Source organism: Vibrio rotiferianus CAIM 577 = LMG 21460 (genome assembly GCF_002741985.1).
GTDB lineage: Bacteria > Pseudomonadota > Gammaproteobacteria > Enterobacterales > Vibrionaceae > Vibrio > Vibrio rotiferianus.
Map to the genome: position 1 here is coordinate 172,257 of NZ_APHW01000103.1, position 57,671 is coordinate 229,927.

Here is a 57,671-nt window from a genome sequence, read left to right on the forward strand (position 1 = left end):
GATAATTTTCAGCAATGACTTTTAGCCCCAAGACTTGGGAGTAAAAGTGTTTTGATGTTGGGTAATCACTGCAAATGATTGCGACGTGGTGAATGGCATTAAACATAGTTAGTCTCTACAAACATGGTTAGCCTCTCCGGTGACTAGGTGCTCCTTAACGAAGTCAATAAACACGCGCAGGCGAGCAGGCATGTATTTGGTTTGTGCATACTGCATCGCGATAGCGCCGTGGTAGTTACTTTTGATCATCCAATCAGACAGAACTTCCACCACTTCTCCTCGTTCTAACGCGTCTTTAATCACGAAGTCGTGGAAGATCCCAATTCCCAAGCCAGACTTAACCCCGTTCAAGCGCATTTGAGAGTGGTTAACGGCGTAGCGTCCACTCACGGCAATAGAGTGGAAAGCTTCTTCTTTAAAGAAAGACCAGATGTTGTCTTTGTCGTTCTCAGCAAGATAAATACAATCGTGCTGCTCAAGTTCAGTCGGATGCTCTGGTATACCGTGTTTGGCAAGGTAATCTGGAGAGGCGCACAAAACAAGATTGGTCTTGCTGATCTCTTTGAGTACCAGATTCTCATCAGGTTTGTCGGTGAGCTTAAATGCTACGTCGATACCTTGGCGAAAAAGATCAATCTCACCATCAGCGGCACGCAGCTTAAGCTGTATATTTGGGTAGCGATCTAGGAATGGCAACACAAATGGTTGAAGCACCGAGTTAAGAAACGCTTCGGGTGCAGCCACTGTGAGTGCACCCGTGGGCTCGGCATGATCTTCCGCCGATAATTCAACCGCTTGCTGCGCCGCATTCACCATGGCGATGCTTTGGTCGTAAACCTTTTGCCCGGCTTGAGTGATGATCAACTTGCGAGTCGTTCGCTCGAACAGTTTCACTGAGAGGGCTTGCTCTAACCGTGTGATCAACTTACTTAAAGCTGATGGCGTCACGCCGAGCTGTTTGGCTGCAGCGGTAAAACTGCCCTCGTTTACCACTAAGATAAACGAAGCAAGATCAGGAAGTAGGGCAATGAGTTTTGGGTTAACCATATTTGTTCAGTTCTGCGCAGCGGAATAACGGTATTGTCTGGTACTGTTTTGTTCGGTTCAAGTGTCACTGTCTCGCTTTAGCGATATTTTGCTAAGAAGGCATTCAGGGCAGGCAAGCCAGATTCACCAATATGGTAGTGCTGCCAACAGTGATAAATAGCTGTTTCGTGGTCCGCAATCAACTCGATAGCTTCTCGCTCAGCGATTGAATACTGCTGTGAAGCTTTCACTTCTTCATGCCACGCTCGGTACTTCGTCTCATAAGGTTCTACCCACTTCAGCAGAGTTGCCACCAACTCCAGCCTTGGCAACTCTATCCACTTGGTTGCGTCTGCCAAGCCTTTATCAAGCATCTCTTGGTGTCGGTTTTCGATATCCATGCCATTTGCCAGTAATACAGGCTTGAGCTTTTCTGCGGTGAGCTCTTCTACTTCAATCAAGGTTTGCCACAGCGTTTGTTGTTCACCATGGGCGTAATGGTTCAAGTAGTGATTGAAAAAAGCGATGCCGTAGATTTCGCCGTAGTAAGCAGCCAGTACGTTATGAATCATGCTGAGAATCGTGATTTAAACAGGAAATACCGCATTGTAGGAGGGGAGCGTACGAAGTGTAAATAGCTGATTAATAGTAAAAATTGCTGCTGAAAAAAATCGAACAGAACTTGTGAGAATTTTATGAGAATTCGATGAAGTTGCTGATAGATTTGCTCGTCATTCTTAGAGGCAAGAACGCAAAACGTTCGAAACGTAATGCTTAACCTACTCAAGTTACAAACAAAGAAGTAAAGCCGTAAACATGGACTTGAGTAGTTCAACCCTCATTAAAGGATGGAATCACAATGAAAAAACGTACCCAACTCGGACTCGTCATGACTTCAGTCGCTATGGCACTAGGCTCTGCATCAGTAAATGCAGCAGAACTGGAAATCACCGTGACTAACGCGACAAAAGGCATTTACTTTACGCCACTGATTGTCGCAGCGCATGGCTCTGATCTTAAGATGTTCAGAACCGGTGAAGTCGCTACCCCAGAGTTAGAAGCAATGGCGGAAGGTGGTGATATCTCGGGTCTTGCTAGTGTCATTGGTAATGCTGGTGGTGTTGTGGTTGAAAACCCGGCTGGTGGTATTTTGAATCCGGGTGTCGCAACCACCTTTACGATGAACAATGGTGATCATGGATACTTGTCTCTTAGTGCGATGCTTCTGCCAACCAATGATGGTTTCGTGGGGCTAGATAGCTGGAAAATCCCAACGGAAGCTGGCACATACCGAGCAACGCTAAGAAGTTATGATGCAGGTACAGAAGCCAATGATGAACTAAAAGCTAGCATGCCAAACCCACCTTTCATTACCTTTGGTACTGGCGGCACAGGCGTTGAAGCTGCAGTGACTAATGACAAAGTTCACGTGCATCCGGGTAACCTTGGTGATAGCGATCCAACTGGCGGCATCAGTGACCTAGACAGCAGCAGCCATCGTTGGTTGAACCCAGTTGCAACCATCACAATTGTTGTGAAGTAAGGGGGATGTATGAAATACAGAATCTTACTCGTAGCAGCTTCAGTCGGCTTACTCGCCGGTTGTCCAAGCGATGATGATAACGATGTGGTGAAGTCATACCGTTACACGATTAACGTTGCAAACTTGACCGCGAATCAACCAATGTCGCCACTTGCGATTTTGGCTCACAATGACAAATACAAACTGTTTGAAATTGGCAAAAGCGCTTCTGTTGAACTTGAGCATCTTGCAGAAGGGGGCAGCAATGCCGAGCTGTTAGCGCTAAAGGATTCCAATGACTATGTTTACCAAGCGTTGTCAGGTAACGGTTTAGTGCTTCCGGGTGGAAGTGATTCCGTAAGCTTTACAGTTGACCCACATAAAGCGGGCTACGTTTCAGTCGCTTCCATGTTTGTTAACACCAACGATGCGTTTGTTGGGGAAACGGGCCTATCGCTTAAATCATTGGCGGTGGGTGAAAGCTACGAAATGATCATGAACGTCTGGGATTCCGGCACGGAATTGAATGATGAACTTGCGGCCACCATTCCGGGACCTGCAGGCGGTGGGGAAGGCTTTAATGCCGCTCGTAACGACACAAATGACGTAGTGGCGTTTCACGCTGGAGTGGTAAGTAAAGATGATGGTTTAGCCAATTCTGCGCTTTCTGCGAACCATCGCTTCCTGAATCCTGGAGCGAAACTCACTATCACCCGAGTCGAGTAATACAGGCACCGATGACGTCTCCTTTCCAAAGCGTTTGTAGCCGAGCGCTTTAACCCTCATGGCGTCATCGGAACCTTTTTGAAAGAAATTTTGATTTGTTCCGGTCATGTGCAAAGTGAGGATTCTCAGACGCAGGGAAAGGACCATGGAACAACAGGCAATCAATTTAGTCGCGAACATTTTGCTGGTAGAAGACGATGATGATTTGGCAGAACTGGTTCAAATGCATCTCAAGTTTCAAGGACACCAAGTGTCGCGGGCAACGAATGTCGCCGAAGCCAAAGCGCAATACCTACAACAACCTTTTGATTTGCTCATTCTTGACCGAGGTTTGCCAGACGGTGATGGTCTAGATATCTGCCATTATTTGCGTCAGCAACAAGATTGGATCCCTGTACTCATGCTGACGGCCAGAGATGGTGAGATGGATAAAGTGGATGGCTTGGAGGCGGGTGTGGATGACTACATTACCAAGCCGTTTAGCGTATTAGAGTTTCAAGCTCGAGTACGTAATGTATTGCGACGGGTGAGTCAAACCGTTGAAGTACAAGTTGAAAGAAGCGAACTTGAAGACAGCATGGATTTTGGTCCGTTAAGAATTATTCCAGAATTGCATCAGGTATCCCTAAATGATAAGGACGTCACTCTTACCGCGACAGAGTTTACCCTACTGCAGTTTCTCGCGACGCGCCCGGGTAGAGTCTACAGTAAAGATGAATTGCTCGACCATGTGTGGAACACCAGTCATTCTGGTTATCACCATACGGTGTGTAGCACCATCAATCGCCTACGCAGCAAGTTGTCTTTGTCTGACTCTGATCATCATTTTATCCAGACGGTATGGGGCGTGGGGTACAAGTTTCAACCACGACAGTAGTTTTACTACCCAAGTAATGACTGTTTAAGGAGGCGATAGGATGAGCTTCAAATCTCGCTTAGTGGTGTTCACAAGTCTATGGTTTTGCTTAGCAGCGATCGTAATTGCGCTGACGTACAACTGGCAGAAAGAAAATATCGAGTTACGTACTAAGCAGAGTTTGCACAAAGAGTTGGCAAGCCACATGCGTGATGATAATCCGTTAATGATAGGTACGGATTACAACCCAAAAGCGCTTAAGTCGATCTTTCATACCCTTATGTTGATTGGTCCGGATTTTGAAATCTACTTTCTTGATAGCCAAGGCAACATCACTACCCATGCAGCACCAGAAGGTGCAGAGATCATGGGTAAGGTGGATCTTAACCCAATTAAACGATTCTTGAATGATGAGCCATTCCCAATCTTAGGCGAAGATCCTCGTAATCGTGGCGAGCACAAAGTGTTTTCCGTAGCAGCGATTGAAGAACTCGGCTCAACCGTGGGTTATCTCTATGTAGTGATTGGCAGTACCAGACATGATGCGATTGCCAACGCCCAAGTAGACACACCTTATATTGCGCTCGCTGGGTTAGTTTTAGTGTCTATTTTAGGCTTTGCATTAGGGGCTTATGTGCTGGTGAAACGCAGTTTATTGAACCCGATTGAGCGTGTGACTAATCAGCTTCAACAGCAAGCAGAACATGATTTTCGTCTGCAGCCCGATTTTACCCGCCAAGTTCCAGAATTAGTACCGATAGCGAATTCCTATCAGATGATGGCGAAGCATATCCAGCAACAGTTTTTGCAGTTGGAGTATCAATCGTCTCATCGTCGTCAAAGCTTATTGCAGCTTAGTCATGATTTAAAAACGCCATTATCGAGCGTACTTGGTTATTTGGAAACGTGGCGTATGCAGCACCCCGATTCTGATCCTTTGATTGACGTCGCTTTCCGAAATTGTGAGAAGCTGTCTACACAATTGCACTCTTTGTTGGACGTCGCTCGAAAAGAAGCGCCCATACCGAATTACGAATATCAACCAGTGGATCTTGGACCTTGATGGCAGAGTGCGCCGAGACGATGCAAAGCCAGTTTGCTCGCAAAGAAGTGCTGCTGAAAATAAACGTCGATAGCGACATTCAAACCGTGGGTGATAAAGGTCTTTTAGAGCGGTTGGTGTTTAACTTGCTTGAAAATGCGCTGCGTCACAGTCCAATAGGTTATGAAGTCTATTGCCAAGCGCATCTGAGTGAGGATAAATCGCGTATCCAATTCACCTTCGTCAATCATATCGAGAAAGAAGCGCAGGGCGGTTCTTTGGGGATAGGGACGAAGATTGTACAGTCGATACTCATGCTACATCACAGTTATCTAGAGACCAGCAGCACACCATCTCAGTACCAACAAAAATTCGCCCTTCGAGCAATATCCAATTGATGTGAGAAGGCTCAAGCTTTTAGTTCTATATTTTTGAGTTCAACAGAGCTTTTCTCATATGACAAGGAGAGTATTGTGTCTAACATCATGATTACATTAGGTAACTAAGTTTATGGTAAATTCGTTCCTCAGATTCATTAATGCTTTTCCACCTTGAGGGATAATCGTTTTTCCTTCCTTGAATTACACTACACTTAATTGAGAAGTAATCGCCCGTGACCCCCGTCACATAAAGGCTCAACCTTATTCTAATCGAGTAAAAACTCGACACTATAAACAGGAAGGAATTGCGCATGTCTTCTGGATTTTACCAACAGATTGAACAGCAAATTGAAGAAGTGAAGGCGGAAGGTCTTTACAAAGCAGAGCGTATCATTACGTCTCAACAGCAAGCGGCTGTTAAAATCTCTACTGGTGAAGAAGTACTAAACTTCTGTGCGAACAACTACCTTGGTCTTGCTAACCACCCAGCACTTATCGAAGCGGGCAAGGCAGGCATGGACGAGCACGGTTTTGGTATGGCTTCAGTTCGTTTCATCTGTGGTACTCAAGACATCCACAAAGAGCTTGAGCAGAAGCTTTCTAAGTTCCTAGGTAAAGAAGATACGATTCTTTACACATCATGTTTCGACGCAAACGCGGGCCTATTTGAAACGATTCTAGGTAAAGAAGACGCAATCATCTCTGACGCACTAAACCACGCGTCAATCATCGACGGTGTTCGTCTATGTAAAGCGATGCGTTTCCGCTACTCAAACAACAACATGGAAGAGCTAGAGCAACAACTGATCGCTGCGAAAGAAGCAGGTGCTCGCCACATTCTTATCGTAACGGACGGCGTGTTCTCAATGGACGGCGTAGTGGCAAACCTTCCAGCTATCTGTGACCTAGCAGAGAAGTACGGCGCATTGACCATGGTTGATGATTCTCACGCTGTTGGCTTCATGGGTAAAACAGGTGCAGGTACGCATGAGCACCACAACGTGGTTGACCGTATCGACATCATCACTGGTACGCTAGGTAAAGCAATGGGCGGCGCTTCAGGTGGTTACACATCTGGTAAAGCGGAAGTGATTGACTGGCTACGTCAGCGTTCTCGTCCATACCTATTCTCTAACTCTGTTGCACCAGCAATCGTAAGCGCTTCTATCCGCGTTCTAGACCTACTAGAAGAGAGCGGTGACCTACGTGACCGCCTATGGGAAAACGCAGCACACTTCCGTAATCGCATGGAAGACGCTGGTTTCACAATGGGTGGTGCTGACCACGCAATCATTCCAATCATGCTTGGCGACGCAAAAGTAGCAGCAGAATTCGCAGAGCGCGCTCTAGAGAAAGGCATCTACGTAATTGGCTTCTCATTCCCTGTTGTACCAAAAGGTCAAGCGCGTATCCGTACTCAAATGTCTGCGGCACACTCTCGTGAGCAACTAGACCGTGCAATCGACGCGTTCATCCAAGTTGGTAAGGACATGGGTATCATCTAAGTTTCGTTTCCTCTTCCTAGCCTCCTCCTAAAACAGAGGGGAGGGATTAGATAGGAAGGAGAAAGAGCTTATGTTTAAAGATAAAAAGGCTTTCCCAACTCTTCTGAGTCGGCTCATGGGCAAAGCCTTTATTTCTTCTTTAAATGCATTAGATGAAAGAATTTTTTGTCACGCATAGAGCGGGGCAATGTTTGGTGAATACTATGAAAATTAAAGCATTATCAAAGCTAAAGCCTGAAGAAGGCATCTGGATGACTGAGGTTGATAAACCTGAAGTTGGCCATAACGACATTCTGATCAAAATTAAGAAAACCGCTATCTGTGGTACAGACGTACACATCTACAATTGGGACGAATGGTCACAAAAGACAATTCCAGTGCCTATGGTTGTCGGTCACGAATACGTGGGTGAAGTGGTTGCGATTGGTCAGGAAGTTCGTGGCTTTGAAATCGGTGACCGCGTATCTGGCGAAGGTCACATCACGTGTGGTCACTGTCGTAACTGTCGTGGCGGCCGTACTCACCTATGTCGTAACACGATTGGTGTGGGCGTTAACCGTGAAGGTGCATTCGCAGAATACCTAGTGATCCCAGCGTTCAATGCGTTCAAGATCCCTGAAGGTATCTCTGACGATCTAGCGTCTATCTTTGACCCGTTTGGTAACGCAGTACACACCGCGCTTTCTTTCGACCTAGTAGGCGAAGACGTGCTTATCACAGGTGCTGGCCCAATCGGTATCATGGCAGCTGCAGTAGCAAAACACGTTGGTGCTCGTCACGTAGTGATCACAGACGTGAACGAATACCGTCTAGAACTTGCTCGTAAGATGGGCGTAACGCGCGCAGTAAACGTAGCTGAAGAGAAACTAGAAGACGTAATGGCTGAGCTAGGCATGACAGAAGGCTTCGACGTTGGTCTAGAAATGTCTGGTAACCCAGCCGCATTCAACTCAATGCTAACCACAATGAACCACGGTGGTCGAATTGCACTGCTAGGTATTCCACCATCAGACATGGGTATCGACTGGAACCAAGTTATCTTCAAAGGCTTGGTGATCAAAGGTATCTACGGCCGTGAAATGTTCGAAACTTGGTACAAGATGGCTTCACTGATCCAATCTGGTCTGGACCTATCACCAATCATCACGCACCACTACAAGATTGATGACTTCCAAGAAGGCTTCGACGTAATGCGCAGCGGTATGTCAGGCAAGGTTATTCTTGATTGGGAATAAGGTCGCTTAGAAAGCAATGTGAAACGCTTTCAAATTCGAATTAATAAAAACGCTTCAAGTGATCCTTGAGGCGTTTTTGTTTATTTAAGTACTAGAAAACTCACGAAGAGATTTATTCAAAAGAACCCCCATCTCAATGAAGAAAATCTATCGGCGGGGTTTGCAGTAATTTGCCTAGTCGAGCAATAAGTTGCTTATGAATAACGAAATTATGCACTAGATATTATTTTTGTCACTATAAGTTTATGATATTTGGTATTTTGGAAGTTGGTACAAACCTTGTTTATAAGGTAGGAGTCATCACCAAACGTGATTATTTTTATTTTATAAGGATTAAGCGATGCCAACTCCATGTTATATCTCTATTGAAGGTCAAACTCAGGGACTTATTACTGCAGGTGCTTGTACTGCGGACTCTATCGGTGATTCATTTGTGGAAGGTCATGAGGATGAGATGCTTGTTCAGCAGTTTGATCATAATGTAACGGTTCCGACAGACCCTCAGTCAGGTCAACCTTCAGGTCAGCGCGTCCACAAACCATTCAAATTTACAGTAGCTCTAAACAAAGCGGTTCCACTGCTGTACAACGCATTAGCTTCAGGTGAAAAAATGACCACTGTAGAGCTTAAGTGGTACCGTACCTCTATTGAAGGTAAGCAAGAGAACTTCTTTACGACAAAACTTGAAAATGCCTCTATCGTAGACATCCATTGTGAGATGCCACACTGTCAAGATCCGGCAAAAGCGGACTTCACTCAAAACGTAACGGTTTCTTTATCTTACCGCAAGATTACATGGGATCACGTCAATGCAGGAACATCGGGCTCTGATGACTGGCGTAAACCTATCGAAGCATAGGACTGCTTTTGGATGTATAGCTCGTAACATAGAGGTCTTGAGCTGAGTGAATTGGTTCGTTTGTTCTTTCGTAAGCCTCTTTGTGAGTACTTATCTTGTTTATAAAGATTTAATGTAATTTTAGGGAAAGATAATCGTGAATATTAAATACCCACTAGTGGGCACTGTAGTAATGCCTGTTTTAACTTTTATCATGTATAACGCTGCTGCCGAAGCTGCGCAAGGAATACATACTGAATTTGAAGGTCGTCGAGCGGGTTTCTGGACACTTGTCTACAAAATAGCTGAAACTTTGGGGACCACTGGTTCGTTGGTTATTGGTGGTGCTGCTTCTGTGCTGATGTTGCTTTGGTTGGTAAAAGTCATCAAAGCTAACAACGCTCAGAAAGAAGTTGAAGCTGAAGCCTAACTAGTTATCTAGTTCGATAGAGCCGAGCATAATAGCTCGGCTTTTTTATGCACTATTGGTGGACACAATTCAATGTTGACTATCATCTCAATTTAGCGACGAGAGCGACGGGTTCCAAACTTAGCTCGCAATCATAGTTTTCATCTGTTTTCCTAATCTGAGTAGAGATTAATATGCGTTCAGCTGTACAAAAGAGCAGCGTCGAAAAATAAGGAAATACGATGAAAACAACACTAACAACGCTAGGTTTAGCTTTGGTTATGGCGAGTACTTCAAATGCAGCAAACTGGGGCTATGTGGGTGAGCACGGCCCGGAAAATTGGGGTGAGTTCGCTTCTGAATGTGCAAAAGGCCAAAACCAAAGTCCAATCAATATTGAATCAGCGACTGAAGCCAAGCTAGAGAAACTGGATTTCGATTACGAAGGTAAGGCGATTTCACTGCTGAATAACGGTCACACTTTACAGACCAGTCTAGAGGGCAAAAACACACTCACTATTAGTGGCAAAGAGTTTACGTTAAAACAGTTCCACTTCCATACACCATCTGAAAACCATGTAGATGGTAAAGAATACCCACTAGAAGCACATTTTGTACATGTTGATAAAGTTGGTCATCTGGCCGTTGTCGCGGTGTTCTTCAAGCTGGGTGACGCGAATCCAGATCTAGCTAAGCTACTCGCTAATATTCCAACTAAAGATCAAGACGTAGCCATCAAACTCCCATTGGATGCTGACGCGCTTATCCCAAGTGATAAGGACTACTACCGCTTTAATGGCTCTCTAACCACACCGCCGTGTTCTGAAGGTGTGCGTTGGTTGGTGATTAAAGAAACACAAACCCTCTCCCCAGAACAGGTGAAAGAGTTTGCGAAAGCAATGGGGCAAAACAACCGTCCAATCCAACCGCTTAACGCTCGAATGATCCTAGCGCAACAATAATGGTAGAAGTGACCCGCCCAAAAAGCCCGCCGATTAAGCGGGCTTTGTGCTTGGTATGTTGAACTTAGAAACCACAATCGTCTTGCGCTTGGGTTTTCGCCATTTGAACTGGGTCAAGCTTGAGTGTTTGCGTAGGGAAAGCAATATCAGCTTCGTGCTGTTTAATGATAGCCATTACCTGTAAAAGGACGTCTTGCTTCACCTCGTGATAGCGCACCCAATTGACCGTTTTTGTGAAGGTATAGATAAAGAAGTTCAGTGACGACGCACCAAACGCGTCAAAGTTGACGATCAACGTCTGGCGTGTGTCGATATCTTTGTGATTTTTCAGCATTTCACGCACGTCGTTAATGATCGCAGGAACTTTGTCTGCATCGTCGTAACGCAGGCCAATCGTTTCAAAGATACGTCGATTAAGCATGCGTGATGGGTTTTCTACTACGATGTTACTAAATACAGAATTAGGTACGTACAAAGGACGTTTATCAAAGGTACGAATGCTGGTCATACGCCAACCAATACGCTCAACAGTACCTTCAATTTGGCGGTCAGGAGAACGGATCCAGTCGCCTACTTTGAATGGGCGATCGAAGTAAATCATCAAGCCACCAAAGAAGTTAGACAGAAGATCCTTGGCTGCTAAACCGACTATCAAGCCACCTACACCACCAAACGTCAGTAAGCCAGAAAGACTTAATCCAAACGCTTGCATGACGGTGAGGACACCAATCACAATGAAAAATAGGCGTGCGACTTTAGCGATCGCTTGCACTGTAGTTTCATCGCGAGTTTTCTGCTCAAGCACATAGTCTTCCACGTTAGTGATAAGACGCATTACGATCCAAACTAGAATGCTGATCACTAAGATGAGTTTGAGCGTGCTCAGCCAGTTGAACTCGTTTCCTAGCTCACTTTGTAGAACGATGCCTATTGATACGGTTGCTGGCCAGCACCAAATTAGCGTACTGACGGGCGTTTTTAAGGCTTCTAATAAGAGATCGTCCCAATGGAATGGGGTTTTCTCGACCAGTATCGCGAGGCGCGAGTGCAATACACGCCAAGCAATCCATGCAAAGAAGCTGGCAATGGTGATAAATAAAACGCTGCTACTCCAGTCTTGATGGTTAGCCATGACGTAAGTTTGAAGTTCTGTAAACCACTGTGACATAAGTAAAGTTTCTTTTTATAGAACAATGGGGGAAAGGTAGCAGAAATTGTCAATTCGCCCTAGAGAAATGATGTTGCTAGCACGATGCGTATTCGAGCTCTCTATTCACACAAATACTGAGATAATGTTTATTTGGACGTTAGTGATTAAAATGTAAATACAAGGCAATGAAACGTATAATGAAATGTAATTTATGTGTATTGGGTGCTGCGGGGTGTGATTAAACTCGTAGATTGAAAGATAAGCGCTATCATTCGAACCATCAATTGTAGGTTCTTTGACTCATCGCTAACATTTATCACAGCTAAATATGAGACTTTACCGTTACTTTGAAATGCGGAGATAAACCATGGAATTTACGGAGCTAGACAGAAATGCGCTCTACGACATTTGGATGTCACAAAAGGCAAAAATGCACCTTACTCAGATGGAGATGGCAAAGCGCCTTGGCTTAAACTTACATGAGTTTTCTGCGTTGTTGCGAGGCAATGCTCCATTGACGCTAGGGTTTGTGAATAAGCTATGTGAACAGCTTCATGTGCGTCCAGCTCAAGTTATACCATCTCTTACCGATCGCGATGTGTCATCTTCTTGTTCGGTTTACTTACAAAACCGTATTTCTGTAGATGGAGATATTAAAAATGTCTTTATTGAAGGGAATCAGGTAGTGATCGAGTACGAACATCGATTGAATTAATCAAAGAGGCACCTGTGTAAATTTTGTCAAAGACAAAATATTCACGGAGGTGTTGATATACCTATCAGCCATATTTCTTATTTGAATGATTGATGGCTGTGAAAACTTTTTTCCGAAACTTAGATAAAAAGCGTAGACGATTAACTCACCGACTAGAGCCTGCAATTGCGCGGCGATTGAATAATCGTTCTAAATTTGTAGAGCACCTTCTTCCCAATGAGAAGGTGAAGCGTATTGTAATTGTGCGCAATAATGGGCGTATTGGTAATATGTATTTTTTACTGCCGTTCGTCCATCAGGTTCTTCGTCTCTACCCTAAGGCTCGTGTTGATCTTGTCCTCTCTTTCCCCTAGCAAGGTGAAGTTTTTCAGAACCTGAATATCAATCATATTTATTACTCTCACCTGTCTCTTAAAACGATTGGTCAATCGTACGCATCGATTAAAGAACTGACGAAACATAGCTATGATTTATTGCTAGCTCCCTCGCCGGGTGCTTGTGATATTTTTGTCTCTGCGTTAATTCCTTCTCAAAATAAGGTGTCTTTTAAGAACAAGAAAACAGAAACCGTATTTGAGCACTCCTCGGTTACACAGTCTGACTTTTATCATGGAGCTTATAAACCATTGTCCATTTTGCAAGGATTGGGACACGAGCTTCCGAAGCAACTCGATCACGAGATTCTGTTTACGACCGAAGAGCTTGTTGATGGTATTAAACAGGCTCATCGACTATCACAAGATAACAAGCTCAGTTTTGCGTTTTTCCGGGGAGCAAGAGGTAAGAAGCAGCTTACTGATGAAGAATGGAAAGCCATATTGAGAGAGTTTGAACGTCAACATGATCAAGAAATTCATTGGGTTGAGGTGTTGAGTCCGGATGTTAGGGCTCCGTTGTTTCCTGATACTGACATTCTTGATTGCAAGAGCTTAAGAGTATTGGGTGCAACGCTGCGGTATCTTGATGGATTTCTATGTTGCGATACTGGCCCACTTCATCTCGCTGATGCGGCAGGCGCGACTTGTTACGGCTTTTACACCGAGACATGTCCACAACGATTTGGGTTGATGGGACGTGATTGCTATCCGATTAAATTGCACGTTGAGCCGAGTAAGGTGCAATTTGAACCAGTAGCGAGAATGGCTTAAATGCAATCAATAGGAATATCCAGAGTAACTAGAGGTGTTACTCTGGATGTGACAGGTCAGTTTATGGCATCTTAACCAAGGAGTCGCGTGATAAGTCTGAAATGGTTTTCGCTCCGGTGAGCGTCATCGCTACACGCATCTCTTTATCATATAGGTCGAGCAAGTTTTCCACGCCAGCACCACCTTGAGCTGCTAGAGCGTAAACAAAAGAGCGACCAAGCAGCGTGCAGTCAGCACCAAGCGCTAGCATACGAACCACATCCAGACCTGTACGGATACCCGAGTCGACGAAAATCTTCAGATCACCTTTTACTGCATCGGCGATGCTAGGCAATGCCTTCGCCGTCGATAGAACACCATCAAGCTGGCGACCACCGTGGTTCGATACAACAATACCATCAGCGCCGAAGCGAACCGCATCTTTTGCGTCTTCTTCATCTAGAATACCTTTGATGACCATCGGTCCATCCCAAAAGTCGCGAATCCACTCTAGATCTTTCCAAGAGATTGAAGGATCGAAGTTTGCGCCCAGCCAGCCAATATAGTCTTCCAACTTGGTTGGCTCGCCGCGGTAAGTAGAGATATTACCTAAGTCGTGTGGCTTGCCTAATACACCAACATCAAGAGCCCAGCTTGGATGAAGCATAGATTGGAATACACGGCGCATCGCCGCATTTGGACCACTCATACCAGAGTGCATGTCACGGTAACGTGCGCCTGGGACTGGCATATCAACCGTGAAGACTAGTGTTGTTACGCCAGCGGCTTTCGCGCGCTCAAGTACGTTCTTCATAAAGCCGCGGTCTTTCAGAACATACAGCTGGAACCACATTGGGCGTTCAATCGCAGGTGCCACTTCTTCAATTGGACATACAGACACGGTCGACATGGTGAAAGGAATGCCTTTCTTTTCCGCAGCTTTCGCAGCTTGTACTTCGCCACGGCGTGCATACATACCTGTTAAGCCAACAGGTGCTAGAGCGATTGGCATCGCCAACTTCTCACCGAAGATTTCTGTTTCTAGGCTTAAGTCGCTCATATCACGCAGAACACGTTGGCGCAGCGCAACATCACCTAAGTCATCGGTGTTGCGTTTTAGCGTGCGCTCATCGTATGAGCCGCCATCAATGTAATGGAAAAGGAATGGAGGCAATTTGGCTTTCGCAGCAGCGCGATAATCTGTAGAAGCAGAGATAATCATAATAGTGTGTCCTGGCTGTTATTCTAAGATTGCGTCCTGAGTCAATGAGCACATGCTCTGTCAGCGTTTCACTGACTGCCATCCTTTCAGCAGTCGACGTCAGAATTAGAGTATAGATAAGTGATTGAGCTGGGGCTGTTCCATACACAGAACAATCAATTATCTGCACTGAAAAAGGCTGGCACACCGGTCGGGGGGATTGATGCAGCAAGCCACACCAAAAGTCGGGGTAGTAGTGCTGACCGCTGTGCCAGAGAAAGAGCAGGGCGGGGAAACCCTGCATTTAGTCTTACTTCATTAAAGCGTCGGTGATTTGGAATCCGTAAATCAGAATCAGACCGATGATGCCTGTTACTACTAGGTAGTAGAACGTTGGGATAACCGTCTTACGCAGCGTTGCACCTTCGCGTCCTAATAGGCCAACCGTTGCGGATGCAGCTACCACGTTGTGGATAGCAATCATGTTGCCCGCAGCAGCCCCCACCGCTTGCAATGCAACAACAACGGCACTTGAGATGGTGAGTGTCTGTGCCACTTCGAACTGGAATTGGCTGAACATCATGTTTGACACAGTATTAGAGCCAGCGATGAATGCACCAAGGGCACCAACAGTCGCACTCAACGCCGGGAATGCTGTGCCAACGAGTTCTGCCGCGAAGTTAGCCGTCGTTACAGGCATACTTGCTAGCTCGGCGCCGTTGACACCTGAGTTAATAAAGATACGAACCATAGGGATGGTGAACACAAGAACGAAACCTGCGCCGATTAGTGTCTTGCTTGATTCGCCAAACGCTTTGCCAAGTGACTTAGCGCCGCCACCTTGCAGCAGAACAGCAAGTAACGCAACGAAGACTAAGATGCCACCCGGAAGGTAAAGAGGTTGAATCGCTGTGCTGATACCAGTTTCGCCAAGAATATTACCAAACGATAGGCTTACACTCTTAAGCTGACCTTTAAACTCTGGGCTTACGCGACTTGCCACTAGGATAACCGCTAGCATCACGTATGGTGCCCAAGCCTTGGTAAGGCTCATTGGTTTGCCCGGGTTGTCATCAAGATTGATCTTTAGAGAACCTAGCCATTCTGCTGGCCACTTATCTTCGCTCTCGAAGTCCCACTTGGTTTTTGGAACAAGGAAACCTTTCTTCGCCGCAGTAACTACAATTGCCAGACCAACTAGACCACCGATTAATGACGGGAACTCAGCACCTAGGAACACACCTGTTAGTGCGTAAGGCACGGTAAAGGCAACACCTGCGAACAGCGCGAAAGGTAGAATGTCTAGACCTTCGCTCCAGCTCTTATTCTTACCGAAGAAGCGCGTCAGCATCATTGCCATGAGTACAGGAATGAGAGTACCAACCGTTGCGTGAATCATTGCTACGCTTGCGGTGATTTGCTGTAGGTACGCGTCCCATGTTGAGCCATGAGCAACCAGTGCTTCACCGATGTTGTGCGTGTCTAAACCTTTGTTCACACCTACGATGATTGGCGTACCAACCGCACCAAATGATACTGGCGTAGATTGGATCATCATGCCCATCAGTACCGCGGCAAGCGCAGGGAAGCCAATAGCGACCAATAGAGGAGCTGCGATAGCAGCAGGTGTACCGAAGCCAGATGCGCCCTCAATGAATGAACCAAAACACCAAGCGATGATGATGGCTTGAACGCGACGGTCGGCTGAAATATCAGTAAATCCATTGCGAATAGTGGTGATCGCGCCAGTGTGTTTTAAAGTGTTGAGCAAGAAGATGGCACCAAACACGATCCATAGAACAGAGACAGTAATACCTAATCCTTGGAAGACAGACGCCAGTACGCGAGTAGCTGACATATCCCAAAACATTAGGGCGATAGCGACGGTTAGACCGAACGCAACAGGCATGGCTTTTTTAGCAGGCCAGTTGAGACCAACCAATAATATGGCGGCGACAACAATTGGCGAAAACGCCACAAGGGCAAGTAGGGTTTCACTCATTGGTACATCCTCGTACGCTGACTTCTCGAACGGCTTTATGCTGTAGAGATGATTTTTGTTGTAATGGTTTTGTTAATTTGGCGTGAATTTACCCCTTTATTTTTTATAGATATAGGGAAATAATGAAATTAATTTATTCCAAAAGTGACATAATCGATGCGTGCAGATGACCTAATCCTGTTCTCACAGGTAGTAGAAATGGGTAGCTTTAGTAAGGTGGCGGAAGAAAATAACCTTACAAATTCGGTAGTTAGTAAGAGGATTGCTCGGCTAGAGGAAGAAATCGGTGCTCAACTATTATATCGAACAACGCGTAAATTGACCCTGACCGAAGCGGGAAAGGTTTTGTTACACAGTGCTAAAAATGTGAAGCAAGCCACTCAGGAGGCTATGGATGCAGTTTCAGGCTTTGGTGAGAATGTCAGCGGTCATATCAAAATGTCGGTGCCGACTATCTCGGGTGACTTGATTCTGGCGGACGCCGTAGCCGAGTTTTGTAATATGCACCCAGGCCTCACCGTCGATATGTCGCTTGATAATCGCTTTGTTGACTTGGTTGCTGGTGGCTTTGACTTGGTGATTCGAACTGGCTATCTAGAAGATTCCAGCCTGATTGCCCGTCATATTCTCGATTCACAATGGGTGGTTTGTGCCTCGCCTTCTTACATCGCCAAAAATGGCAAACCGATTGAGCCTATCGACTTAACCACGCACAACTGTTTGCAATACGCCTACCAAACCACAGGGGCAACTGACTGGCAGTTCAAAGGTAAAGATGGCGACTATATTGTAAAAGTCTCCGGTTGCTTCTCTACAGATAACGCAACGGCATTGCGAAAAGCAGCCTTGGGTGGGCATGGTATCGCTTACGTACCGCGTTGTTTGGTTTACCACGATATTCGCAGTGGTGAGCTTGTGGACATTTTCCCTGAGTTGGTCGGCAAAAAGCTCGGCATCTACGCGGTTTATCCTTTTACTCGTCAACCGCCGAACAAAGTGAAGCTTTTGATAGAACACATTCGAGAGCGATATCTCACTATCTCGCATTACTTTTAGTTGGTTCATAAATATAAGAAATGTTTCAATCTATTGGTTGAAATTCTATACCTGAGCCCTAAGGTAGATGATTGAGAATAAGTCTCAACAAAATAATAAAACAAAATACTCAACTTCAAACGGAGTAACACGGACGTTATGCATTACCCAAAAACTCGTAAAGATTCAGTCGTCGACACTTATTTTGGTCACGACATTGCAGACCCATATCGCTGGCTAGAAGACGATCTCAGCCAAGAAACCGCAGAGTGGGTTTCAGGGCAAAACTCAGTGACCTTCGATTATTTAGGTCAGATCCCTTTCCGCCAACAAATTCGCGATTTAGTAGCGAACAGTCAGAACTACGAAAAGTACTCTCAACCTTTTGTTCATGGTGAATACACTTACTTCTATAAAAATGATGGTTTACAGAACCAGAGCGTTTTATACCGTCGCAAAGGGGATGAAGAGGCGGAGATCTTCCTAGATCCAAATACCTTTTCAGAAGAAGGAACGACATCGCTTGGCGAAGTGAAGTTCTCTAAAGACGACACACTTGTGGCGTATTCCATTTCTGAAGGTGGCAGCGATTGGCGTAAGATCTTCGTCATTGATGTAGAGACTAAAGAGCAGCTTGAACCTGAAATTGTCGACGCTAAGTTCACCACTATTTCTTGGCTTGGTAACAAAGGCTTTTACTACGCTAGCTATGACAAACCAAAGGGCAGTGAACTTTCGGCTCGTACTGAGCAGCACAAGCTTTACTACCATGAGTTAGGTACACCACAATCTCAAGACAAAGTGGTCTTTGGTGCGTTGGAGTCACAAAAGCACCGTTATGTAGGGGGAGTGACCACCAAAGACGATCGTTTCTTGATTGTCACAGGTGCGGAATCTACATCAGGAAACCGACTGTTTTATGTTGATCTCACTTCAGAAGAACAGGCAGTTATCACGCTTCGAGATACAACCGATGGTGATACGTATTTGATTGATAACCAAGATGATACCCTGATTTTCTACACTAACTTAGATGCGCCTAACGGTAAGGTGGTTGGTTACCACACCCAAAGTCAACAATGGGAAGAAATCATTGCCGAGCAGGAACAGCCACTGGATATCAGCAAAGGTGGTGGTTATTTGTTTGCGACTTACATGGTCGACGTTTTGTCTAAAGTTCAGCAGTTTACTTATCAAGGTGAGTTAGTACGTGAAGTTACTCTACCTGACCAAGGCACCGTATATGGCTTGCAGGGCAAAGCAAAAGATAAGACGCTTTATTACACCTTTACTAACTACGTGACACCACCAACCATCTTCTCTTTTGATGTAGAAAGCGGTGAGTCAGTACTTTATAAAGAATCGAAAGCACCGTTCGACCGTAAAGAATACGAATCTCAACAAGTGTTCTACACCTCGAAAGACGGAACAAAGGTGCCGATGATCATCTCATATAAAAAAGGCACCAAACTGGATGGCAGCGCGCCAACCATGCTTTATGGCTATGGTGGCTTTAATATTAGTTTGACTCCTATGTTCTCAGGAAATGTCGCAAACTGGTTAGAACTTGGTGGCATCTACGCAGTCGCTAACATGCGTGGCGGTGGTGAGTATGGTAAAGCTTGGCACAATGCGGGTACTCAGCAACAAAAGCAAAACGTATTTGATGACTTTATTACAGCGGCGGAATACTTGATTGAGCACGACTACACTAGCTCAGAGCGTCTTGCGATTCGTGGCGGCTCAAATGGCGGTTTGTTGGTCGGTGCGTGTATGACTCAACGACCAGAGCTGTTTAAAGTGGCGATTCCTGCGGTTGGTGTATTGGATATGCTTCGCTACCATACTTTTACTTCTGGTGAGGGGTGGAAGTACGATTTTGGTACCTCTGAGCAAAGTGAGGCGATGTTTAAATACATCCTAGGATATTCACCAGTGCACAACGTGAAAGAGGGCGTTTCATACCCAGCAACGCTTGTAACGACCGCAGACCACGATGACCGTGTTGTCCCTGCTCACTCATACAAGTTTATCGCAGAGCTACAAGACAAGCATCAGGGAGACAATCCTGTACTGATTCGTATTGACGTGAACGCAGGTCATGGGGCGGGTATGCCATTGAGCAAACAAATCGACCTTACTACCGATGTTTACGCGTTTGCATTGCACAATATGGGAATTGAAAAGCTCGATATTTAATGGACGTTTACTGGTGCAAACCATCAAATTTAATGCACCAGAATGACAATAAAAAATGCCGCGACTTCTATCGCGGCATTTTTCATGGTTGGGGGAACTCAATTTGATTGTTAGGGTGACTAAGCCTAACTTTGAACCAACCAGTCTCGGCGGCCAAACCGAATGGCAGCTATACCATTTTCGGGACTGTGACGACTTGTCGTCACAATATAACTCTAGTTTATGTATATGAAACAGTGATGAATTTAAGCAGCATCATGTTGATTTTCATTGTTTTCAAGATCAAATGAGGCATCAATCAGCTTTCTTGTGTAATCACTCTTCGGATTATGGAAGATTTCTTCTGCTGTACCTTGCTCCATCACTTCTCCCTTTTGCATCACGAGTACACGGTCTGAGAGCGCTTTTACTACAGAAAGATCATGACTGATAAACAGGTAGCCGATGTTGTGCTTCTTCTGTAGATCTTTTAGCAAATCAATCACCGTTAACTGAACAGAGCGGTCCAGTGCCGATGTTGGTTCATCAAGCAGAATGAAAGAAGGCTCTAGGATTAACGCGCGCGCTATGGCGATACGCTGACGCTGACCACCAGAAAACTCATGCGGGTAGCGATTAATGGATGCAGGGTCGAGACGCACTTCACGAAGTACATCTCGAGCTTTTTGCATTCGTTCCGCTTTGCTCATTTGAGGTTGATGTACAGTGAGCCCCTCTGTGATGATCTCACCAACGGTCATTCTTGGAGAAAGTGAACCATATGGATCTTGGAAGACCATTTGTACATCTTTTTTCATTGCAAAGCGTTCTTTATCAGTCAGAAGCGCAAGGTCTTGCCCTTTGAACTGGATTTTACCAGTTGACGGCAACAATCCGATCAATGCACGACCAAGCGTTGATTTGCCTGAACCAGACTCCCCAACGATACCAAGCGTTTCACCTTGTTTTAACTCTAAGGAGATACCTTTCACTGCTTCAAAGTATTCATTTTTGCTCGCAATAAAGTGAGGTTTTACAAGAAACTTAACACGAATGTCGTCTGCTCTGAGTAGCTCAGTTGCACCTTCTTCGATAGGGTCTTTATTGCCTTTCGGAATCGAGTTAATCAGCATCTTGGTGTAATCATGCTGAGGGTCAGAGAAGAGCGTTTCTGTGATGCCTTCTTCTACCACTTCACCTTTACACATCACTAATACTCGGTCAGCAAAGTGCTTCACGACACCTAAATCATGAGTTATGAAGAGAATTGCCATGCCCATTTTGGCTTGGATCTCTTTGATCAGGTAAAGCACTTCTGCTTGAACGGTCACGTCGAGCGCCGTAGTTGGCTCATCGGCGATCAGAATATCTGGCTCGTTAATCAATGCCATTGCAATCATGATGCGTTGCAGCTGACCGCCTGAGAACTCGTGTGGATACTTATCGTACGCTTGTTGGGGATTTGGTAGATGCACTAAATCAAACAGTTCGAGCACTCTAGTTTTAGCTTGTTTTTTAGTCACTGAGCGATGGCATATGATCGCCTCAGCTACCTGAATTCCAACGCGCATGTATGGATTAAGAGACGTCATTGGCTCTTGGAAAATCATGCCAATGCGATCGCCACGAATGCTTTGCATCTGGCGCTCAGATTTATCCAGAATCGATTCACCTTCAAAAGTGATAGAGGAGTTGGAGTGCAAAATAGCGTTATCTGGTAGCAGTCTCATCAACGCATTGGTTGAAACCGACTTGCCTGAACCAGACTCGCCTACGATAGACAGTGTTTCACCAGCTTGTAGATCAAAGCTAACATTCTTTACTGCATCGACGATACCATCGTTTGTCGTAAAGCTGACAGACAGGTTGCTCACCGAAAGAATGGTTTGTGTGGACATCACGTTTCCTTGTGTATCGAGTTGTAATTACTTTTATTGCTGTCGAATTTTGTCGCGGCAGATTCCTATGCCGAGATGCTTAATTGTATAGTGGAGTCACGCCTGATTCTGCTGCAGTCATGGCTTGCAAGTACAAGAACTGCTCATGGGCGCGAGTCACATTATCAAGTTCAATCATCCATTGCGCATTGCGTTGTGCAGAGCAAAACGCAGCCATATGAGCTAACAAATCTTCACTCTGCTTGCTAAGCAATTGGCTGACTCTACTGATTAGGTCATGGCTTTCTAGCTGCAAGAACTGGAGCAACGCATAAGATTGGTTAAGTGCTGAAAATGCTTCTTGTTGAAGTCCCAGTTTGTTGAGTATTTCTGATTGCGCGACGCTGGCGTCGCGCAAACCACTAATTAAGCATACGAACTGACACGGTTTGGTTTGTTCGTTTTCGAGTGCAGAATGAATATGACTTGGTAAATGACTGAGCACATCTTCGTACAAGCGATGAGCTTCTGGCCAGTGGCCTTGCTCCATTAGCTGCTCTGCTTTTAAGTAGCGCATCCAGCATTGCTCAATATTCATCTTCGTCTCCACAAAATTCGATTTGAGTAGATATTAAATGAAATTAATTATCAATTGCAAGTGCGACTTGTTTTCATTTTAAAAAGCGTGTAACTGTTCGTAAAATGTCCAATTGAACTGCGGTGGAAGATAAATCACTTAAATTTAAACAAATTATCTCTACACTGAGGTAAAGACAATAAGAAAAAGGAGGCAAGTATGGCAGTACAAAGATTGGAACCTAAACAGCTGTATTCAGCAGCTGATTTGGAAAATATGCCATGTAAGTCGACCAAGGAATTACCTCCAATTGATGAGATCGTAGGCCAAGAACGCGCACAAAAAGCGGTTGAGTTTGCTATGTCGATCAAGGAGAAAGGGTACAATATTTACGCCATCGGTCAGAATGGCCTAGGTAAGCGCACGATGATTTTGCGTTATCTAAATCGTCATCAGCATGATGACGCAGCGCTGTTTGATTGGTGCTATGTCGCGAACTTTGAAGACACTCGCATACCGAAGGTGCTCAAATTGCCATGCGGTATTGGTAATAAGCTGAAAGCGGACATTGAAAAGTTGATGGGCAAATTACTTAACGCGTTGCCCCTCGCATTTGACAATGAGATGTACTACAGCCGTGCCGATCGCCTGAAGAACCAGTTGGCTAATAAGCAGCAACTTGAGCTCGATAGCATCAGTAAAGAAGCAAAAGAAAAAGGCATTAGCTTAACTATCACCACCCAGGGTGATTATCAGTTTGTTGCGATGAACGGTGAAGAGTTACATACAGAAGAATCGTTCGACGAGCTCAGTAAAAAAGAACAAGAGTACTTTAGCAGCAGCATTGATGAGCTAGAAGTGAGTTTGCGTAATATGATACGTGAACTAACCGAGTGGGAAGAGACGTTTAGTGAAAAAATCAAGAAGCTGAACGATGACGTGACATTAGACGTGATCACCCACTTTATCAAACAGTTGAAAGTCGATTACGCTGACTATTCGGAAATCAAAACTTACTTAACCGATCTGCAAAAAGATATTGTTGAAAACGCCGACATTTTCCTTGAACAGAGTGGTGAGCAAGGTGAAATCGCGACGGCGTCGTTGGATAAAAAACTGCCACGTCGCTATAAAGTGAACTTACTGGTCAGCCGTAACAACACTGAATTTCCAATCGTTGTTGAAGAAAACCCTAACTACCATTCATTGTTTGGTTCAATTGAAACTGCGACCTTTAAAGGTACAGTGTTTACCGATTTTTCTTTGATTCGAGCTGGAAGCCTGCATAAGGCAAACGGTGGTGTGCTACTGATGGATGCACAGAAGGTGCTTGAGCAGCCTTATGTGTGGGATGGATTAAAACGAGCAATTCGCTCTCGCCAACTAAGTTTCACCTCGCTAGAGAAGGAAGTTACATTAACGGGCGCAGTGTCATTAGATCCAGAACCGATTCCTCTGGATATCAAGATCATTTTGTTCGGTGATTATCGTACTTATCAATTGCTGCAACACTATGATCCGGAGTTTGGTGAGCTATTCCGAGTTACCGCTGACTTCGAAGACGAGATGAAACGCACACCGGATTCAGAGCTGCAATATGCTCGTTTTATTTCTAGTGTTGTGAACGACAACAACATGCTCCATTGCGATAAGAAAGCCATCGCACGTATTATCGAGTACAGCTCACGATTGTCTGGTGACCAAACCAAGCTTTCACTTCACTCTGCGAATATCGCCAACTTATTGCGAGAGTCGAACTACGTTGCTCGCCAAGCGAACTCCAACATGATTCGCATCGGACACGTGGAAGAAGCGCTGAGCAATCAGGAAATGCGAGTGAGCCGCTTGCAAGATAGCGTGATGGAAACCTTCGTTAATGGAACGACCTTGATTCACACTGATGGCTCTGCCATCGGGCAAGTGAACGCTCTATCGGTGTTGAGTACCAGCGATCACATGTTTGGTGCGCCAAATCGAATCACAGCGACAACCTGTTACGGTGACGGTGATGTGATTGATATTGAGCGTAGTGTGGATCTGGGTGGCAGCATTCACTCGAAAGGGGTCATGATTCTATCGGCTTATTTGTCGTCTGTGTTTGGGAAGACGGCACGTGTTCCACTGACAACGACAATTACCTTTGAGCAATCATATGGTGGCGTTGATGGTGATAGTGCAAGCATGGCAGAGTTCTGTGCTGTGGTATCGGCGTTCTCGAAGCAACCTAACCGTCAGGACATCGCTATCACAGGTTCGATGAACCAGTTTGGAGAAGCGCAGCCTATCGGTGGGGTCAATGAGAAGATCGAAGGCTTCTATGATGTGTGTGAAATCAAAGGTCGTCATGCTGGGCAAGGGGTGATCATCCCACGCTCGAATGTGCACAATTTGATGCTTCGCTCTGACATTGTTAAAGCGGTAGAGAAGGGGGATTTCCACATCTGGGCAATTGACCACGTCACTGAAGCAATCGAATTATTTACAGGGAAAGCTGCGGGTGAGCCAACAGATGAAGGGTCATACCCAATTGATACGATATTTGGTTTGGCTCAAGCGAAACTGAACTCTCTACGAAAATAACTGCATTAATTCTTATATCTTTTGAGATAAAGACATAAATTTTCATAAATAAAAATAACGACAATATTCCGACGTTTAGTCGGGATGTTGTCGCTAACTTTATGAAATTATGTGCCTTTTATCTGGACAAAATTGTGATCTACCTCTAATATTGGCGCGTTGTTTATTCACGTGGGAATAATCCCACTGGCATGGAAGCAAAGACCAATCTATCCGAGGCTAATCATGCAGTTTTCTTTGAAAAATCTGTCAGTACGAACGCAGGTACTTGTCCCTGTACTCTTTACCGCATTCGCATTGTTTATTGCACTGTGGATCACAAAAAATAACCTTCAAGCTGAGCAAGAAGTTGTCGCTTCAAACTCAGATTCTCTTGTCTTTTATAAAGATACTCTTGCTCATATTGATGACCAAGTTTACCCATTGCGCATCAGTGCCGTTTACGCGATCTATGACGTATCTCGTCGAGATGGTTTCTTAAATGAGTTAAAAGCAGGCATGAGAGAGATTGAGTCTGATTTAGACAAGATCGAAGCCCGCGAAACGTTCCGTAAAGAAGCCGTTCAGGTTCGTAAGGGTATTGAAGCTTATGTTGATTACTCAACTCGTGCAGTAGAGTTTTTTAATCGCCATGATAGCGGCCAAGTGTCGGATAGCGAATACCGTAACTTTATCTCTCAGTACCGTCGCGTAGGTAATGAGATGGTATCAACCATCAATGCGTTATCTCAACGCGTTAACGAAATTGCTACTGAAGCGACAGCAAGCAGTAACCGTGAGAACATCCGCGTTCAAAATAACGCGATGATCACTGTTCTATCTGTATTTCTATTCTCGCTTGTCGGTGCATGGTTCCTATCAGGAATGATCGTTACGCCAATTCAAAAACTGCAAGAAGTGATGCGTAAGCTGGCAGGCGGTGACCTTTCAGTACGTGCCGATGTTGACGGTGATAACGAGATTTCTCAGTTGAGCAAAGACGTAAACCAGACTGCTTCTCAACTGCACGATACGGTCGACCACTTGACTCGAATTAGTGAAGAGGTTGCGTCTGCTTCAACAGAACTAGCGGCAGTTATGACTCAAGCTGAAGCGAATGCTCAACAAGAACTAGCAGAAATCGAGCAGGTTGCTTCTGCTGTTAACGAGTTGGCAAGCACAGCAAATAACGTAAGCGATAATGCGACTTCAGCAGACGCGACAGCGCGTGAAGCGGATGGCTTAGCACAATCTGGCTTAGCAATCTTCCAAGAAAGCGCGCAAGCAAGTGAACAAATGTCGCAAGCACTAAACGACGCTGCACAAGTTGTAATGCGCTTGAAAGACCAGTCAGTACAAATCAACGATGTGATTGAAGTGATTCGTGGCGTTTCTGAGCAAACGAACCTGCTAGCACTAAACGCGGCGATTGAAGCAGCACGTGCTGGCGAATCTGGTCGCGGCTTTGCTGTTGTTGCGGATGAAGTGCGTATGCTTGCAGCTCGTACTCAGGATTCAACTCAAGAAATCTCATCGATTATCGAAGAGCTTCAAGCACAGTCGGGTCTGGCGAATGACAGCATGCAAGTTAGTCTAGAAATGCTGGCTCGAAACAATGAACTGACGCAACAAGCGAATGACGCACTTGTCGGTATTACTGAGTCGGTAGCAAACATTAATGACTCAAACACTCAAGTAGCGACAGCGGCTGAAGAACAGTCTCAAGTAACACAAGACATTAACCGTAATGTGGTGAATATGTCGGAGCTAGTAAACCAAAACGTTGCTGGTATTAGCCAGAGCGCAAGTGCAAGTACAGAGCTTTCTCACTTAGCTGAGAAGCAGAAAGAGCAACTAAGCTTCTTCAAACTGTAATAGCGGTTGTTGATAGCAACAATAAAAATCCCCGAGCATTGGCTTGGGGATTTTTTTTTGAATCTAGGAAAATATACTCAAGCACCTCAATGTTATTTGGGCATAGCCATTTTCTTTCTTCTTGCTAGTGAGAGAATTTTGTTGTCGTGACGATAGTGGGATTTTGATAGTCGCTTGACGTACATTTCTATACGATGCCTGCCCTTTTTATAAAACAATATGCATTAGGGTCTGTTGACCTTTTGAGCTGATTTTTGCAGCAGTTTGTGGGTTCTTTATACAAGGAAGAGGCTTTGAAATGTAGTTACCCTACCTGATAAGCCGATAACGCAGTAGAAAGGAGCCACAAACGCTGCCCGAAGGGTTCGGCTAAAAGCGTTTTACTCTTTGTTGAGAGGATTTTGCTTAGAATAACTAGGCTACAAACCTCTCGCCGCGATTAAAACGCTTTTATCTCGAACAAAATTTAACCGCAAAAGGTCAACAGACCCTAATATTGAGGCGAAAATGCAGGCTTTATTAAAAAACTTGTCAGTTAGAATGCAAGTATTGCTGCCAGTTTTGGCAACCGCATTGGCAGTAATGGTTGCGCTAGGTATTGCTCGTAATGATTTACAAGCTGAATTAGAGAAGAGTACTCAAAATAACGAGTCCGTGATTCATTACAAAGATCTTTTGGCAACGATAGATAATCAGGTTTACCCCCTCCGAATTAGTGGCATCTATGCCATGTATATCCCAGAACGTAGATCGGCATTTGTGTCTGAGCTCAAATCTATATCTAAAGACATCCATCAAGAGCTGAATCAAATTGCATCCAATCCAGCGTACCGCCAGCAAGCGATGGTAATGAAGGACAAAGTGGACGCTTACATTAAGCATGCACACGACGTGATCGATACGGTGTCGCGCTTTGAACAAGGGTTGTTATCCAATGCTGAGCGAGAAGCTGTAATCACTAATTATCGTCGAGCAGGCAATGACATGGTGGCAGTAATGAATGCCCTTTCAAAACGTGTCAATGAAGTTGCTGCTGAAAGTATGAAGCAGACAGAAGCCGAGAGCCAACGCGTACAGAGCAATGCGACAATGATTGTGTTGTCAGTATTCGCATTCTCGCTGTTATGCGCTTGGGTTCTGTCAGGAAAAATTGTCACACCGATCGTCAGCTTACAACGAGTTATGCGTGAGTTAGCTCAAGGGAATCTGAATGCTCGAGCAGAGTCTGATGGTAAAAATGAGTTGGCAATGTTGAGTAAAGATGTCAACCAAACTGCGGAACAATTGCGTAGCACTGTTGACCAGCTTATGCGGATTAGTGAAGAAGTTGCATCGGCCTCTACTGAGCTGGCAGCGGTGATGACTCAAGCAGAAGCCAATGCGCAGCAAGAACTAATCGAGATAGAGCAAGTCGCGTCGGCTGTTAATGAATTGGCTAGCACAGCAGATAATGTTAGTAGCAATGCAACATCTGCTGATTCAACAGCTCGTGAAGCTGATGGGTTAGCAAAGTCAGGCCTTGCTGTGTTTAAAGAAAGTGCGCAAGCAAGTGAGCACATGTCACAGGCGCTAACAGATGCAGCCCAAGTTGTGCAGCGTCTACAATCGCAATCTGAGCAAATCAGCAATGTGGTTGAGGTAATCCGAGGCGTTTCTGAGCAGACCAACCTACTAGCATTAAATGCGGCGATTGAAGCTGCACGCGCAGGGGAATCTGGACGTGGATTTGCTGTTGTGGCGGATGAAGTGCGTATGCTTGCTGCGCGCACTCAGAAATCAACGGAAGAGATTCAATCTATCATTGAAGAGCTTCAAGCGCAGTCTGGTTTGGCGAATGAAAGTATGCAAGTGAGTCTAGACATGCTTTCAAAAAACAATGAGCTTGCCCAACAAGCAAATCATGCACTTGTCGGTATTACGGAATCAGTAGCAGATATTAATGACTCGAATACTCAAGTCGCAACGGCTGCTGAGCAACAGTCACAAGTCACTCAAGACATTAACCGAAACGTGGTGAACATGTCTGAGCTGGTCAACCAAAATGTGGCAGGAATCAGCCAAAGTGCGGCCGCGAGTAGTGAGCTTTCCCTTTTGGCAGAGAAGCAAAAAGAGCAATTGAGTTTCTTTAAAATATAAAAAATAAGGCGCTATTGGCGCCTTATTTTTTATTGGTAGTTTGACACTATTTGAGCATAAGTTTTGTGCCATTAAACTTCAGTTGCCCCAGCAGATTTTTGGCGTTGGCTTTACCAAAGTCGTCAAATTGAACGCCATAACGAGCATAATGAGTAGATTTTTGTAAATTACACACCTTTCCTTTCAACGGCGCGAGCATCGGACCTCGCTCACCCAGAACGATATTAAGAGAAACCATTTCACCAACTTGTATTTGTCTGCTCATAGGCGAGGTTATAAAACGGCAACCGCTCTTGGAAAGGTCTCGTATTTCACAATCAGTTTTATAGTCATTAAGATGCACTTTGGCTTGCAGGTTTACTTCATAACGGACTTCTTTGCGAAGTTGATACACCTGCATCGTGTTTGGCAAGGTCAAAACTAATACTGGAAATGGCTCTTCAAGACGGTGCTTTATTTGGGCTCTAAAAGGAATAATCGCACCTTCGCCTCGATGCGATAGTGCTTTCACGTTAACCCAGAAACCTTCTTGAAAGTAGAACTTAAGGTCGTCATCAGAGATATTGGGGATTTCTATCAATGCACTATTGTTGGAATGACAACCAATAAAAAGGCTAGTAGTAATAAACTTAGTTCCTACTGGTGTGGTGACGTTTAATGTCACTTCACTACCATGTTCTACCATCCCCATAGCATCGGTACTATTTAATGTACTTGCCTGTCGCTGTTGTACAGACTTTTCATGAAGGGCTGCTCGATTGTCCCTTCCACTAGCCGTCGTATTTCTCATTATTATATTCGCCCCTAGGTGTAACGCGCTTCGGCAAGTTTTGCTACAAAGCCGAAACGTAGCAATAATTCTATGCAGTGATATAGTTTGAATCAATAAAACGTTTGCCAAAAATAGGGGGTAAAAGATGCATAAAGTGACACATGACACTGAAAATTCCATCTTTTGGGTTGATTTGGTGAAAGACCATAAAGCGAAAGTGGTTTATGAGCTTAAGGCTAAAGAGATGCATATTACGTCTACCTTGGTACCTGAAGTACTGCGAGGACAAGGTTATGGCAACGTAATGATGGAAGCGATATTGCCGAAAATAGAAGAATTAGGTTATCGCGTTGTGCCTGTTTGTCCTTATGTGATTAAATACATGGCAACGCATCCTCAATGGGCACACTTACTGGCTTAATGGAGTTAGTGATCAATCCTCTCTATCAAAACATCGGTGACGAATTAGAGCTAGGTCAGCTTGAACATGTCACTGTGATCCAATCGCTATGGGGTGGCTACGGTGAGTTAGTTAAACTGACTTTTCCTCAGCAAACTGTCGTAGTCAAACATGTCCAACTTCCTAAACCATCAGAGCATCCTCGAGGCTGGAACACCGATCGCTCACATCAACGTAAGTTGCATTCTTACCAAGTTGAAGTCAGTTGGTATCAAGATTTTAGCCAAGCAGTAGATGAGCGCTGTCGGATCCCTCGAGGGCTTAAATGTTTTCAAAACGAAGCTGAGTGGTTGATTGTAATGGAGGACCTCTCTCAAGTGGGTTTTCCAAACGTAGTTAAGAAAGCAAGCAAAATCCAGATGCAAGCCTGCTTAGAATGGCTGGCGAACTTTCACGCTCGCTATGTTGGTCGCCGTCATGATGCGTTATGGCAAACGGGTACGTATTGGCATTTGGATACACGACCAGATGAACTCGCAGTACTGCAAGATGATAGGCTTAAGCGATATGCTGAGTTAATTGATTGCATTTTGCGTCAAGCTCAGTTTCAAACCTTGGTACATGGTGATGCCAAGCTCGCAAACTTTTGTTTTAACGATGACGGTTCGGCGGTCGCTGCGGTAGATTTTCAGTACGTGGGTCATGGCTGTGCAATGAAAGATGTTGCTTTGTTTATGAGTAGCGCAGTAGAGCCGAGCGAGTGTGCGGAGATGGAATCGTGGGTACTGGATACCTATTTTGCCGCACTAACGAATGCGCTGAATCACTATCAACCACAACTCGATGGTGAAGCCGTTGAGCAAGAATGGCGCCCGTTGTTTGCTGTTGCATGGGCGGATTTTCAGCGCTTTGTGAAAGGTTGGAGTCCTGGCCACTGGAAAATAAACCCTTATACCGAATCGTTAACGAAACGAGCGTTAGACTATTTGGACTTGAAGCAATAAAAAACTCCCGCTGGATTTCAATAGCGAATAAGCGGGAGGTTTGTTCTGGTGGATAGCGGTTAGTTTTTCTGTTTTCTGATGCGGGCCATACTGTAGGTGTTAATAAACTCACCGTCTCGGAAAGAGGCATCGATAAGCTCACCTTCAATCTCAAAGCCGTGTTTCTTATACAAGCCTATTGCAGCCTCGTTATCGGCATTCACTTCAAGATGTATGCGTCTTACATTCAACCAATTATCTGCTAACTCAATTACGGTACTGATCAGCGCGCTGCCGATGCCTAAGCCGTGGAAGTTGTCATGTACACCAATGCCAAATGAAGCAGTGTGCGAAGTTCTCGGGCGCTGTGAATGATGAAACCCAATATTACCCACTACCTTGCCATCGATTTCCGCGACATAGCTATACACGCCAGCAGGTATGTTTGATAACCGGTCGACCCACATTGCGAGAGATGGCTTAGGGAGTTGCAGGGTTTCACGTTGTGCTTTTGGTTGCGAATAAATTTCGACTAGCGCAGCGGCGTCTTCAACAGTGGTTGGACGGACGATAATTTCCATGCTTCTCTCCTTAGGTTTATTGGAATTAACTTCAATCTAACCAGAGAACGTTACTTTGAATAGCATTTTTTTGCCTTTACTCTTCAAATGGCTTTTAAGTTAGTATGTTATGAATCTCTAACTTTCATTTTTTATAGTGAATTATCATTGAAAACACTAATGAGAGTGATTTTTCGTTGAATTTTTGTACTAAGGAACTTCACCTTTATGGAGAATAATGGCGAATTTTGATTTTTAGAAATAAGGTCATTTTTATTAAAGTGTGAAGTTGGTATCTGCAACGAGTTGATTTTAATCAAGACAGGTTGGAGTTACCTCTTATGGGGTATGGGGAGCACGCCTTTTTAGCGCTATTTATGCTTAACTTATTTGAGAGCAATTAGAGCGTGTTTGAGGAAAACTATAATGAAATCCTCTCAGTCAAAAGTCTCGCAAGGTCGACGTCGATTCTTGCGTGATACTGCCCGAACTGCGGCTGGTGTGGGTGCAGCAGCGTGTGTTCTTGGATTGCAATCATTGCAGAGCCAAGCCCGCGAAACCAAAGGTGTACCCATTCGTCCGCCAGGCGCGTTACCAGAAGGCGACTTCGAGTCCGCCTGTATTCGATGTGGCTTGTGTGTCCAGGCATGTCCTTACGACACCTTAAAACTTGCCAGTTTGCTGTCCCCAGTTGCTACAGGTTCGCCTTACTTCACCGCTCGCGATATTCCATGCGAAATGTGCGAAGACATTCCTTGTGTCGTGGCGTGTCCTAGTGGCGCGTTGGATCATGATTTGACCGACATCGATGATGCGCGAATGGGAACGGCTGTTCTCATCGACCATGAGACGTGCCTTAACTGGCAAGGTTTGCGTTGTGATGTCTGTTACCGTGTTTGTCCGTTAATCGATGAAGCGATTACATTAGAAAACATTAGAAATGACCGTACGGGTTATCACGCGAAACTGATCCCGACAGTAAACTCCGAAGTGTGTACTGGCTGTGGTAAGTGCGAGCAAGCTTGTGTGTTGGATGTCGCTGCCATCAAAGTGGTGCCGACTGATTTAGCAAAAGGTAAAGTCGGTAGCCATTACAACTTTGGCTGGCAAGAAATCGATAAGCCGTTAGAGAACGTGTTGCCAGAAGAGACCCCTGTTCCAAGTGGAGCGCTTGAGTCGCTTAAAGGAGGTCAATGATGGCCAAGAACTTAGCGCAAGATGCGGGCAAAGAAGCTATCGAGAAATTGGGCTGGTGGCGAGCGCATCGCTTCCTGATTCTGCGTCGTTTATGCCAGCTGATGATCATTGTGTTGTTTATGGCCGGGCCGACATGGGGCATTCTTCAAGGGAATTTGTCTTCCAGTATGTTGCTTAATACGGTGCCGCTGAGTGATCCTTTGATTGTCCTTCAATCGCTGGCCACAGGACATGTTCCTGAGTTTAACGCTTTGCTAGGTGTTGCGATTGTGTTGGTGTTTTACGCAATTCTTGCTCCTCGAGCCTTCTGTGCTTGGGTGTGTCCATTGAATATGGTGACTGATTTAGCGGCTTGGTTAAGGAGAAAGCTCAACCTTAAAGCGAGCTACCGTTGGTCGCCAAATATCCGTTATTGGTTGATCCCTGCCTTGATGCTAGGTAGTGCGATTTCTGGATCGGTCCTGTGGACATGGTTAGATCCTGTTGCTGCTCTTCACCGTGGTTTAGTATTTGGAATGGGGGCGGGCTGGGTACTGATATTGCTCGTATTTGTATTGGACTTATTGTTGGTAGAGCATGGCTGGTGCGGTCACCTGTGCCCATTAGGTGCAACCTATGGTGTCATTGGCAGCAAGAGTTTATTGCGTGTCACCGCTGTTCGACGAGAAGACTGCACTAAATGTATGGACTGTTATTACGTTTGCCCTGAGCCAGACATTTTGCGTCAACCACTCAAAGAGGGGGATCGACGTGTAATGGACCAAACTTGTATGAGTTGCGGTCGTTGCATAGATGTTTGCCCTGAAAAAGTATTTGAATTCCACAACCGATTGAATGTGAAAAATATCGATTAAGGCATTGGTTTTTCTAGATAGCACTCAGCTTCTTCTGCTTTGCTGATTAAATAAGTACGCTAAAAAATTGTTGCGTACTTTTTGCTCTTTAGCAGAGGTAATAATGATATTGCGAATTTGTTACATTTGGCAGTATGATGGCGACTTCATATTCTAAGGACTCGCCATGAACACGCCAACGAAAAACTGGAGAACGCCGCAAAACTTTCTTCTACTGATATCCATTATTGTTCCGATTGCTTTCTCTACTTGGATGGCGTTGCTCAATAACTTCGTTATTGAAAAAGCCAACTTTGATGGCGCAGATATCGGGCTGTTGCAAAGTGTTCGTGAGATTCCTGGGTTTCTGGCGTTTACAGTAGTGTTTGTATTGTTATTTATTAGAGAGCAGCGATTTATGTTGGTCTCACTTGCGATGCTGACACTGGGTACGGCAATCACAGGTTATTTCCCATCTTTGTTTGGACTTCTTTTTACTACCTTGTTGATGTCGACTGGCTTCCACTATTTCGAAACGTTAAAGCAATCTTTGTCTTTGCAATGGCTTTCCAAAGAAGAAGCGCCTGAGATGCTAGGAAAGTTCATCTCGGTAGGCGCGCTTGCTTCTTTGTTTACCTATGGTGCAATTTGGGTATTGCTAGAGCAATTGAAGTTAGATTTTAAAACCGTCTATCTGCTGGCTGGTGGTGTCGGTTTCGTCTTAATCATCGCCATGGCCTTTGCTTTCCCTGAATTCAAAACAGAAGTGCCTCAAAATAAAAAACTGGTTCTACGTAAGCGCTACTGGCTTTATTACGCCCTAACTTTTATGAGTGGTGCTCGCCGCCAAATCTTTACGGTTTTTGCTGGTTTCTTGATGGTTGAGAAGTTTGGTTATTCGGCAGCAGATATTACGCTTCTCTTCTTAATCAACTACTTGTTCAACTTCCTATTTGCTAAGCGTATTGGCCGTTTTATCGGCGCTGTTGGAGAGCGCAAAGCTCTGATGTTTGAATACGTTGGTTTGATTTTTGTTTTCGTAGGTTACGGCTTGGTGCAAACGGCAGAGTGGGCCGCGGCATTATACGTGATTGATCACTTGTTCTTTGCTTTAGCACTCGCGATCAAAACTTACTTCCAAAAGATTGCTGATCCTGCGGATATGGCTTCAACGGCGGGGGTTGCGTTTACTATTAACCACATTGCCGCGGTCGTGATTCCGGTAACCTTTGGCGTCATTTGGTTGGTTTCGCCTTCAAGTGTGTTTTACATTGGTGCAGCTATGGCCGCAGTGAGCTTGTTACTGTCTTTAAATATCCCAGCCAAGCCGGGAGAGGGTAACGAAACACGTGTGTTGAGATGGAACTAAGTTAGTACTTACTACTCAATAACTTAACGCGAAGGCTGGCTATAAAAATGGGATGCAGAGGCATCCCATTTTTGTATTTGGTTTTCAACGTGAGACTGGTTCGTTTAGAACGGATACCAAAACAGTTGAGTGTCTATCACGCGTTTGCTAATCGCTGCGGCAACAATCACGACGATGCCTGCCATACACACCATATCGGCTTTGGTCAGCGGTTTTAGGCTGTACCAAGTACGAGATGAATGACGACCAAAACCACGCAATGTCATCGCGTTAGAGATTTGGTCGGCGCGATCTAGGCTAGAGAAAATCAAAGGGCCTAAGATCTTAGAAACGTTCTTCATACGAGTAAACAACGGCGCTTTCTTGCTCAGTTCAACACCACGAGCTTGTTGAGCGTGCATGATGTTCACGAAGTCTTTCTTCACTTCGGGCAAGTAACGCAAGGTCAAACTGACTGCATAGGCGATTTTGTAAGGCACACCCATGCGGTTCAAACTTGCTGCAAACTCAGTAGGATGCGTAGTAAACACAAACACCAAGGCAATTGGGAACATGCTGAAGTATTTCAGTGTCACGGTGACCAGGTAAAACAAGGTCTCTTGGGTGAGTGAGTAATTACTCGGTAACGACAATAATACCGTCGTCGAGCCCATGTATTCACTGCCTTGCTGTGGTGCTAATGCGAACATAAACAACGCATTAATCAACAAAACACTGCCTGTACCGATCAGTAAAGGCTTGTACACATGGAAAGGTACCTTGGTCATTTTTAACAAACCAAGACCTACAACGATCAGTAGAGCAATGATACGCAAATCAAAGGTCGTAAGTACCACAGTGACCCATGCAATGAACGTCAAAAACTTTGTGATGCCATTGAGTTTGTGCAGTGGCGATTGGGTATCGATGTAGTTGATACCAAACTTCATCTTGTTGTCTTTCATGCCACTACTTTCTCAATGTTCTTAACATCATTATTTTGTGAATCTTGAGTTTCTGAAGGTTGTACATCGGCTTTGTTATCACCCTCTCGGCGCGCTTTTTCAACGTCAATAAAGTGCTGCATAAAGCCGTTCGTGTTTTCTATGTCTAACTCAGTAGCCAGTTCATACAAACTGGTTGTTGCCAAGTTCGCTTGGTCTAACAGTGCAGGGGAACTAAACACTTCAGTCATTGGCGCGTCCGCAATCAACTTGCTATCAGCAATCACGATGGAACGAGTGGTGTATTCCAAAACCAAGTGCATATCGTGAGAGATGATCATTACAGTAATGCCAAGTTCACGATTAAGCTTCTCGATAAAGCTCAGCATTGATGTGTAGTTACGGTAATCTTGACCAGCAGTAGGTTCGTCCAGAATCAAAAGCTCAGGCTCTAGGGCAAGAATCGATGCAATCGTTACACGCTTCTTCTGACCGTAGCTTAATGCCTCAATTGGCCAATGGCGGTACTTGCTCAAACCACACAGCTCAAGTACTTCCAATACTTTCGCTTCGACTTGTTTCTCTTCAACACCACGGTTACGCAAGCCGAAAGCCACCTCGTCGAAAATCATGTGATGCGAAATCATATGATTTGGGTTTTGCATTACCACGCCAACCTTTTGGCTGCGTTCGAAAATCGTTAGCTCGTTTAAGTCTTGGCCGTTCAACATCATCGAACCTTGGTCTGGTTCAATCACGCCCATCACAAGCTTAGTGATGGTGGATTTGCCGGAGCCGTTTTTACCCAAAACCGAAACGAATTCGCCGCGCTTTACATCGAAGCTAACGTCTTCAAGTGCGTTTTTCTCACCATCGTAGGAATAGGTAAGGTTATGAACAGCCAGAAGAGTCTCGGCTTGCTTTTCAACGTTGGTTGCTTTTGAGGCTTCAAACCATGCGTTGACGGCGGTTTGGTATTGCGCCAATGGCAGTGTGCTCAAGCTCGATGGCTTTGCATCGCCTTCAATCGCGCAGCCCGCTTCTTTCAACGCGGAAAGGTAAAGTGGCTCACGAATACCGTATTCCTTAAGAAGAGGGGATGCCAATATCTCATCCGGTGTGGTATCTGCGATGATTTCACCGCTTTCCATTAGAATGATGCGGTCAACAGAGCGGTGCAGAACATCTTCAAGACGGTGCTCGATAATGATGATGGTTTTACCCGTTTCACGGTGCAGCTCATCGATAATCTCGATGGTCTTCTTACCCGTCTTCGGATCAAGGGCAGCGAGTGGTTCGTCGAACAATAAGATGTAAACGTCGTCCACTAAAATACCTGCCAAAGAAACGCGCTGTTTTTGACCACCGGATAAATCATGTGGGGAGCGATCTAACATCTGTTCCAAATCGACCATTTTGGCTGTAGCTTTGACCAAAGGGTACATGTCGATGTTAGACATCAATTGGTTTTCCAACGCGAATGCGATGTCTTCACCAATGCTCAACCCAACAAATTGGCTGTCCGTATCTTGCAGTACGGTACCAACTTGTTCGGTGAATTGGTGCATGTCAAAAGGGGCGGTGTCTTGACCATTGATGGTCAGTTTGCCACTGGTTTCCCCTTTGATAGCGTGTGGGATTAGTCCGTTAAGACATTGGCCAAGGGTAGATTTACCACTACCACTTGGACCGATAATGACGATTTTCTCTCCTGTCTCTATCCTTAGATTGATATTTTTTAGCGTCGGTTTGTCCAGCGACTCATATCTAAAAGAGAAGTTAGAAAATTCGATTGTCATTCGACATTAAGCCTCTGTTAAGTTGCGGCTTTGCTTGTTACGTTTCGCGACAGACTTAAGAATGAAGAAGCCCACAATAGCAATAAGAATAGTGTTACCCAGCGCGATGATCGACAGCTGTGTGAATACCTTAGTGAACGGTTCTGCGTACAAAATGGTGTCTAGGAAGGCTGAACAGCCATAACCGAATACGTTGCCCAATAGAGCAAGCACCACGAACAACGCGAAGTCTTTCATATTGAAGTCACCTTTCTCTAAACGGTTGCGAGTCAGAGAAGGGAAAAGACCGATAATTAAACCGACAATACCTGAACCAAGTACCCAAGTGAGCCATACGCCCCAGCCTGCAAATAGGTCTGTAACCCAGTGGCCGATAAAGCCAACCAAGAAGCCTACCAGAGGGCCGAATAATACTGAGAACAATGCCAATACCGCCATTGCTGGTTTCAGCGTCGTGTTTGCAAACACAGGGATGCCAAACATTGGCAAACCGCCAATGCCGTATAGTGCAGCACCGATTGCAATAACCACCACGGTTTTAGCAGAAAGATTCATAGATAACCTCAGTTCAATTGTCGATTTTAAAGAACGTTCACTTGCTTTGTTTTGCAGCGCTGATTGTGTAACAAAGTTTGGAAACAACCAAGCTGCTTATTGTTTGCTCTATTTTTCTTCAAGAAATGTGTGACTGAATTCACGCACCTCATTGACTGGCTTAGTTTTTCAGCAAGCATCAAAAATAAGGCGCGCATTATACAGAATATTGATAAAAGTGGGAATGCTATCTGTCTGGATGGCTAGAATGAAGTCAGGGGCTGACTGTCAGCCCCTGATTACACTGTGTGATGGTTTTTTCACCTAAAAATTAATGGTCTAGGTATAGGTAGTTTTGCCAGCTCTTCATACGAATAAGTACTTTGCGCATGATAGATACGTGGGTAAAGCTATCTGAGTAAACGGCGACTTCAACTGCTGTACCCATCGGCAGATGATACTTTTCTAGGTCATCCGTGATTTTTAAAGTCACGAACACGCGACCGCTGGTGCGCAGAGCTTCTGTACCAAGCAGTGAACCTCGCGCTTGGAATTGGCTCTCACCAATCGCTGGTAGCACTTCAACGACCTCGCCTTTAAATACGTTGCCCGGTAGAGCTCGGAACATAAACTCGGCTTCAAATCCCGGCTCAAGACGTTGCAGTGAGTTTTGACGAAATGCTGCTGTATATAACTTTTCTTCTGTATGAACGAAGGTCATTACTGGTGCAAGCGGTAAAGGTACAGCCATCACACCTGGACGCAGTGCCAATTGCGTTACATAGCCATCCGTTGGTGCAGTTACGACGGTTTGCTCTAAATTGAACTCAGCTTTTCTTAACTCGGCCAATAGTGACGCGACTTGCGTGTTTTCTCCGCCAACTTCAGAGTCGAGTGCGATTTGCGCTTGTTCTTGCTTTGATTGCGCAACATCTAAAGCGGCTTGGGCTGCTTTGAATGCTTGGCGACGAGTATCCAATTGTTGCTCAGTGAATGCACCACGATCGAAACCACGTTGGTAACGATCAAATTCGCGCTGCGCTTTATCACGTTCCGCAAGTGCTTTGAGCACGGCAGCTTGAGCTTCTTGAACGCTAGACTCAAGACCAAGTGCGCCTTGGCTCGCTTCTTTTACTTTCGCTCGTAGTTTGTCTACTTCCGCTTGGAATGGAATCGGATCGATACGGAAAAGTACATCACCTTTCTGCAATGGTTGGTTTGGTTGAACAGGCACTTCAATCACTCGACCACGAACGCCAGAAACGACAGGTGTAGTTGAGAAGACTTGGTTACCAATTTGCGTGAACGGATGGTTGTAGTTCATCAGTAAGATAAGTGTACCGACCAACACTACACCCCCAAGAACAGCAGTTGGAACTGTCCATTTGTTCAATGGGATATTGAAGATTTTGAAAATCGCAATACATAACGCGGCGTAAGTCAGAACCAGTAGTAAATCCATTATTGTTCCTCCTTACCTTGTTCTTTTTGTGCTGGAGTGCTTGATGCTGGCTTTTCACCTTTCAGCGTAGAGACTTCTTTTTTCAATTCGTTGACTTCATCTATTAACTCTTCGAGGCGATGATGGATATCATGCGTTTCTTGTTCGAGTTGTTTGAAGCCCCAGCCTCGTTCTTTGCGCCATAATGTCGCCCAAATCCAAAGGAAAGGCCAAAGGGCGTGAAGTGTGAAAAGGCTTACCCAGCCAGCGTAATGAATAGCGTCTTGGTGGGGATGCTCGCGCTCTTTTGCTATTTCATAAGGAATATCATGAATCACAATGATTCCGTAGAAGATAACCAAAGCAACGAAAATGAGTAACCCAAGTGCAAAATAGTCTAGAAACATCTTACTTCCCTGTGCTTGTTGCTAAATAGAAAAACTTACGTAAATTAACTGTTTAAGTATTTGATGAAACAATAAGTGAATCAAGTTATTTATAACTCGATGCGCTGTTATTGAGAGATACGGCATGCAATACGAAGGAGTAAGCAGTGCAATATTCAGGTGAGATTGCCGCGATAAGCGCCGCAATCGTTTGGGCATGTGTGACATGGATATACAGTCAATTCAGCCATAGTTTTTCCGCGATGCAGTTGAATATAGTCAAAGGCATTATTGCGTCGGCGATGATGCTGGTGGTTATGCCGTTTTTGCCGCAAGGTATACCAACACAAATTGAACCAATACATCTCGCTGTATTAGCGGTTTCCGGTGTGATTGGTATTGCCATTGGTGATAGTGCTTACTTCGCCGCGTTGAAGCGCATTGGTCCGAATAAAACCTTATTGCTGGAATCTCTTGCTCCACCGTTATCGGGTGTGCTTGCTTTGGTGTTTCTGGGGGCGGAGCTGACATTACAAAGTTGGCTTGGCGTAGTGGTGACAACCGCAGCAGTGACTTTTGTTGTCTTTCAACCTTCTTCTTCAGGCGAAGAAACAAATTGGAGTGGCATTGGGTTTGGACTGTTGGCGAGTGTATGCCAAGCCTCGGGCGTGGTGATTTCTCACTATGCATTGGTGGCAGGGGATCTTCCACCTTTGTTGGGTGCATTAATCAGACTCAGCATTGGTGTGGTTGCGGTTTGCTTGGTAATTAAAGCTGTTGAGCCTGCACCGTTTAAAGGCATCAAGCAACACATTCAAGAGATGGGTAAGAAGGCCATGGGATGGCTGCTATTGGCGATTTTTGTCGGTACCTTCCTTGCGCTTTGGCTACAACAAATCGCTTTGAAATACGCGAACCCAGCGATCGCACAAACCTTAATTGCCACTAGCCCGGTGTTTATCTTGGTGATTTACGCCATGAAAGGCGAAAAGGTAGGAGCGAAGAGCGTGATAGGGACATTAGTCGCGCTCGGTGGTATTTCGCTGTTCTTCCTTTAAGCTTTTCTCTAGTAAGTTGAAGAAAGATGCAAAAACGCCCCAGTTACGGTTGGGGCGTTTTTGTTGTTCAGAGATTTTTATCGCTTAGGACTTGGCTTATAGCTCAGTGCACACTTGGTTTCGGCCATTCGCTTTGGCGCGGTAGAGTGCTTTATCCGCTCGGTAGAAGGTACGTTGAGTGTTTTCTCCTTCGTGGTGAGTGGTTATGCCAATAGAAACAGTTAAGCCCCGTTCCCCCAAGATCTCGTGCCAGCCAAACTGATAAATACGCTCTCGATAGTTTTCGGCGTGCATCTCGGCCATTTCGAGTTCGTGGTTTTCAAGAATGACCAAGAACTCTTCACCACCGAATCGGACACAAGAGGCTCCCCGGAATTTGAAATAATTTGCTAGTTCTTTTGATACATTTTGAATCGCTTTGTCGCCTACTAAGTGGCTTAGCTCGTCATTGATCGACTTAAAATGGTCGATATCAACCACCAAAAGTGCAAAAGGGGTGTCGTGGAGCAACAAATCCTTCAGCTTCACCTCCAACCAACGACGGTTATGCAGTGATGTGAGTGGGTCGGTAAACACATCTTGTTGAAGCTGAGCCACGGTATTTTTATGTTGCTGTGTTGTCTCTTTTAGCTCTTTGTTCTCGATTTCAGATAAAATGAGTTTAAGCTGTAGCTCAAAACGTGAGAGCCTTCTTAGTTGTGCGGAGCCTAGTTCACTTATAGGAATATGTTTGACCAAATCGGATTCGATTTGGAATGCTTTTTTTTCATATGTGAGGGCATCTTTGAAATAAGATTGAGATGCACACACATTGCTCATAGCGTTATAAAAATACTTCGCCAAAATAGGTGACGATTGAGTGGGAATACGCTTAGCGAGCGATGAAAGCAACATGTTTGCAAGTTGTTTGTGACCAAAATAGCTCAAACAACTTGCGACCTCCATTTTCACCATTGTAGACAGCCATGGGGTGTGAAGGTTGCCCACTGTGTATTGGATTTTAGCGAGAGCGAGCAGTGCTTTATCATATTCTTGGTTCAAGCGGTGTATTTTGGCCTGATACAAGCGAATTTGTCCTGTTAGGTTTTTATCACTAACAAGAATACTCAGCTCTTCACACTCAACCAAAAGTTCGGCTGCTGCGTTACTCCTACGTAGCTTGATGTAACATGCGAGCATATAAAGTTTGTATCTCAGTCTCAATGAACGACTGCTAATAGCATGATCGATGGCATCGATCTTTTGGTAGTATCGCAATGCTCGGTTGTGATCGCCATACGCATCGCATAAGTTGCCCATTCCGATGACTGCTTTCACGTATTCATCAATAAATCCATAGTCCACCGCAATCGTAGTGGTGGTGGTGTACTCATTGAGCGCTTGAGCATACTCTCCGATTTCTACCATTCTGTTACTCAAACTGGATTTTATCGTTAGGATGTCTTCGGCATCTTCAGGCAGACTCAACAAGTCTAAAGCAAGTTTTAATTCCTGAATGCTCTCTGTTACTTGCTTTATTTCGGCTCGGTATTCAGCACTGATAATATAGCAGTGAGCTTTTTCTCTATTTGTTGATGCAACGTGTTGACGAACGTGAGACCAGAGAATTAAAGCTTCTTCACCATTGACAGAAGTTGGGTCTAGTCCAGCATCGGTGACTTTATTTAATAGTTGTTCCATCTATGATGCCTCTGCACGATTTTCTTCAAGTTGTTCTAATGTGAACGGGAAAGTAAGAATATCCTGTAGATACATAATTGGTTGCTTTACAGCTAGGCCTTTTCTTGCCCAAGGGTAAATTTTTATCATTGATTGGATGACATGGAATATTTGCTCGGCGGCATCACCTTTATCCGCGACTAACATTGCTAAGCGATTGGTGCTCAATCGAGAAATCAGGTCGTTCGTCGTGGTAAGTGAATGAACGAGTTCGGTGCAAATATCAAGGTATGCGGGGTCATCATGTTCAATCATAATGACGGCGTGGTTGGAACGTGCTAACTCGGTCTTAAATAGAACGAGCTTCTCCCACCAGTAAGTCTCTGATACCACGTTCGAAAACTGCTTTTCAGGATTGTATTCATACTGAGCTTGAATTCGATTGATCAATTTGCGAGCCCGTTGCTCCAGCTGTCGTTTTGAGCTGCGCGCTTTGTCCATGCTGAGGCGGTGAGTTTGTTCTTTGAGCATTTTTAAGGCGTACTTGCGATATTTTTTGAATGCAAGAAATGCCGCTTGGTGGTCACCTTGTTCCTCTGCTACACGAGACTGCTGGAAACAAATCTGGCTCAGTAACTCACCGTTATCAAAAGCGAGCGCTGACTGCTCAGCAGCTTTAAGCAATTCGCTAGCAGTACATGTATTCTTGCGTAGCAACTGCAATCGCGCTTGGCTTATACAAGAATGCGCTTTCATCCAGACAAGATCATGTTCCATTGCGAGAGTATGAGCGCGTTGAGTTGCTTCTTCTGCGGCATCGAGTCTCTCTAGGCCTAACAGTGCTAGCCCTTTAAAATCCCATATCTCTGCCTGCCATGTTTTGTCGTCGTGATCTTTAAGGACTTCAGAGGCCCCGTCTAAAACGGTGAGCATCTCAACAAATTGGTTAAGAAGGTAGTAATCCCAAGCCAACAGAATACGGGCTTTTCCTTCTAGAGGGGCATTGCGCACACTATTTGCCACTTTGACGGCAAGTTCATGCGTGGAGGCGGCAAGGGCGTGATCATTGGTAATTCGCCATACATTTCCGAGACCAACGAGGGCTTCAATTTGAATTGCGGTGTCGTCAACCAAGGCTGATTGCTCTAACGCGTTGATCCAGTATTGCTGTGCTGAGTAATACTTTGCTTGGCCCCAGTACTGTAGAGCAAAGACATGGAGGATTTCAGGTAGGAAGTCGTCGGTATCGAGTTGGTTTTGTATATTGTAGGCTTGCTTGATGAGCTTTAGACCTTTTCGATACTCCATCACGCACCAGCAACAGTGAGACATGATTAGAAGGGACTGGATTTCGCCTTCTGGAAACAGGATTTGTTCCGCACGCACTCTACATTGCTCTGCAAGCCGCAATGTTGCTGCTGGGCTAGGCTTGATATGCCTTCTTAGCTCATTGAGTTCAGCTTCTAACTGAAACTGGTTTTTATCCAAAGTCCACATCCATGACTATCGAACAGACAACGTGCCTAATGATGTCTACATATATGAGTGTGCATTATGTAAACAGAAAAGGTATCGAATACTGTAATGTATACCTAAACGTTGGGACATTACCACTCATAACTGAGTAATATGTCAAATAATTAGGACAACAGCTGTTTGATAGTGAGTGGCGCATCCGTTACTTCTAATCGCTGCGCCGCTGTCAGTCCTTGTTTATCCTGATAGCACAAATTATGCCAAGCTCTGAAAATATCTAAAAGAGGCAAAAGCCCCCCCCAGGTCTCAATTTGCGACGTGGCTCGTTGATGAAGCTCTCAAATAACAATTGAAAACGGTTTTGATAAAACTGAATATGCTTCGTCGTTGCAATGTTGAACCACGATTCAGGGGTATTTCTGTCCCCTGCTAAATAGCAAATGCATTTGTGTGCGCTGTTTTGAGATGAAATAGCCCAACGATCCCGCCACCAGCTCATATATGCAATATCTACTTTGCCAAATGGTGCCGACATGTCCCATTCTGGATCTTCTTCTACGTATAAAAGATCAACATTTTTTTGTTGAATACGTGATAGACAAACGCTCAACGCTGCAGAGCGGAGCAGTGGGTCCTGTGGCATGTAGATAGACACGCGTTTTTCTGAGCTACACATATCCAAAACGTGGAGATAATGTGCGTAAGACGTATAAGGAGGCCTGATCAATGCCCCTTTGGATGGGTAATGGAATACTGAGAAATTACCAAGAGGATCTTCCACATTGCCTCTCGCCAAAATGGTTTGGTATTTTTGGTCGATACGTTCACGTAGCTTTGTTGAAGGCTCTGGTAGTGCTTCGCTGGCCTCTGCTGTGTAATCTTGAGACACAAAACGTGAAATGTCTTCGTAAGGGTTATGATCAATAGAGCCAACAGGCTCTTCATTCGAGGAATAGTTTACGTGTTGACACAGGATGTACCCCGAGTGCGCTTCCCCTGAAACGATCCAATAAACGCCATTGTTGCTTTGTGGCTGAAGAGAGACAAAGTTAGAGGCAAGTTCATAGTGGTCAGCATGATTGACCCAGCGAGCGTCAATAGTCGCAAGCTTACGGCGACAACGACTAGCAATATGATCAACATGATCGTAGAACGTTTTTGGGTTGATACTGAGCTTACGGCAGATTTCACGTACGGAATAACCTGTAAACAACAAACCCATCAGGTTTTCTTGAAACTGTAGCTTCTTGTTAGCACCAGACCATTTATCTACAAAGGTGCTTTGGCATTCTTTACAACGGTAACGCTGACGATCGCCGCTGTAGCCAAAAGCATGGTAAAGGTGTTTGTGGGTGTGGACTGAAAGTCCGAAGTTGTCACATTCATCGTTGCGACATGCAGGCAAGCCATCACTGTGTACGTGACGAAGACGATGAAGTTCATTCACTACATCGCGATTGTTAAGTAAGGGGGGGGAAAGCTCCACATTCACGGCAGACCATCGCCGGACGTTTAGGGTTAGCATGTTGCAACACATAACGTTTTGCATCACTCAATCCAAAGTTGTCACACGCCAATGTTTTACAAAAGTTGAGTTGTAACCCATCTGCGTCTTTTGGCAGTTCGCCGTTAGACACAATCGCCCCCTCGGGATAATTCAGGCAGCCGGTCAGGCCCCGGCTGCAAATTACTACTTAAGTATTTCTTAGATGTTGATTGCTGTTTCTAGAGCAACTTTCATCATGTCGTTGAACGACTTTTGACGCTCTTCAGAGCTTAGTTTTTCACCACGGATGATGTGGTCAGAAACTGTTAGGATAGTTAGAGCTTTCGCACCTAGGTCTGCAGCTACGCCGTAGATACCTGCTGCTTCCATATCTACACCTAGGATGCCAAGTTTTTCCATCTTCTCGAAGATGTCAGCTTCTGGTGTGTAGAATAGGTCTGCAGAGAATACGTTACCTACTTTAACTGGTACTTCTTGAGCACGCGCTTGGTTAACAGCTTCTTCTAGAAGGCCGTAATCAGCGATTGCTGCGAAATCGTGGTTGTTGAAACGGATACGGTTAACTTTTGAGTCTGTAGAAGCACCCATACCGATAACAACGTCCATTAGTTTAACATCGTCACGTACTGCACCACAGCTGCCTACGCGGATAACGTTTTTCACGCCGTACTCAGCGATTAGCTCGTGTACGTAGATGCAGCAAGATGGGATACCCATACCGTGACCCATAACAGACACTTTCTTGCCTTTGTATGTGCCAGTAAAGCCGAACATGTTGCGAACGTCACAAACTTGTTTTACATCTTCCAGGAAAGTTTCTGCGATGTATTTAGCGCGCAACGGGTCGCCTGGCATTAGAACTGTTTCAGCGAAATCACCTGGTTGTGCGTTAATGTGTGGGGTTGCCATAAGTGCTCTCCAAAGTCTTGTTCTGATAAATCGCCTTTATTATAGAAGGCTATTACCAATTCTGTTGAACTTGTTCGTTTTCGTTGGGGTAATAATATCGGGACACGCAATACACCCTTGAGAGATAAGTCACAAAATCATGGGTTTTAGTGTTCAATTATTCTGTTGATAACTAAATCTGTTGAAACCAAAAAGGCAATCGATTTGCTTTTGAGCAGTTTGTCGATTGCGCGCACAAAATCTCGGCTTTAAGCACAAAAATTTTTCTTCAAAGTTTCTGATCGATATTCGAGGAGAGTGAGTAAAACGATTAAATTGTACAATTTATTTTCTTGTACAATGTAAATTGACTTGCTATAAGTTATACAACAAAACATTTTGTATAGGATGCTTCGTTATGGAATCTTCAATCAAAGTCGGTATCAGTTCTTGTGTACTTGGACAACGAGTACGTTTCGATTCAGGACATAAAATTAGCAACTTCGTAACGAAGGAATTAGATGGTTATTTCAATTTTGTACCAGTCTGCCCAGAAGTAGGAGTCGGGATGTCGGTACCTCGCCCTACTATTCGTTTAGTGAGTAACGAAGAACGAATCGCCTTAGTTGAGACTAAAAATCCAGACAACGATCACACTGATAATATGCTCACTTATTCGAAAAACAAAGTGAGTGAGTTGGAAGGGGAGCAGTTGTGTGGGTATATCGTGTGTGCGAAATCGCCAACGTGTGGCATGGAACGAGTAAAGGTTTACAGCAAGAATAATGCTGCCAAAGAGGGTATCGGTTTGTACACCCGAACTTTAATGGAAAAAATGCCATGGCTACCAGTTGAAGAAGATGGACGCTTGAATGATCCGGTACTGAAAGAAAACTTCATCACTCGCGTTTACTGTTTGAATGATTTTTATGAGTCGATGGATGGAGAGCCAACCCGCGGCAAAATTATCGAGTTTCACTCGCGCTACAAGCTGACGCTGATGTCGCATCACCCCGAATCGTACCGTTCTCTTGGGCGCTTAGTGGCCGATGTGGCGAACTATGAAATTGAAGAGTTCTATAACGAATATCGCCTAGGTTTGATGAAAGCACTACAAAACCGCGCGAGCCGTAAAAACAACACCAACGTGTTGATGCATTTACAAGGTTACTTTAAGCGTTCACTGAACAGTGATGAAAAAGCAGAACTAGCGACAGTGATCAGTGATTACCGCACTGGTTTGTTACCATTACTTGCCCCGTTAACGTTAATTAAGCACTATCTCAACGCATACCCAGATGCGTACTTACAAAAACAGAAATACCTAGAACCATACCCACAGGAGATGAGACTTCGTTATGGATTGTAGCCAGGAAGAAAAACTATACGCGATTCGAGATGTATCTGAGTTAACGGGTGTAAAGCCCGTTACTCTGCGCGCTTGGCAAAGACGCTATAACTTGATTCAACCGCAAAGAACGGAAAAAGGGCATCGTTTATACCGCCAACAGGATCTGGACGTAATCCGAGAGATTCAGGGGTGGCTAGCGAAAGGCGTTGCTATCGGTAAGGTGAAAGGGCTACTGGGACAAGAATCAGACGTTGATGTGACAACAGAGAACCAACGCCTAGAAGAAGTTGAAGTGATGCTGAAAGCTTTGTCGGAGCTTAATCGTGGCAAAACAGAAACGCTCTTATCTAACGTATTAAAAGAGTACCCACTTAATATTGTGATTGAACAGCTGATAAATCCAGTATTTGAAGCATTAGATTTAGTGAAGGTCTCGCTGCGTTCACTACAACTTGGTTTGTTCCAAACCTGTTTGATTACTCGTCTCGCGCTAGTGGTTGATTCAGAGAATAAAGCTGCATCAAAAGGAAAATGTCTATTGATAAGCTTTGAACAAGCACGGGAATCAGAAAGTTGGGTACAAGCCGCAATACTGTGCGAGCAGGGCTATCACATTACTTTGATCGATAAAGTGGAAGACGTGTCTGGTTTGGTTGATCACGACGTGCTGTCTCGTTACAAGTTCATTCACTTCTTTTCTAACAAAGCATTGCCTATTAAGCAGGTGGAAGCGTTAACCATGCTGCAAACACAGCTTCCAGAAAAAGTGCAGTTCTCGGAAGTGATAGAAAAGCTGCACTTTGCTGCCTAAAAATACCCTAGTAAGGAGACGACATGATCCTGGTTTGGTTTCGACGTGACCTAAGAACGTTAGACCACACAGCGCTTAAGGCTGCTCTTGATTCTGGGCAGCCTGTTGTTGCCGGTTTTGTTGCAACGCCAGAGCAATGGCAAGAACACCACATGGCACCCATGCAGGCGGATCTTATTGCAAGACGTTTGATGCATCTTGAAGAAGAGCTAACAGAGCTTAATATCCCACTTCTGTATAAAGAAGTACCCAAATTTTCTGACGTGACTGAGGTCATCAAGGGTTGGGCAATATCATTGAACGCAGAAAGCGTCATGGCGAACATCCATTACGAGGTCAATGAACAAGCGCTAGACCGAGAGGTTTCAGAGGTTCTTGCTAAAAGCGACGTCACGTTCGAAGCTTTCCACGACAAATGTATTCATGCGCCAACCACGGTGTTAAACAAGCAGGGTGACTACTTTAAAGTCTTCACTCCTTTTAAACGTGCTTGGCTGGCGAAGTTCCAAATGCCGATGGTGTGGAAACCAGAACCGCAATTAAAGCTATCTGATGATGCACTTAAGCCAGTTGAAACTGATCGCTATCATGCTGATGTGGCTTTTTCTTATTCACGTGACTCAAGTGAGCAATGGCACGCTTCGACCGGAGAGATCCTCAACCGATTAAGAGAATTTGCTCGAGTGCGCAGTGATGCCTATAAAGCAGAAAGAGATCGTCCTGCTGTTGATGGAACCAGCCAACTATCTCCCTATCTTGCGATTGGTGCGTTATCGCCAAGACAATGTATCGCTAGGCTTTATGCTGAGAGTCCTCATTCTGAGCTTACTGAAGGTAAAGCAACATGGTTGAGCGAAATCATCTGGCGAGAGTTCTACCAGCACTTATTGGTGTTTGAACCAAAGCTAGTAAAAGGAAAAGGCTTTATTCCCTGGGAAGATAAGATTAAATGGTCTTATGATGAAACGGCGTTCGAGCGTTGGAAAAAGGGAACGACTGGCTATCCTATCGTTGACGCTGCCATGCGACAACTTAATGAGACGGGCTGGATGCACAACCGTCTACGCATGATAGTGGCAAGCTTCTTAACTAAAGATCTTCATATCGATTGGCGTTGGGGGGGAGGCGTACTTTATGAGTAAGCTGGTGGATGGAGACTTTGCTGCCAACAATGGAGGTTGGCAATGGTCGGCATCTACGGGGTGCGATGGGCAACCTTACTTCCGTATTTTTAATCCAATCAGTCAGGGCGAAAAGTTTGACTCTGATGGCACATTTGTTCGCCATTGGGTGCCGGAAATTAAAGAAGTGCCAAATAAGTTTATTCATAACCCTTGGCTATGGAGCAGTTTTAATTTACTGGATTATCACAAGCCGATGGTTGATCACAAGGTAGAAAGAGAGATAACCTTACGGCTCTTTAAAAACGCCAAGGAATAGAGAGAGATGCCTAGTAAGAAGCGTTTGATGTGTGTCGCTAAACGAACCCTATTGTCTGTATCGTTGTCTTTGGTGAGTGGCTTATCATTCGCAAAGATGTACGAATTGCCGGAAGACGGGGCGAGAGTGATTGGTCGCATGGAGAACCATGTGGTCGAACAGGGCGAAACCATGGCGAACATTGCTAAGCAATATGATGTTGGTATGCTGGCGTTAATGGCAGCCAACAAAGGCGTAGACCCTTTTTTACCAAGAGAAGGGCACGTACTTACAATACCTACTCAGCTCATTCTGCCTGACGTCCCTCACGATGGCATTGTTATTAACCTTGCTGAACTGCGCCTCTACTATTTCCCGCCAAAGGAAAGTGTGGTTCATGTTTTTCCGGTTGGTATTGGTCGAATAGGTCGTGACACGCCCGAAATGACAACGAGTATCAGTCAGAAGCGTCCCAACCCTACTTGGACACCACCTTCTTCCATCCGCGCAGAATATAAAGCGAAGGGCATTGACCTCCCAGCCGTTGTACCTGCTGGACCGGATAACCCGTTAGGTATGTTTGCATTGCGCTTGGCGTATGGTCATGGAGAGTACTTGATCCACGGTACTAACAAAGATTTTGGTATTGGTATGCGCGTTAGTGCGGGTTGCATTCGAATGGACCCTAATGACATCGAATGGTTGTTCGACAAGGTGCGCCGTGGTGAAAAAGTGAAGATCATCAACCAACCGGTAAAAGTAGCACTTGAACCAGACCGCAGTGTATTTGTTGAGGCACATGAACCATTAACTCGCAGTAATGGCGAAAAAGATCACCTACAAATTCCACAAGCGTTGGATTGGTGGTTGGATGAATACGGGATGACGAACGCGAAAGCAAAAGCAGCGATTGCTGCGCAGAATGGTGTACCTGTAGAAATAACCGCGCCTTAACAAACGTTAAAGCGCGGAATCACATCTTACTTAGTGTAAGACTGAGCGATGTTGTCGATACGCTCGTTAGCACGTGCAGCTTCTTCTTGTGCTGCCATAGCTGCTTCACCAGATTTTTGAACGTTAGATTGAAGCGCTTGAACGTCTTGGCTTAGCTGGCTAACTTGGTTGCTTAGTTCGTCTAGTTTTGCTGCGTTAGCTGTTGCTGCATCATCAGATGAAGCACAACCTGCTAGTAGAAGTACTGAAGTTGCAGCAGCTGCGATCAACGTTTTGTTCATGTTAAGAACTCCTTGCTTATAGTTGAAGTTACGCTCTATACATTCTTTGTCATATAGTCGCGAATTAAAATGTATGAACATTTTATCAGTACATGATGTAGCAAAAGTCAAAAAAATCCAAGGATTTCATATATTCCTCGGTTTTTTCGCTGACCATGTGATTACACTTATTAAAAATGTAAATTGATGGCCAATAATCTCCCTTCTCAACAGTCCTTTTTTGCTACGTTCCTGATATCAATAATTTAGACGATATTTACATAAAAGAAAGGTAATACATGAAAACTTTATCCCAGTAGTAAATTTATATTGTGTGATCTCTATCTATACTCCTATGATTTGCGGTATTATAGAGGGCTTTTATTTTTTGCTGCGTTAGAGCGGAAATGACACGAAGAAAGCGCTCAGACAATGACTATTTATTGGAGAATACTTTGCAATTTAAAGATCTAGGCCTAGACAACCGATTGTTGAAGAACCTAAAACACTACGATTTCAAAAAAGCGACTGACATTCAAAAGCAGGCGATCCCTGTGGCGATTGCAGGCAAGGATCTATTGGCATCTTCGAAAACGGGTTCGGGTAAGACTTTGGCGTTTGTATTGCCGATGCTTCATAAGTCATTAAAGACGAAGTCGTTTTCAGCGAAAGACCCGCGAGCAGTAATCCTCGCACCAACGCGTGAGCTAGCAAAGCAGGTATATGGTGAACTGCGTTCAATGTTGGCCGGCTTGACGTATGATGCAGCTTTGATTCTTGGCGGTGAAAACTTTAACGATCAAGTTAAAGCGCTGCGTCGTTACCCAAAATTCATCGTAGCAACGCCAGGACGTTTAGCTGACCACTTGGAGCACCGTTCACTTTATTTAGATGGTTTAGAAACCCTCATTCTTGATGAAGCTGACCGAATGCTAGATCTTGGTTTTGCGCCAGAATTGCGTCGTATCCACAACGCAGCTAAGCACCGTCGTCGTCAGACATTGATGTTCTCTGCAACTCTTGATCACGCAGAAGTGAACGGTATTGCTTCTGAGATGTTGAATGCACCAAAACGCATTGCCGTTGGTGTATCAAACGAAGAGCACAAGGACATCACTCAGAAGTTCTACTTGTGCGATCACTTGGATCACAAAGAAGCGATTCTAGAGCGTGTGCTTGAAGAAGCAGAATACCGTCAGGTAATCATCTTTACAGCAACGCGTGATGACACTGAGCGCCTAACTGAAAAACTGAATGAAAAGAAACTTAAAGCGATCGCGCTAAGCGGCAATTTAAACCAGACTCAGCGCAACACCATCATGAGTCAGTTTGAGCGTGCAGTATTTAAGATTCTGGTAACGACAGACGTCGCTTCTCGTGGCCTAGATATCGCAACAGTGACACACGTAATCAACTTTGATATGCCTAAGCATACCGAAGAGTACGTTCACCGTGTTGGTCGTACAGGTCGTGCGGGTAACAAAGGTGATGCTATTTCATTGGTTGGCCCTAAAGACTGGGATAGCTTCAAGCGTGTAGAAACTTACTTACAACAAGATTTGAGTTTCTCTGTATTTGAGGATTTAAAAGGTAAATTCAAAGGCCTGAAACCTCGTAAGCCAGATTTCCGTAACAAGAAAGCGGCACCAAAGAAAGCGCGTCCTCAAGCGAAGAAAACGGCGAAGAAGCCAGCTAAGCGAGATAAAGGTTTCTACCAAAACGTGGCGGTGGGTGATAACGTATTTATCCCTAAGAAAAAGCCAGCGGAGCCAAGTGCTGAGGATTAATCTTCACCGTATTGCTTAATTGAAATGTTAGGAAAATCCGAGTTTTCAAGCTCGGATTTTTTGTATCTGCCTCTTTTTGTTTACTAACAATGAACGTGTGTTCAAGAGTCTTTGATTTTTCTAAACGGAATTCTTGCTTAGCATGGTTGGTGTGAAGAGGAGAATCAAGATGCAGCAAGATGAACGATGGTCACAAGAAAAGCAATGATTAGAACAAGTTGATATGAGTCTAACAGACAAACAGTGTCACGCATTGGGGTGGCAGAGGTGCAGTGTTTTGACCGAAATGTTGTCATTTCTGTGTATGGCATTAGTTAGTTGCACCTTGGTGCTGGTTCGAGGAGGTTCCCATGCTCACTGAAGAATCTCAAATGGGCGAATTGATTAAGTCGGTTGTGGTGTCCTCGCTTTATTTTGTTGGGTTTCTTGCTCTACTTTGGGTTGTGACGAGTCACTTTTTTTAGTTTACCTATCTTTCTTGAGTCACCTACTTAAGAAGAAAAGCTACTTTCGTCACCTTGTCGGGTGGCGTTTTCATTTCTAAGTTCTTCATTGCATAACAATAGATGACTTATCTAACAATAGACTTCCCTCACAGTGCATTCATCCATGATGTAAACGTTTGGCATAATAAAAACCGATAAAAATATCAAAAAAACATGCAAATGATAATTGATCTCATTTTTATTTAAGGGCAGAATACGCGGCATAATATTAATCCTATAAATAGTTGTGTCATTTATATGAAATTCTGTCATGTTTTTTGGGGCTCTTGGTGACCTCTTTGCCCAGTGTGGCCGCGGATAACTTTGATTGGCTGAGAGACGATTCCAGACAAGATGAGCGAGTCCTTTCTTACCTCAAACAACAAAACCAAAAGACAGAAGAGTTTCAGCAGAGTTATGCAACCATCACTGAAAGCTTACTTGTTCAATGGGAAACCATGTCGGGTGAGAAAGGTGATAAGCCTTGGGCGATTAAAAATGGACAAGAATGGAACCTAGCACGTCGACAGGGCAACTTCGCTTTGCTGTCACGAGCAGATAAAAATACGCAAGAGAATGTGGTTTATGATTTCTCCTTGCGCCAAGCAGAGCATCAGTATTTCCAAATTGGTCAATGGCATGTTCAAGCTAATTCGTTACTGTTTACTGAAGACATTGATGGCAGCGAGCAATACCGTGCAGTGTTGGTAGACCTTAAGCATGGCAAAGCGCTTGATCTGATCAACAACGTAGATAATGGGGTTCTGCTCTCACCAAATGGCAAGTTTGCTTTCGTTGTATCAAAGGAAGCAAAAACACAACGTCCTTACCAAGTCGTGCGAATCAACACTCAGACCAATGAGCAGAAAATAATTTGGCAAGAGGAAAAGACTGATTGGCTGATGTCTTTCTATCCAGCAGCCGATGCTCGTTTCGCTCTTGTGCAAAGCAACAATGAATCGACCACCGAGCAAAAGATCCTGAACCTTGATTGTGGAGAGCTAACGGCTTCGTTACGTAAACCAGAATCCGGTGTGGAGTATTATGCGGATGTTGCTCAAGGCAAAGTCTTCATCAACAGTAATCATAATGGCCGGTTTAACCTGTTTGGAACCGAGATGTCTGAGCAAGATGCGAACACTGCGGAGTCTGATTGGAAGCCTTTCTTAGAATCAGAAGACGGAGTTGAGCAATTTTACTTGTATGACGCGGGACTTGTGGCATTAAGCAAGCAAGGCAACAGCTCGACAATCTCAGTGTATTCTTATGATGGGAAGGCGAAGAAAGCGATCCCTCTAGAGTCTGAAGGTCGCGTTGCTTGGTTAAGTACACTTGGAGACTACCGCTCTAACAAAATCCGTATTCGCAGTATGTCGATGACGACACCGCCATTGTGGGAAGAGTTTGATGTAAAAACACTAACGAAGACCAGCTTATCTCAAGACGTTTACCAAGGTTTTTCCAGCCAAGATTATGTTTCTAAGCGCATTATGGTTGAAAGCCATGGTGTTCAAGTACCAGTGTCTCTTGCGTACCGTAAAGACAAACTGAGTGATAACGCTCCTGTCGTTCTGTACGGCTATGGTGCTTATGGCTTTACCATGAAGCCTTACTTCATGCCTCAAACCGTGAGCTTACTTGACCATGGTGTTATTTACGCGATAGCGCATGTTCGTGGTGGCGGTTTCTTTGGTGCTGACTGGCACGATCAAGGTCGAGGTGTTTTTAAAGCTAACTCCATCAGTGATTTCACGGCTGCGGCACAAGCACTCAAACACTTTGATGGTGGTGAACGCGGTGTCTACGCGATTGGCTCTAGCGCTGGTGGTACTTTGGTTGCTGGCTCGATCAATCAAGACCCAGACTTGTTTGCTGGCGTGGTGATGAAGGTTCCGTTTGTGGATGTCGTTGCCAGTATGTCAGATACGTCACTACCGCTAACTGCGCAGCAATACGGGGAATGGGGGAATCCGACTCTCCCAGAACAACTCAAAGCTATGCAAGCTTATGATCCTATTCTCAATATCCACAAAGGCGATTACCCACCCATGTTGGTTCAAGTCGGATTGAACGATCAACGCGTACCTTATTGGGAAGGTGCAAAGTACCTTGCTCAAGTTTCGTCGACCAGTCAATCGACAGGTCCTTATTTGTTGCAAACGGACTTTAACTCTGGCCACCGCATGGACCCAAGGCAGGCAAGAGAGCAACAAGCAAAGGAATATGCATTTCTATTATCACTCATTAAAACATCTAAAGCGGAGCAGTAAATGAAGCTTACCCCAGTGTCAGCGGCAGTACTTTCGGTACTTGCTGCCAGTCAAGTACACGCCGAATCTAAGATTTTCTCAATGGAAGAGGTGGTCGTAACTGCCAATAAAATCGATCAGCCATTGTCAAAAGTAGCAGGTAGTGTAGCGGTAATTACGAACGAGCAAGTCGAAGAGCGTGGTGAAACAGAGCTCTACGATGTGCTGCGTAATGAGCCTGGTGTAAGCGTAACTGGTGGTGCTGGTCGCCCTCAAAACATTACTATCCGCGGTATGACTGGCAATCGAATAGTTATCGTTCGTGACGGTATTCGTTCTGCAGATGGCTTTGGCGCGAATGACATTAATGATGCTGTTGGGCGAGATACCTTCGATTTATCTAATTTTGAATCACTACAGATCATCAAAGGTGCAAGCTCTTCTGTTCACGGCTCTGGTGCTATCGGTGGGGTAGTGATTTTGGAATCAAGCCAGCCGGGTGACTTCTTAAAAGACAAAGATTTTTATACTGATGTCTCTGGTACATACACTAATATCAGTAATAAATACAAGGGTACGAGCAACTTAGCGTTTCGTTCGGGTGATACTGAGAGTTTGTTCAACGCTTCTTACTGGCAAGGCCAAGAAACGCGCAACTTTGACGAAGACTTATATGACCGTGACCTTGATGGTTACAGCGCCTCCTACACTCTCAATCACTTTTTCAGTGAAGAGCTCATGCTGAAAGCAAAAGCAGAACTTTATACACAGAACCAAGAGCGTTTGGAAGGTTCTCCTTCTATCCAACCAGATGGTATATGGCATATCGAAGATTTTGCTGAGGATGAAACCACAGAAGAGTACAGTGCTTACATTGGTGCAGAAGTAACACCGATTAACCCAACTTGGTTTGAAGAGTTGGATATCAAAGTATATTGGCGTCACACTGAAGTAGTAGAAGACACCAACCGCTTGATGCGCCAAGTCGATCATAATGGTTTGATCACCAAACGTCGCGAACTGGAACACAAAGTCTTTATTGACGAAACAATTGGTTTCCGTGGCGATTTCACCAATACAATTTACGCAGCCAGTGCGGAGCATCAATTGGCATATGGCGTCGAGCTTTCTACCGACTACTATGAGCGAACGGATAGCGATTCCAAGATTGATTGGAATGGGGTGACGCCTTCGACCAAGCAACCTTTCGCTCCAGCTCGAGCTTATAACATAGGTTTGTACGTTCGAGACATGGTGGAACTGGATAAATGGACCATCACGGGCGGTCTGCGCTTTGATGCGCACCGTCTAACACCGGACGGTGAAGGGCAAGTCGGCGGCTTTCCTCTAAAAGACCTTAATAGTTCAGAATTGTCACCAAGCTTGTCGGTTTCTCGTGAAGTGTTCGCAAACAACATCGCTTACGTTTCTTACAACCACGGTTACCGCGCACCAGAATACGACAAAGCGTACGGTTTCGTGAACCATGATTTCGTACCGTTAACGCCTTTTGTTATTGCACCGAACTTAGACCTAGAAGCGGAAACGTCGGACTCATTTGAAATTGGTAATAAGTTCGATAACGGTCGTGCGTATGTCTATGCCTCTGTGTTTTACAACAAGTTTGAAAACTTCAT

The 57,671-nt window shown here is 44.8% G+C and carries 46 protein-coding genes and 3 pseudogenes (2 of these 49 cut by a window edge); 29 read left to right on the forward strand and 20 right to left on the reverse strand.

Going from position 1 to position 57,671, the window contains the following annotated elements; genetic code table 11:
- From gloA2 to B853_RS19340, 3 genes are all read right to left on the reverse strand, one after another.
- On the reverse strand, window positions 1–106 hold the 5' portion of the coding sequence (gene gloA2, locus B853_RS19330; protein ID WP_038882907.1) for an SMU1112c/YaeR family gloxylase I-like metalloprotein. The gene continues 278 nt to the left of window position 1, outside the view; the window shows 106 of its 384 coding nt (coding positions 1–106); the start codon lies at window positions 104–106; its stop codon lies beyond the left edge, outside the window.
- Between the two features lie 2 nt (window positions 107–108).
- Window positions 109–1,047, reverse strand: a complete 939-nt coding sequence (locus tag B853_RS19335) for a LysR family transcriptional regulator (RefSeq protein ID WP_038882906.1) — start codon at window positions 1,045–1,047, stop codon at window positions 109–111.
- 77 nt (window positions 1,048–1,124) lie between these two features.
- The gene (locus tag B853_RS19340) at window positions 1,125–1,598 is read right to left on the reverse strand and encodes a hypothetical protein (protein ID WP_038882905.1); all 474 of its coding nucleotides are present in this window, start codon (window positions 1,596–1,598) and stop codon (window positions 1,125–1,127) included.
- Between the two features lie 287 nt (window positions 1,599–1,885).
- Between B853_RS19340 and B853_RS19345 the strand changes: the two genes are divergently transcribed.
- The 9 genes and pseudogenes from B853_RS19345 (at window position 1,886) to B853_RS19385 (ending at window position 10,501) form a co-directional block, all read left to right on the forward strand.
- On the forward strand, window positions 1,886–2,569 hold the full coding sequence (locus B853_RS19345) for a spondin domain-containing protein (RefSeq protein ID WP_038882904.1): 684 nt from the start codon (window positions 1,886–1,888) through the stop codon (window positions 2,567–2,569).
- A gap of 9 nt (window positions 2,570–2,578) precedes the next feature.
- On the forward strand, window positions 2,579–3,274 hold the full coding sequence (locus tag B853_RS19350; RefSeq protein ID WP_038882903.1) for a spondin domain-containing protein: 696 nt from the start codon (window positions 2,579–2,581) through the stop codon (window positions 3,272–3,274).
- A 145-nt stretch (window positions 3,275–3,419) separates the two neighbouring features.
- On the forward strand, window positions 3,420–4,151 hold the full coding sequence (locus B853_RS19355) for a response regulator transcription factor (protein ID WP_038882902.1): 732 nt from the start codon (window positions 3,420–3,422) through the stop codon (window positions 4,149–4,151).
- A 40-nt stretch (window positions 4,152–4,191) separates the two neighbouring features.
- Window positions 4,192–5,570, forward strand: a pseudogene (locus B853_RS19360) (sensor histidine kinase).
- Between the two features lie 293 nt (window positions 5,571–5,863).
- On the forward strand, window positions 5,864–7,057 hold the full coding sequence (locus tag B853_RS19365; protein ID WP_038882900.1) for a glycine C-acetyltransferase: 1,194 nt from the start codon (window positions 5,864–5,866) through the stop codon (window positions 7,055–7,057).
- Window positions 7,058–7,260: 203 nt separating this feature from the next.
- On the forward strand, window positions 7,261–8,292 hold the full coding sequence (gene tdh / locus B853_RS19370; protein WP_005383983.1) for an L-threonine 3-dehydrogenase: 1,032 nt from the start codon (window positions 7,261–7,263) through the stop codon (window positions 8,290–8,292).
- A 340-nt stretch (window positions 8,293–8,632) separates the two neighbouring features.
- Window positions 8,633–9,151, forward strand: a complete 519-nt coding sequence (hcp-2, locus tag B853_RS19375; RefSeq protein WP_010450959.1) for a type VI secretion system effector Hcp-2 — start codon at window positions 8,633–8,635, stop codon at window positions 9,149–9,151.
- Between the two features lie 136 nt (window positions 9,152–9,287).
- Entirely contained in the window at window positions 9,288–9,560 is a 273-nt protein-coding gene (locus tag B853_RS19380; RefSeq protein WP_038882899.1) for a hypothetical protein, read from the forward strand.
- Between the two features lie 221 nt (window positions 9,561–9,781).
- Window positions 9,782–10,501 carry a carbonic anhydrase gene (locus B853_RS19385; protein ID WP_038882898.1) on the forward strand — a complete coding sequence of 240 codons (720 nt, stop codon included), beginning with the start codon at window positions 9,782–9,784 and terminating at the stop codon, window positions 10,499–10,501.
- A gap of 64 nt (window positions 10,502–10,565) precedes the next feature.
- Here B853_RS19385 and B853_RS19390 read toward each other — a convergent pair whose 3' ends face one another.
- Entirely contained in the window at window positions 10,566–11,669 is a 1,104-nt protein-coding gene (locus B853_RS19390) for a mechanosensitive ion channel family protein (protein ID WP_038882897.1), read from the reverse strand.
- 349 nt (window positions 11,670–12,018) lie between these two features.
- Here B853_RS19390 and B853_RS19395 point away from each other — a divergent pair, with 349 nt between their 5' ends.
- Complete coding sequence (locus B853_RS19395) at window positions 12,019–12,366, forward strand: helix-turn-helix domain-containing protein (protein ID WP_010450966.1); 348 nt, start codon at window positions 12,019–12,021, stop codon at window positions 12,364–12,366.
- Window positions 12,367–12,992: 626 nt separating this feature from the next.
- Entirely contained in the window at window positions 12,993–13,514 is a 522-nt protein-coding gene (locus B853_RS26570; protein WP_227741871.1) for a glycosyltransferase family 9 protein, read from the forward strand.
- A 61-nt stretch (window positions 13,515–13,575) separates the two neighbouring features.
- Here the strand turns inward: B853_RS26570 and lldD are convergent, their stop codons facing one another.
- Both lldD and B853_RS19410 read right to left on the reverse strand, forming a co-directional pair.
- Entirely contained in the window at window positions 13,576–14,715 is a 1,140-nt protein-coding gene (lldD, locus tag B853_RS19405) for an FMN-dependent L-lactate dehydrogenase LldD (protein WP_038882896.1), read from the reverse strand.
- A gap of 289 nt (window positions 14,716–15,004) precedes the next feature.
- Window positions 15,005–16,696, reverse strand: a complete 1,692-nt coding sequence (locus B853_RS19410; RefSeq protein ID WP_038882895.1) for an L-lactate permease — start codon at window positions 16,694–16,696, stop codon at window positions 15,005–15,007.
- Between the two features lie 156 nt (window positions 16,697–16,852).
- Between B853_RS19410 and B853_RS19415 the strand changes: the two genes are divergently transcribed.
- Window positions 16,853–17,752: a LysR family transcriptional regulator gene (locus B853_RS19415; protein ID WP_038882894.1), complete on the forward strand. Its 900-nt coding sequence runs from the start codon at window positions 16,853–16,855 to the stop codon at window positions 17,750–17,752.
- A gap of 138 nt (window positions 17,753–17,890) precedes the next feature.
- Window positions 17,891–19,930 (forward strand): prolyl oligopeptidase family serine peptidase, encoded by a 2,040-nt coding sequence (locus tag B853_RS19420; protein WP_038882893.1) that lies wholly within the window; start codon window positions 17,891–17,893, stop codon window positions 19,928–19,930.
- Between the two features lie 245 nt (window positions 19,931–20,175).
- Here B853_RS19420 and B853_RS19425 read toward each other — a convergent pair whose 3' ends face one another.
- Window positions 20,176–21,807 (reverse strand): ABC transporter ATP-binding protein, encoded by a 1,632-nt coding sequence (locus tag B853_RS19425; protein ID WP_038882892.1) that lies wholly within the window; start codon window positions 21,805–21,807, stop codon window positions 20,176–20,178.
- 79 nt (window positions 21,808–21,886) lie between these two features.
- Window positions 21,887–22,384 carry a hypothetical protein gene (locus B853_RS19430; protein WP_038882891.1) on the reverse strand — a complete coding sequence of 166 codons (498 nt, stop codon included), beginning with the start codon at window positions 22,382–22,384 and terminating at the stop codon, window positions 21,887–21,889.
- A 198-nt stretch (window positions 22,385–22,582) separates the two neighbouring features.
- Here B853_RS19430 and B853_RS19435 point away from each other — a divergent pair, with 198 nt between their 5' ends.
- From B853_RS19435 to B853_RS19450, 3 genes are all read left to right on the forward strand, one after another.
- Window positions 22,583–24,943 (forward strand): Lon protease family protein, encoded by a 2,361-nt coding sequence (locus tag B853_RS19435; RefSeq protein ID WP_038882890.1) that lies wholly within the window; start codon window positions 22,583–22,585, stop codon window positions 24,941–24,943.
- 225 nt (window positions 24,944–25,168) lie between these two features.
- Window positions 25,169–26,797 (forward strand): methyl-accepting chemotaxis protein, encoded by a 1,629-nt coding sequence (locus B853_RS19440; protein WP_038882889.1) that lies wholly within the window; start codon window positions 25,169–25,171, stop codon window positions 26,795–26,797.
- A 507-nt stretch (window positions 26,798–27,304) separates the two neighbouring features.
- Window positions 27,305–28,933 (forward strand): methyl-accepting chemotaxis protein, encoded by a 1,629-nt coding sequence (locus B853_RS19450; protein WP_128826980.1) that lies wholly within the window; start codon window positions 27,305–27,307, stop codon window positions 28,931–28,933.
- Window positions 28,934–28,979: 46 nt separating this feature from the next.
- On the opposite strand, the gene B853_RS19455 is transcribed toward B853_RS19450, so the two are convergent.
- A complete protein-coding gene (locus B853_RS19455; protein ID WP_038887458.1) occupies window positions 28,980–29,723 on the reverse strand; it encodes a flagellar brake protein in 744 nt (247 codons plus the stop codon).
- A 127-nt stretch (window positions 29,724–29,850) separates the two neighbouring features.
- Here B853_RS19455 and B853_RS19460 point away from each other — a divergent pair, with 127 nt between their 5' ends.
- A complete protein-coding gene (locus B853_RS19460; protein WP_038887457.1) occupies window positions 29,851–30,126 on the forward strand; it encodes a GNAT family N-acetyltransferase in 276 nt (91 codons plus the stop codon).
- Window positions 30,126–31,109 (forward strand): phosphotransferase, encoded by a 984-nt coding sequence (locus B853_RS19465; protein ID WP_038887455.1) that lies wholly within the window; start codon window positions 30,126–30,128, stop codon window positions 31,107–31,109. The genes B853_RS19460 and B853_RS19465 overlap by 1 nt, the downstream gene beginning before the upstream one ends.
- Window positions 31,110–31,168: 59 nt before the next feature.
- Here B853_RS19465 and B853_RS19470 read toward each other — a convergent pair whose 3' ends face one another.
- Entirely contained in the window at window positions 31,169–31,669 is a 501-nt protein-coding gene (locus B853_RS19470) for a GNAT family N-acetyltransferase (RefSeq protein ID WP_038887453.1), read from the reverse strand.
- 405 nt (window positions 31,670–32,074) lie between these two features.
- On the opposite strand from B853_RS19470, the gene napG reads away from it, so the two are divergent.
- From napG to B853_RS19485, 3 genes are all read left to right on the forward strand, one after another.
- Complete coding sequence (napG, locus tag B853_RS19475) at window positions 32,075–32,845, forward strand: ferredoxin-type protein NapG (RefSeq protein ID WP_010451011.1); 771 nt, start codon at window positions 32,075–32,077, stop codon at window positions 32,843–32,845.
- Window positions 32,845–33,699, forward strand: coding sequence for a quinol dehydrogenase ferredoxin subunit NapH (gene napH / locus B853_RS19480; RefSeq protein WP_038887451.1), 855 nt, complete (start codon window positions 32,845–32,847; stop codon window positions 33,697–33,699). Before napG ends, napH begins: the two co-directional genes overlap by 1 nt.
- Window positions 33,700–33,865: 166 nt before the next feature.
- Window positions 33,866–35,047, forward strand: a complete 1,182-nt coding sequence (locus B853_RS19485) for an MFS transporter (protein ID WP_038887449.1) — start codon at window positions 33,866–33,868, stop codon at window positions 35,045–35,047.
- Window positions 35,048–35,151: 104 nt separating this feature from the next.
- Here the strand turns inward: B853_RS19485 and B853_RS19490 are convergent, their stop codons facing one another.
- From B853_RS19490 to B853_RS19510, 5 genes are all read right to left on the reverse strand, one after another.
- A complete protein-coding gene (locus B853_RS19490; protein ID WP_038887447.1) occupies window positions 35,152–35,991 on the reverse strand; it encodes an energy-coupling factor transporter transmembrane component T family protein in 840 nt (279 codons plus the stop codon).
- Window positions 35,988–37,769 carry an ABC transporter ATP-binding protein gene (locus tag B853_RS19495; RefSeq protein ID WP_038887446.1) on the reverse strand — a complete coding sequence of 594 codons (1,782 nt, stop codon included), beginning with the start codon at window positions 37,767–37,769 and terminating at the stop codon, window positions 35,988–35,990. The genes B853_RS19490 and B853_RS19495 overlap by 4 nt, the downstream gene beginning before the upstream one ends.
- A 6-nt stretch (window positions 37,770–37,775) precedes the next feature.
- Entirely contained in the window at window positions 37,776–38,324 is a 549-nt protein-coding gene (locus B853_RS19500) for an ECF-type riboflavin transporter substrate-binding protein (protein WP_005432209.1), read from the reverse strand.
- 310 nt (window positions 38,325–38,634) lie between these two features.
- The gene (locus B853_RS19505; protein WP_010451023.1) at window positions 38,635–39,765 is read right to left on the reverse strand and encodes an HlyD family secretion protein; all 1,131 of its coding nucleotides are present in this window, start codon (window positions 39,763–39,765) and stop codon (window positions 38,635–38,637) included.
- A complete protein-coding gene (locus B853_RS19510; RefSeq protein WP_005438987.1) occupies window positions 39,765–40,151 on the reverse strand; it encodes a DUF3302 domain-containing protein in 387 nt (128 codons plus the stop codon). The genes B853_RS19505 and B853_RS19510 overlap by 1 nt, the downstream gene beginning before the upstream one ends.
- 146 nt (window positions 40,152–40,297) lie before the next feature.
- Between B853_RS19510 and B853_RS19515 the strand changes: the two genes are divergently transcribed.
- Entirely contained in the window at window positions 40,298–41,188 is an 891-nt protein-coding gene (locus B853_RS19515) for a DMT family transporter (RefSeq protein ID WP_038887444.1), read from the forward strand.
- Window positions 41,189–41,284: 96 nt separating this feature from the next.
- Here the strand turns inward: B853_RS19515 and B853_RS19520 are convergent, their stop codons facing one another.
- From B853_RS19520 to deoD, 4 genes and pseudogenes are all read right to left on the reverse strand, one after another.
- The gene (locus B853_RS19520; RefSeq protein WP_038887443.1) at window positions 41,285–42,868 is read right to left on the reverse strand and encodes a diguanylate cyclase; all 1,584 of its coding nucleotides are present in this window, start codon (window positions 42,866–42,868) and stop codon (window positions 41,285–41,287) included.
- On the reverse strand, window positions 42,869–44,335 hold the full coding sequence (locus B853_RS19525; protein ID WP_038887462.1) for a tetratricopeptide repeat protein: 1,467 nt from the start codon (window positions 44,333–44,335) through the stop codon (window positions 42,869–42,871).
- Window positions 44,336–44,487: 152 nt separating this feature from the next.
- Window positions 44,488–45,960, reverse strand: a pseudogene (locus tag B853_RS19530) (transposase).
- A 68-nt stretch (window positions 45,961–46,028) separates the two neighbouring features.
- Window positions 46,029–46,739, reverse strand: coding sequence for a purine-nucleoside phosphorylase (deoD, locus tag B853_RS19535; protein WP_005375140.1), 711 nt, complete (start codon window positions 46,737–46,739; stop codon window positions 46,029–46,031).
- Window positions 46,740–47,136: 397 nt separating this feature from the next.
- Between deoD and B853_RS19540 the strand changes: the two genes are divergently transcribed.
- The 4 genes and pseudogenes from B853_RS19540 to B853_RS19555 all read left to right on the forward strand — a co-directional run bounded on the left by B853_RS19540 (window position 47,137) and on the right by B853_RS19555 (window position 51,253).
- A complete protein-coding gene (locus tag B853_RS19540; RefSeq protein WP_038887439.1) occupies window positions 47,137–48,087 on the forward strand; it encodes a YbgA family protein in 951 nt (316 codons plus the stop codon).
- The gene (locus tag B853_RS19545) at window positions 48,077–48,880 is read left to right on the forward strand and encodes a MerR family transcriptional regulator (RefSeq protein WP_038887438.1); all 804 of its coding nucleotides are present in this window, start codon (window positions 48,077–48,079) and stop codon (window positions 48,878–48,880) included. Before B853_RS19540 ends, B853_RS19545 begins: the two co-directional genes overlap by 11 nt.
- Window positions 48,881–48,903: 23 nt before the next feature.
- Window positions 48,904–50,320 (forward strand): annotated as a pseudogene (phrB, locus tag B853_RS19550) (deoxyribodipyrimidine photo-lyase).
- 6 nt (window positions 50,321–50,326) lie between these two features.
- Complete coding sequence (locus B853_RS19555) at window positions 50,327–51,253, forward strand: L,D-transpeptidase family protein (protein ID WP_081641259.1); 927 nt, start codon at window positions 50,327–50,329, stop codon at window positions 51,251–51,253.
- Window positions 51,254–51,279: 26 nt separating this feature from the next.
- Here the strand turns inward: B853_RS19555 and B853_RS19560 are convergent, their stop codons facing one another.
- Window positions 51,280–51,534 (reverse strand): Lpp/OprI family alanine-zipper lipoprotein, encoded by a 255-nt coding sequence (locus B853_RS19560; protein ID WP_010451046.1) that lies wholly within the window; start codon window positions 51,532–51,534, stop codon window positions 51,280–51,282.
- Between the two features lie 422 nt (window positions 51,535–51,956).
- Between B853_RS19560 and B853_RS19565 the strand changes: the two genes are divergently transcribed.
- From B853_RS19565 to B853_RS19580, 3 genes are all read left to right on the forward strand, one after another.
- Complete coding sequence (locus tag B853_RS19565; protein WP_010451048.1) at window positions 51,957–53,300, forward strand: DEAD/DEAH box helicase; 1,344 nt, start codon at window positions 51,957–51,959, stop codon at window positions 53,298–53,300.
- A 784-nt stretch (window positions 53,301–54,084) separates the two neighbouring features.
- The gene (locus B853_RS19575; protein WP_128826981.1) at window positions 54,085–56,055 is read left to right on the forward strand and encodes a prolyl oligopeptidase family serine peptidase; all 1,971 of its coding nucleotides are present in this window, start codon (window positions 54,085–54,087) and stop codon (window positions 56,053–56,055) included.
- On the forward strand, window positions 56,056–57,671 hold the 5' portion of the coding sequence (locus B853_RS19580; RefSeq protein ID WP_038887434.1) for a TonB-dependent hemoglobin/transferrin/lactoferrin family receptor. Its footprint extends 526 nt past the window's final position; the window shows 1,616 of its 2,142 coding nt (coding positions 1–1,616); it begins with the start codon at window positions 56,056–56,058; its stop codon lies off the right edge, out of view.

Coding starts and splice junctions, on each gene's coding strand:
- B853_RS19335 (WP_038882906.1), bottom strand. CDS start 1,047: ATGGTTAACCCAAAACTCATTGCCCTACTTCCTGATCTTGCTTCGTTT.
- B853_RS19340 (WP_038882905.1), bottom strand. CDS start 1,598: ATGATTCATAACGTACTGGCTGCTTACTACGGCGAAATCTACGGCATC.
- B853_RS19345 (WP_038882904.1), top strand. CDS start 1,886: ATGAAAAAACGTACCCAACTCGGACTCGTCATGACTTCAGTCGCTATG.
- B853_RS19350 (WP_038882903.1), top strand. CDS start 2,579: ATGAAATACAGAATCTTACTCGTAGCAGCTTCAGTCGGCTTACTCGCC.
- B853_RS19355 (WP_038882902.1), top strand. CDS start 3,420: ATGGAACAACAGGCAATCAATTTAGTCGCGAACATTTTGCTGGTAGAA.
- B853_RS19365 (WP_038882900.1), top strand. CDS start 5,864: ATGTCTTCTGGATTTTACCAACAGATTGAACAGCAAATTGAAGAAGTG.
- tdh (WP_005383983.1), top strand. CDS start 7,261: ATGAAAATTAAAGCATTATCAAAGCTAAAGCCTGAAGAAGGCATCTGG.
- hcp-2 (WP_010450959.1), top strand. CDS start 8,633: ATGCCAACTCCATGTTATATCTCTATTGAAGGTCAAACTCAGGGACTT.
- B853_RS19385 (WP_038882898.1), top strand. CDS start 9,782: ATGAAAACAACACTAACAACGCTAGGTTTAGCTTTGGTTATGGCGAGT.
- B853_RS19390 (WP_038882897.1), bottom strand. CDS start 11,669: ATGTCACAGTGGTTTACAGAACTTCAAACTTACGTCATGGCTAACCAT.
- B853_RS19395 (WP_010450966.1), top strand. CDS start 12,019: ATGGAATTTACGGAGCTAGACAGAAATGCGCTCTACGACATTTGGATG.
- lldD (WP_038882896.1), bottom strand. CDS start 14,715: ATGATTATCTCTGCTTCTACAGATTATCGCGCTGCTGCGAAAGCCAAA.
- B853_RS19410 (WP_038882895.1), bottom strand. CDS start 16,696: ATGAGTGAAACCCTACTTGCCCTTGTGGCGTTTTCGCCAATTGTTGTC.
- B853_RS19415 (WP_038882894.1), top strand. CDS start 16,853: ATGCGTGCAGATGACCTAATCCTGTTCTCACAGGTAGTAGAAATGGGT.
- B853_RS19420 (WP_038882893.1), top strand. CDS start 17,891: ATGCATTACCCAAAAACTCGTAAAGATTCAGTCGTCGACACTTATTTT.
- B853_RS19425 (WP_038882892.1), bottom strand. CDS start 21,807: ATGTCCACACAAACCATTCTTTCGGTGAGCAACCTGTCTGTCAGCTTT.
- B853_RS19430 (WP_038882891.1), bottom strand. CDS start 22,384: ATGAATATTGAGCAATGCTGGATGCGCTACTTAAAAGCAGAGCAGCTA.
- B853_RS19435 (WP_038882890.1), top strand. CDS start 22,583: ATGGCAGTACAAAGATTGGAACCTAAACAGCTGTATTCAGCAGCTGAT.
- B853_RS19440 (WP_038882889.1), top strand. CDS start 25,169: ATGCAGTTTTCTTTGAAAAATCTGTCAGTACGAACGCAGGTACTTGTC.
- B853_RS19450 (WP_128826980.1), top strand. CDS start 27,305: ATGCAGGCTTTATTAAAAAACTTGTCAGTTAGAATGCAAGTATTGCTG.
- B853_RS19455 (WP_038887458.1), bottom strand. CDS start 29,723: ATGAGAAATACGACGGCTAGTGGAAGGGACAATCGAGCAGCCCTTCAT.
- B853_RS19460 (WP_038887457.1), top strand. CDS start 29,851: ATGCATAAAGTGACACATGACACTGAAAATTCCATCTTTTGGGTTGAT.
- B853_RS19465 (WP_038887455.1), top strand. CDS start 30,126: ATGGAGTTAGTGATCAATCCTCTCTATCAAAACATCGGTGACGAATTA.
- B853_RS19470 (WP_038887453.1), bottom strand. CDS start 31,669: ATGGAAATTATCGTCCGTCCAACCACTGTTGAAGACGCCGCTGCGCTA.
- napG (WP_010451011.1), top strand. CDS start 32,075: ATGAAATCCTCTCAGTCAAAAGTCTCGCAAGGTCGACGTCGATTCTTG.
- napH (WP_038887451.1), top strand. CDS start 32,845: ATGGCCAAGAACTTAGCGCAAGATGCGGGCAAAGAAGCTATCGAGAAA.
- B853_RS19485 (WP_038887449.1), top strand. CDS start 33,866: ATGAACACGCCAACGAAAAACTGGAGAACGCCGCAAAACTTTCTTCTA.
- B853_RS19490 (WP_038887447.1), bottom strand. CDS start 35,991: ATGAAAGACAACAAGATGAAGTTTGGTATCAACTACATCGATACCCAA.
- B853_RS19495 (WP_038887446.1), bottom strand. CDS start 37,769: ATGACAATCGAATTTTCTAACTTCTCTTTTAGATATGAGTCGCTGGAC.
- B853_RS19500 (WP_005432209.1), bottom strand. CDS start 38,324: ATGAATCTTTCTGCTAAAACCGTGGTGGTTATTGCAATCGGTGCTGCA.
- B853_RS19505 (WP_010451023.1), bottom strand. CDS start 39,765: ATGGATTTACTACTGGTTCTGACTTACGCCGCGTTATGTATTGCGATT.
- B853_RS19510 (WP_005438987.1), bottom strand. CDS start 40,151: ATGTTTCTAGACTATTTTGCACTTGGGTTACTCATTTTCGTTGCTTTG.
- B853_RS19520 (WP_038887443.1), bottom strand. CDS start 42,868: ATGGAACAACTATTAAATAAAGTCACCGATGCTGGACTAGACCCAACT.
- deoD (WP_005375140.1), bottom strand. CDS start 46,739: ATGGCAACCCCACACATTAACGCACAACCAGGTGATTTCGCTGAAACA.
- B853_RS19540 (WP_038887439.1), top strand. CDS start 47,137: ATGGAATCTTCAATCAAAGTCGGTATCAGTTCTTGTGTACTTGGACAA.
- B853_RS19545 (WP_038887438.1), top strand. CDS start 48,077: ATGGATTGTAGCCAGGAAGAAAAACTATACGCGATTCGAGATGTATCT.
- B853_RS19555 (WP_081641259.1), top strand. CDS start 50,327: ATGCCTAGTAAGAAGCGTTTGATGTGTGTCGCTAAACGAACCCTATTG.
- B853_RS19560 (WP_010451046.1), bottom strand. CDS start 51,534: ATGAACAAAACGTTGATCGCAGCTGCTGCAACTTCAGTACTTCTACTA.